The following is a 55692-nucleotide window of genomic DNA, read 5'->3' as shown; positions in this document are numbered from 1 at the left end:
GTGTTGTGATTGATATCAAGAATGTCAGCAAGTGGTACGGCGCGTTCCAGGTGCTGACCGACTGCACGACCACCATCAAGAAGGGTGAAGTGGTCGTGGTCTGCGGCCCGTCGGGCTCGGGCAAGTCGACGCTGATCAAGACCGTGAATGCGCTCGAGCCGTTCCAGAAGGGCGACATCGTCGTCGACGGTGTCTCGATCGCCGACCCGAAGACCAACCTGCCCAAGCTGCGCAGCCGTGTGGGCATGGTGTTCCAGCACTTCGAGCTGTTCCCGCACCTGAGCGTGACCGAGAACCTGACGCTGGCGCAGATCAAGGTGCTCGGCCGCACCATCGACGATGCGAAGACCCGCGGCCTGAAGATGCTCGACCGGGTCGGCCTGATGGCGCACAAGGACAAGTTCCCCGGCCAGCTGTCCGGCGGCCAGCAGCAGCGCGTGGCGATCGCCCGGGCGTTGAGCATGGACCCGATCGTGATGCTGTTCGACGAGCCCACCTCGGCGCTCGACCCCGAGATGGTCGGCGAGGTGCTGGACGTGATGGTGCAACTGGCACAGGAGGGCATGACGATGATGTGCGTGACCCACGAGATGGGCTTTGCACGCAAGGTCAGCCACCGCGTGATCTTCATGGACGCTGGCAAGATCATCGAGGACTGCACGAAGGAAGAATTCTTCGGCAACCCCGACGCCCGCTCGCCGCGCGCCAAGGATTTCCTGTCGAAGATCCTGCAACATTGAGCCCCCACGCTCCCTGCCGGTCGCTGCCTTGCAGGGCGCGCCGGGCCAGAGGCCCGTCCCCTTGCCAGGCACAAACAGTCCCCAGGACCATTTGTGTCCGGGCAAGGCCCCCCGAGGGGGCTTTTGCAGCGGACCGGCGGAGCCGGATCCGCGCAAACTCCTTGGCTGGGTGACTTGGCATGGTGGACGCAAGTACCGAATGGGTGGAGCGCATCGCGCAGGACGAGGTTGCGCGCCACGCCGCGGCCGCCGAGGCATTCGTCGCGATGCAGCGCGCCAAGTCGGCGCGCTTCGGCCAGGGGCGGGCGTTGCACCGCAAGCCGCTGCTCGCCCTGCGCGCCACGCTGACGGTGCCGAAGGGCCTGCCGGCAGCGGCGCGCCAGGGCTTGTTCGCGCAAGTCGGCGAACACGACGCCTGGGTGCGCCTGTCCAACGGCGGGCCCGATGTGCAAAGCGACCGCCGGCCCGATGTGCGCGGTTTTTCGCTGCGCGTCTGGGGCGCCGATGGTCCGGCGGCGCTGGGTGGCCAGACCGACCACCAGGACTTCGCGCTGATCAACCTGCCGGCCTTCGCCTTTGCCGACAGCGTGCCGTTTGTCAGCCTGGTGCTGGCGATGGCCAAGGGGCCGGCGGCCTTGCTGCCCTGGGCGCTGCGCACCTATGGGCCGATCGGCATGTTGCCGGCGCTGGCGCGGCTGGGCCGCTTGTTCAGCCGCCGCTTCAGCGGTTTTGCGACCGAACCGTTCTTCAGTGCCACGCCGATCGCCTGCGGCCCCTACGCCGCGCGGGTGCGGCTGCTGCCGCCGGCCGGCCTGCAGCCCGCGGCCAGCCAGCCCCAGCACTGGGGCGACGAGCTGCTGGGCCGCCTGGCGCAGGGCCCGCTCGACTACCGCCTGCAGCTGCAGTTCTTTGTCGACGAGGCCCGCACGCCGATCGAAGACGCGTCGGTCGATTGGCCCGAAGCGGTGGCGCCGTATGTGGATGTCGGCGTGCTGCGCTTGTTGCCGCCCGAGAGCGGCAGTGCCGGCGAGGCCTTCACCACCCAGGTCGAACGCTCGGTGTTCGACCCCTGGCAGGCCTTGATGGCGCACCGCCCGCTGGGCGAGGTGATGCGCGCACGCAAGGTCGTCTACTTCGCGAGCCAGCAAGAGCGCGGCGTGGCCTGACGCCACGCCGGTGCGCCGGGCCGCTCAGGCCTGCGCGCGCTCGCCCAGCCAGGCGGCCAGCGCCACGGCGCTCAAGGGCCGGCTGATCAGATAACCCTGCAACTCGTCGCAGTGCATGGCGCACAAGGTGTGGCGCTGCGCCTCGGTCTCGACCCCCTCGGCGGTGACCTCGAGCTTCAGGCCGTGGGCCAGTTGCACCACGGCGCGGGCGATGGCCAGCGCCCCGGCATCGGTCGGCAGGCCGGTGACGAAGCTGCGGTCGATCTTGATCTTGTCGACCGCCAGCTCGCGCAGGTGCGACAAAGACGACTGGCCGGTGCCGAAGTCGTCGATCGCGACCCGCACCCCCAGCCGCCTGAGCTGCCTCAGCGTGTCCTTCACCGCGGCGATGTCGTCCATCAGCACGTGCTCGGTCAGCTCCAACTCCAGCCAGTGGCCGGGCACGCCTTCGCTGAGCAGCAGGTCGGCCACGCTGTCGACGAAATCGGAGGCGTGGAATTCGAGGCTGGACAGGTTCACCGCCACCGGCAGCGCGCCACCATCGGGCCGCAGCGCCTGCCAGGTGCGGGCCGAGCGCAGCGCCTGGCGCATCGTCCAGCGGCCGATGCGCTGCATCAGCCGGCGCTGCTCGGCCACCGGCACGAAGTCGTCCGGGCCGAGCAGGCCGCGCTCGGGGTGGTGCCAGCGGATCAGCGCTTCGAGGCCGACGCAGATGCCGTCCGACGCGCGCACGATCGGCTGGTACAGCAGCTCGAACTCGCCGCGCTCCAGCGCATGGCCGAGCTGCACTTCGAGCAGCAGCGCCTCGTAGGCCACGCTGGCCATCGAGCTTTCGAAGAACTGGCAATTTGCCCGGCCGCGCGACTTGGCCACGTACATCGCCGTGTCGGCGTGCTTGATCAGCGTGGCCGGGTCGTCGCCATGGTCGGGGAAGAAGGCGATGCCGATCGACGGCGAGACCGAGATCGACTGGCCTTCGACCTCCAGCGGCGCAGCGATCGCGCGCAGCAGCTTGTGCGCCACCTCTTCGGCGTCTTCGCGCTGCTGCGCGATCGGCAGCAGCACCATGAACTCGTCGCCGCCGAAGCGGGCCACCAGGTCGCTGGCGCGCAGGCATTCGGTGATGCGCGCGGCCACCGTCTTCAGCAGCGTGTCGCCGACCAGGTGGCCGAGCGAATCGTTGACGCGCTTGAAGTGGTCGAGGTCGACGAACAGCAGCGCCAGGTGGCCCTCGTTGTCGCGCGCTGCGGCCATCAGCTGGTCCAGCCGCTCCATGAAGGCGCCGCGGTTGGGCAGGCCGGTCAGCAGGTCGTGGTGGGCCAGGTGGTGGATGCGGGCCTGCGCGGCGTGGCGGTCGCGCATGTCGCGCACGATCGTCATGCGGATGCGCTCGCCGTTGCGCAGCATCGTGCGCACGATGAACTCGACCGGGATCGGGCTGCCATCTTTATGCAGGATCGCCAGCTCGTAGGTCGTCTCCTGGCCGGCGCTCATCACCGCCAGCACCCGCGCCACATGCTCGGGCGCGATGAAGCTCAGCACATGGCGGCCGAGGATCTCGGGCAGCGTGCTGCCGATCAGGTCGAGGATCGGCTGGTTCGCGTCGGTGACCAGGCCGTCCTTGTGGAAGACGATGCCCTCGGCGCTGGCTTGCATGAACTTGGCCAGGCGCTCTTCGGACTCGCGCACCGCGCGCTCGGCCAGCCGGTGCTTGGTGATGTCGGAGATCAGCACGAAGCACGACTGCGGCGTGCCGTCGGCCGACAGGTGCGGCAGCAGGTTCACCTCGAGCCAGTGCGGGCTGCCGTCGGGGGCGACCACCTGGCGCTCGTACATCACCGCTTCGCGCTGGTCCAGCACATGGTCGACCTGCGGCGCGATCTCGCGCGCGGCCGCCTCGCCGATCACCTCGGCAAAGGTGCGGCCGACGATCGAGCGCTCGTCGCAGCCGAACGTGCGCGCGTACTGCTTGTTGGCGAACAGGCAGCGTCGCGTCGTGGCGTCATAGCAGGCGATCAGCGCCGGCACGTTGTCGGCGAGCAGCCGAAACTGGTCGGCACTGAATTCGTCGGCGGGCAGGGGCGGGTCGGACATCCGCGAGGGCCTTGTTCTCGTCCGGTCGGGGCGATCATAGCCCCGACGAGCCGTTGCCGGGGGACTGTCGGCAGCGCGGCTGCGTCGCCTGCTCAGGCGACGCGGGCCGGGCGCTCGCCGGCCAGCCAGCGGACCAGCCCGCGCCCGCCGCCGCGCATCACGCCCTCGTGGTTCCAGTGGAACAGCGGGGCCATCAGCGGCGCGGCCAGCCGCATCCAGGTGGTGTTCAGGTACAGGCGCCAGGTGTAGCGAACGACCGTGCCAGCACCGTCTGGCCACAGCTCCCACAGGCCTTCGCCTTCGAGCGCGCCGCTGGACCGCCCGAGCAGGCGCCGCGGCGCGTCGGACTCGACGCATTCGACATCGAGCGTGAAGCCGTAGGGCAGCCGGCTGCCCCAGGCGATGCGCCGCAGCGCGCCGACGCCGTCTGGCTCGCGGCCGCGGCGCAGCAGCGTGACGCTGCGCACGTAAGGCCACCACTGCGGCCATTCGTCGACCTCGGTCAGTGCCTGCCAGACAGCCTCAGGTGGTGCGTCCAGCCGCCAGTGCGTCACATAAGCGTAGGTGCGCTGGCGGCTGCCGGCCGGCAGCGCGGGCTGGGCTTGTGCCGTCACGGCCGCACCTTGGCGGCGGCCTCGGTGTCGAGGATGCCGTAAAAGCGCGCGAGTTGGCCGTCGCGGGCCTGCCAGACATGGACCCAGGGGCTCTCGAACACGCCGCCGTTGGGCAGGGCCTGGGTGCGCTCCCAGCCCAGCACGGTGACGTGGTCGGCGCCGACCAGGAACTCGCGCGGCTCGAAGGCCTGGATGCCGTCGGCCTGCGCAACCGCCAGCAACCATTCGCCCACCTGCGAGCGGCCCTGCACGCGGCCGGTGTACGGGGCTTTCGAGTCGCCGGCGAACTCCCAGCGCACATCGGGCGTCAGCAGGTTCAGCAGCGTGGGCGCGTCGCCGCTGCCGAAGGCGGCATAGGCGGCTTGGACGAGGGCGAGCGGGGTGGTCATGGAGGCTCCTGCGGCTTCGGTCTCATCCCATACGACGGGACCGACCGTCTGGATGCACGGCGAGGCCTGCGGCGACAATCCGGCCCATGGCTTCCCCCGACACCCTGACCCTCACGCGCCCCGACGACTGGCACCTGCATGTGCGCGACGGCGCCGCCCTGGCGGCCGTGTTGCCGCACACCGCGCGCCAGTTCGGCCGCGCGATCATCATGCCCAACCTGCGCCCGCCGGTCACCAGCACCGCGCAGGCGCTGGCCTACCGCGAGCGCATCCTCGCCGCCCGCCCCGAGGCGGGTGCTGCGGGCAGCGACTTCGAGCCGCTGATGACGCTGTACCTGACCGACCTGACGCCGCCGGACGAGATCCGCCGCGCCAAAGACGCCGGCATCGTCGCGCTCAAGCTCTACCCGGCCGGTGCCACGACCAACAGCGACGCCGGCGTGACCGACATCCGCAAGACCTACGCGACGCTCGAAGCGATGCAGCGCGAAGGCGTGCTGCTGCTGGTGCACGGCGAGGTCACCGACCCGGCGGTCGACGTGTTCGACCGCGAAGCCGTCTTCATCGACCAGGTGATGCGCCCGCTGCGCCGCGACTTCCCCGCGCTGAAGGTGGTGTTCGAGCACATCACCACCAAGGACGCCGCCGAGTACGTGGCCGAGGCGGGGGCCCACACCGCGGCCACGGTGACCGCCCACCACCTGCTCTACAACCGCAACGCGATCTTCCAGGGTGGCCTGCGGCCGCACTACTACTGCCTGCCGGTGCTCAAGCGCGAGGTGCATCGCCAGGCGCTGCTGAAGGCGGTGGCCTCGGGCTCCGACCGCTTCTTCCTCGGCACCGACTCGGCGCCGCACGCGTCGGTGATGAAAGAGGCCTCGGTCTGCGGGGCTGGCTGCTTCACGGCGCCCAGTGCGCTGGAGCTGTACGCCGAGGCGTTCGATGCGATCGGCGCGCTCGACAAGCTCGATGCCTTCGCCGGCCACCACGGCCCCGCCTTCTACGGCCTGCCGCGCAACACCGGCACGGTGACGCTGAAGCGCGAGCCCTGGGCGCTGCCCGAGACACTGCCGTTCGGCGACGCGCTGATCAAGCCCTTGCGCGCCGGCGAAACGCTGTCCTGGCGGCAAGTGGTTTGAGGCGTACCCTCGGCATCGCCACCACCGGAACCCCGATGACCACCCAGAACGCCCGCATCGCCCTGCTGATCGACGCCGACAACTCGCCGGCCGCCAAGATCGACCTGATCCTGGCCGAGCTCGCCAAGCTCGGCGAGGCCAACATCCGCCGCGCCTACGGCAACTGGAAGAAGAACGAGCTGAAGGGCTGGGAGAAGGTGCTGCACGAGTGCGCCATCCGCCCGATTCAGCAGTTCGACGTCAGCAAGGGCAAGAACGCTACCGACATGCTGATCGCGATCGACGCGATGGACCTGCTCTACACCGACCGGCCCGACGCGTTCGGCATCGTCTCGTCAGACGCCGACTTCACGCCGCTGGTGATGCACCTGCGCGCCAAGGGCGCCACCGTCTACGGCTTCGGCGCCAAGAAGACGCCCGAGCCCTTCGTGGCCGCCTGCTCGCGCTTTCTGTACCTCGAATCGCTGGGCGAGCCCGACGACGAGCCCGAGGCCGACGAGCCGGCGCCGGCCGCCGGCGCCCCGGCGCGCAAGCCGCGCGCGGCGCCCAAGAAGCCGGTCGGCACCGAGCTGCGGCGCGATGCGCGGCTGGTCAGCCTGCTGCGCCGCGCGGTCGATGGGGCGGCCGGCGACGACGGCTGGTCCAACCTGAGCGCGGTGCGGGCGCAGATCGCCAACCAGGCCTCGTTCGACCCGCGCAACCACGGCTTCAAGAAGTTCAGCGACCTGGTCGAGGCGATCGGCCTGTTCGACAGCGAACGCCGCGGCCAGAGCATCTACGTGCGCGACAAGCGCCAGGCCAAGGCCGCGCGCGGGGACTGATACATCCAGGCACGCACTGTTGCCCGGTGCGAAGCTGTGTAAAGCCGGGGGCCGCGGGTCGGCGGCTCGGGCCGAGGGGGCGTTGTCCGCGTATCCCTCGAACACCCGGAGTCCCCATGAACAAGTACCGTCGCCCGCTGCTGGTCATCGCCTCTGCCCTGGCGATCAGCACCCTGATGTCGGCCTGCGTCGTCGTGCCGGCCCGCGGCTATTACCGCTACCACTACCGCTACTACGGCCAGGCCACGCCGCAGCAAGCCGCGCCGCAGGCGCCCGCCGCCGCGGCACCGACCCAGGGCTGACCGGCCCCGATGCCGGCCCGACAAGGCCGGCGTTGTCAACGCATGGGACAATGCACCCCGTGAAGCAGACCAGACCGCCGCTGGTGCAACCGCCGAAAGGCCGCACTGGAGGAAGGTCCGGACTGCACAGAGCAGCGTAGCGGGTAACGCCCGTCCACCGCGAGGTGCGGATCAGAGCCACAGAGACGAGTCGGCTCGGGGTCCTTCGGTTGAGTGCTCTGCAGGCGTCGGCCTTGGCCGGCGAGTGCAGCACACGGCGAGGGGCAAAGCCCCGAGACGGGTGAAACGCGGCAATCTCTACGCGCAGCAACACCAAATAGGCCGGCATTGAAGCGGCTCGCTGAGCCGGCGGGTAGGTGGCATCGAGCCAGGCGGGTAACCGCCAGGCCCAGAGGAATGGCGGTCACGGCCGCGGTCTCGCAAGAGACCCAGGCCGCACAGAATCCGGCCTATCGGTCTGCTTCACACATTATTCGGCCCGAGGCGCGCGGTAGGCGTCGCGCTCGGGCCGCGCCAGCGCCACCTGCATCGCCACGCCGGTGTACAGGCCCACGAGCTGCGTGATCTCGATCAGAGTCGGCTCGTCAAAGTGCGCGCGCAGCCGTTCGTACAGGCCGTCGTCGACATCGAGGTGCCGGACCAGTGCGTCCGTCAATGCCATCGCGGCACGTTCTGCCTCGCTCCACAACCCAGCATCTGGCTCTGCCTTGCGCGTGTCGGCGATCTGCGCCGCACTCAAGCCCATGCGGGCCGAGATCGTGTCGACGTGCAGGTGCCATTCGTAGTCGTTGCGGGCCGCCACGCAGGTGCGCAGGATCAGCAGCTCGCGCAGCGCCGGCGGCAGCACGCGCCGGTCGAGCAGGCCGGTGGGGCCCAGCAGCCCGCTGTCGACCAGATGCAGGAACAGGCCTTCATTGCGCGCCACGGTGCGAAAGATCGCCGGCGGTGTCATCGCCTCGGGCAGCAGGCGGGCGAAGCGTTCGCGCAGCGGGGCGGAATACGGCGCCACGACGGGATCGATGCGGGGCATGGGGCGGTCCTTTCGATCAATTGCTACTAAAACAGTAGCGATCGAGATGCTACATTAAACGTAGCATTCGCGCAGACCCATGGCATCGACCACCGAACTCCACAAGCAGGCCATCAACGCGGCGATGGAACTGCTGCATCGCCGCTGGATGATGCGCGTCGTCTGGGAGCTGCGCGGCGGCCCGTTGACCTTTCGCGCGCTGCAGGCCGCTTGCGGCGACCTGTCGCCGACGGTGTTGAACCAGCGCCTGGCCGAGCTGCGCGAGGCCCGCCTGCTGGACAACGACGAGGCCGGCTACCGGCTGACGCCGATCGGGCTCGACCTGCTCGACGCCTTCGCGCCGCTGGCCAAGTGGGCGGTACGCTGGCAACGCCAAGGGTGATTCGACGCTCACCTACACTCGCAGGCTTCGCCGATGAACCCTGAAGCCTCCAAAGTCTGGCCCGGCCCGCGCTGGCTGCTCGCCGCCTTGCTCGCCTGCCTGGGCATGCTCGGCCCGTTCGCGATCGACACCTACCTGCCGGCGTTCACCGGCATCGCCGCCTCGCTGGGCGCCACGCCGCTGCAGATGCAGCAGACGCTGTCGGCCTACCTGCTCGGCTTCGCGGTGATGAACCTGTTCCACGGCGCGCTGGCCGACAGCTTCGGCCGCCGGCCGATCGTGCTGGGCGGCGTGGCGCTGTTCACGCTCGCATCGGTCGGCTGCGCGCTGAGCCAGTCGATCGGCGCGCTGGTGTTCTTTCGTGCGGTGCAGGGCATGTCGGCCGGGGCCGGCATGGTGGTGTCGCGCGCGATCATCCGCGACCTGTTCCCGCCGTCCGAGGCGCAGCGGGTGATGTCGCAGGTCACGATCTACTTCGGCGTGGCGCCGGCGGTGGCGCCGATCGTCGGCGGCTTCCTGTTCGTGCACGCGGGCTGGCACACGATCTTCTGGTTCCTGGTGGGCATCGGCGCCGCGCTGTGGCTGACGATGTGGCGCATGCTGCCCGAGACGCTGCACGTCACCCAGGTGCAGGCCTTCAGCGTGCGCAACCTGCTGCGCGGCTACTGGCAGATGGTGTCGAACCCGAAGTTCATCGCACTGGCCTTTGCGTCGGGCGTGCCGTTCAACGGCATGTTCCTGTACGTGCTGTCGGCGCCGGTGTTTCTGGGTGAGCTGCTGGGCCTGGGGCCGACGCAGTTCTTCTGGTTCTTCATGTCGACCATCAGCGGCATCATGAGCGGCGCCTGGTGGTCGGGCCGGCTGGCCGGCAAGATCACGCCGCAGCGGCAGATCCGGCGCGGTTTTCGCATCATGGCCGCCGTGTCGGTGCTGAACGTGGCGATGAACTTCCTGCTGCCGCCGCACCCGCTGTGGGCGATCCCGCTGATCGCGTTGTTCGCGTTCGGCTGGTCGCTGATGGTGCCGGTGGTCACGCTGATGGTGCTGGACCAGGCGCCCGATCGGCGTGGCATGGCCTCGTCGCTGCAGGCCTGCATCGGCAGCGTGGCCAACGCGCTGGTGGCCGGCGCGATCGCGCCGCTGGTGATGCACTCGGCCCCCTCGCTGGCGGTGGCCTCGCTGCTGATGATGGGCATCGGCGTGGTCGCCTGGGCCTGGGTCAAGCCGCGGCTGCAGCTGGCGCCCTGATCCCGCGCGGCCGGGCGGCCGCTCAAGAACCGGCCTCCGGGGCCGATATCCAGGGCGACGCCCCGGCTCGACGCCCGGGCCTGGAGCCGCCATGTCTTGGAAACTGCCGTCCCGTTCGTCGTATCGCCCATTGGCTGCCACCGCTGCCACCGCCGCTGCGGCGCTGTCGCTGGCCTGCGCGTTGCCCGCCATGGCCGGCGGCAGCCACGATGAGGCGCGTGCCGCGAAGCCGGCCGCCCCGGCCAAGGAGGCGGCCTCTGCCGCCGACCCGATGGACACGCTGCGCCAGAAGCTGGCCGAGCGCCTGGGTGCCCAGAAACCGGCCGACCCCCGCGGTGCCAACGTGATGCGGGTCGACAACCGCGCCACCGCGTCGGTGCCGCCGGCCGGCCTGCCGGCCGCCCCCACCCCCGCTGCCGCCACCGCGGCCGCCGGCAGCCTGACGCTGTCGTCCAGCGCGAGCCGTGCCACCCCGCGGCCATCGCCCGCCGCCAAGCGCCCCGAGCTGGCGGCCGAGCCCCGGCCGGTGCCCCACAGCGACCACTGGGACTACAGCGGCGAGGGTGGCCCCGAGGCCTGGGGCAAGCTGAAGCCTGAATTCAACAAGTGCTCGACCGGCCAGCGCCAGAGCCCGATCGACATCCGCGGCGGCATCGCGGTGCAGCTCGAGCCGATCCAGTTCGACTACCGCACGACCGGCTTCTCGGTCATCGACAACGGCCACACGGTGCAGGTGAACCTGCCGCCGGGCAACACGATCACCGTGCTCGGCCGCCGCTTCGAGCTGCTGCAGTTCCACTTCCACCGCCCGTCCGAAGAGCGCATCAACGGCAAGCAGTACGACATGGTGGCCCACCTGGTCCACCAGGACGCCGAGGGCAAGCTGGCCGTCGTGGCCGTGCTGCTCGACCGTGGCGCCGCGCAGCCGCTGGTCCAGGCGGTGTGGAACGCCCTGCCGCTGGAGAAGAACGAGGCCCAGGCCGCGCCCGGCACGATCGACCTGAACAAGCTGCTGCCCGAAGACCGCCGCTACTACACCTACATGGGCTCGCTGACCACGCCGCCGTGCAGCGAGGGCGTGCTGTGGATGGTGATGAAGACGCCGGTGCCGGTGTCGCCCGAGCAGATCGACATCTTTGCCCGCCTGTACCCGATGAACGCGCGCCCGGTGCAGCAGGCGTCGGGCCGCCTGATCAAAGAGTCGAACTGAGGGCCTGAAGGCACGCGGCGCCCCGCTCGGGCCGCGCCGGGTCAGTGCTGCCCGCGATGCTCCGCGTTGCGCTGGCAGGCCATGCACCGCATCGCGGTCGGCTGCGCCAGCAGCCGGGCCGGTGAGATCGACTCGCCGCAGTCCATGCATTCACCGTAGGTTCCGGCGGCCAGGCGCTCGCGGGCCTGCTCGATCAGCCGCAACTCGGCCAGATGGCGCTGCAGCTCGGCGCTGTCGATCTCGGCCTGGGTTTCGTCGGCCGCACCGTCCTTGAGGTCGGTCACCTCGCGCTCGATCTCGCGCCGTGGCCGCGCACTGGCGACCAGTTGCTCCAGCTGGCGCGCCCGTTGCGCCAGGCGTTCACGGGCAGCGTCGACAGGGTGGGTGAAGCGCGCAGACATGGTGGCGGCCAGGGGCTGGGACGATGGGCGTCCGGTCAGGGGGTCTCTCATGAGGGCTGCCGGTTCAGTCGCCCAGCGGCACGCCGCCGGCCCAGCGGGCTGCCCACTCGTCCCACCACTCCTGCTGCATCGCCGCCGCGGCCTGCTGCCAGGCCGACAGCGCCTGCCACTGCGCGCCCTGGGCAGACCACCAGATCTGCGAGACGGCGCCGAACCAGTCGGCCGGCAGCGGGGCCGGGTGGGGCATCGACGAGGGCAACGAGGCCATGGGCGTTTCTCCTTGCGGGGCGCAGCCAAGCGTGCATCGTCTGCCTGAAGTGGCCCGCCGTCAACGCGCAGTGCAACAACGCGGCCGCCAGGCGAGGGCGGGGGCGCCAGCCCTCGACGCTGGACCCGGCGCGTGCAGCCGTTCACGGCCGGTGCGCCGCCGTTGGCCCTGGGCGCGTGCGGCCTGCCCGGCGGCGAGCGCTTGCCAGGATCACGCAAGCCTGGCGGGCGAGCCTGGGCCCGCCAGCGCCCTTGCCGCCACAGCGCCGGTTTTGAGCTTCGATTTTATTTCAAACGAAAGCAAACAAAAGCATTGAGGTCTTCGATCTCTTCGCATTAGCATGGCTTCCACTCGCTAAAGGAAAGCAGCAATGGTTCGACGGCAATCTGATCTGGGCGCACTCACGGTGCTGGCGGCGGCTGTCACCATGGCGTGGCCGCAATGGGCCGCAGCCCAGGCCCCTGACGCAGCCGCCGGCGCTGCCCCGGCCCAGGCGGCCGCGCCCGTGGCCGCTGCCGCGCCGGTCGAGGCCCCGGCGGCCAACGCCGAGGCACCGCAAACCATCACCGTCACCGGCACTCGGGCCAGCCTGCTGAAGGCGCGTGAGCTCAAGCGCAACTCGGCGGTGGTGCAAGACTCGATCGCCGCCGAAGACCTGGGCCGTTTTCCCGACGACAACGTGGCCGACTCGCTGTCGCATGTGACCGGGGTGACGATCTCGCGCACCCACGGCGGCGAAGGCCAGTACGTGAACGTGCGCGGCCTCGGGCCCGGCTACAGCATCGTCACGCTGAACAATCGCATCCTGGCGACCGACGGCGATGGCCGCGACTTCGCGTTCGACGTGCTGCCGTCCGAAACCATCTACGGCGCCGATGTGATGAAGTCGGCCGAGGCCTCGCAAATCGAGGGCAGCATCGGCGGCTCGGTCAACCTGCGCTCGGCCCGGGCGCTGATGAACCCCGGCCGGCACGCGTCGGTCCGCCTCGAAGGCAACTTCAACGACCTGTCGGAAAACGGCGGCGGCAAGATCTCGGGCGTCTACAGCGACACCTTCGCCGACAACCGCATCGGGCTGGTTGTCGGCGCGGTCTACGCGAAGCAACGCACCCGCTCGGACTCGGTGCTCGACTTCACCTACAACCCCGACTCACCCGGCGAGTTCGACGCCAACGGCGACCATCGGATCACGCCCGACGAGCAGAACCTGCTCGGTGTCTGCTGCGTGGCCTTCGGTGCGGTCGAGCAGAAGAAGCAGCGCGCCGCGCTCTCGGCCGCGCTCGAATGGAAGCCCAGCGACAACACCAAGCTGACCGTCGATGCGCTCGGCACCCGGCTCGACGCGCCGGCGATCGGCTACCACCAGGCCTACTACGTCGAACATGCCGAAGACCGCTGGTCCGACGTGACGATCAAGGACCATCTGGTCACCGGCATGACCATCCACGGCCTCACGCCCGAGGTCGTCACCCGCACCGAACACCGCGTGGTCGACACCACGCAATTCGGCCTGAACGGCGAGTGGAAGGCCAGCGCCGACCTGACCCTCGAAGGCGACGCCTACGTCTCGCGCTCGGTGCGCGATTCGGGCGGCAAGGACACCTGGGTCGTCGCCGGCATCCCCGGCAACCACACCGGCTACTTCAGCGCCAACCGCAACGCGCTGCCCGACATCCACGTGACGCTGGAAGACGGCCGCGACCTCGCGCAGGCCAGCCCGACGCTCGGCAACGCCGACTACGGCCTGCACTGGGCCGAGCTGGGCGGCGACGACATCCACGACACCGTCAAGGGCCTGTCGCTGGGCGGCAAGCTGGCCGTCGATTGGGGCGCGGTCGAACGGCTGCACTTCGGCGTCAGCGACACGCGCCGCGCCAAGTCGCGCAGCACGGTCGACAACCTGGAGAACGCCTGCCAGTACTGCGGCTACCAGTACACCTTCGACCAGCTCGGCGCCGACGTGGTGCACCCGCTGACGCTGAAGAACTTCATGCGCAACGCCGGCGGCAGTTTCCCGACGACCTTCGTGCGCTTCGACACCCAGGCCTACTTCGATTCATTGAAGGCGCTCGACGGTGTCGAGATCCTCGACGAGAACGGGCAGGGCACCGGCACCTACTACGACTCGAGCCTGATGCAGGCGCGCTTCAACCCGACGCGCTCGTACCGCGTCAGCGAAGACACGCAAGCCGCCTACTTCCAGGCCGACTTCGCCGGCGACGACTGGTCGGCCAACGTCGGCCTGCGCATGGTGCGCACCAAGACCACCTCGCGCACGGCGGTCAACCGCATCATCGCCATCGACGACCCGACGCCGAACGACCCGACCTCCAGCCCCGACGTGACCTACAGCCCGGCCGAGCCGGTGTCGGCCACCGGCGAGTACACCAAGCTGCTGCCGTCGCTGAACTTCGCCTACCGTTTCACCCCGGCGCTGCAACTGCGCCTGGCGGCCGCCAAGGTCATGTCGCGCCCGGCGCTGGACCAGCTCGCCCCCACCGCCGAAGACCACACGCTGGACCGCACCTGGCGCATCGACGTGCGCGGCGACGCGAACCTGAAGCCGGTCGATGCGACGCAGGGTGACCTGTCGCTCGAGTGGTACTACAACCGCCGCTCGATGGTCTCGGGCGCGGTGTTCTGGAAGGACATCCGCCACTTCGTCACCTACACGATCGACAACAACGTCGACATCGGCGTGCCGGGTTACCTGTTCGACATCCAGCACCCGATCAACGGCGACAAGGCACGCATCCTCGGCTACGAGTTCGGCCTGCAGCACCTGTTCGACAACGGCTTCGGCGTCAACCTCAAGTACACCGGCACCGACACGCGGGCCTACGTCAACGGCCAGCATGTCGGCGAGCTCGAAGGCGTGTCGCGCTCGGCGGTGTCGCTGGCGCTGCTGTACGAAGACGACAAGATCAACGCGCAGATCGCGATGGACCACAGCGGCCGCTACACCGAGGCGCTCGATGCCGTGGCTGGCTACAGCCGCTACGGCCAACCGCTGACCTGGGTCACCGGCTCGATCGCCTACAACCTGACCGACGACATCACGCTGTTCTTCGAAGGCAAGAACCTCACCGACGCCTACTACCGCGCCAACCTTGGCCGGGCCGATGCGCTGGCCGGTTTCGAGACCTGGGGCCGCACCTACACCGCCGGCATGACGGTCAAATTCTGAAATGAGACCCCCACGCTCCCTTCCGGTCGCTGCCCCCCGAGGGGGCTCTTGCAGCGGCCCGGCAAAGCCGGATCCGCGCAAGGCTCTTGGGTGGCTCGCGCTACTGCTCGCCGCCGGATCGGTGCAAGCCACGGCATTGGGCAACGGCCTCGCGCTGACCCCACCCATGGGCTGGAGCAGCTGGAACCAGTTCGGCGACCAGATCAACGAGCAGCTGCTGGTGCAGACGATGGACGCGATGGCCGCCAACGGCCTGCGTGACGCCGGCTACGTCTACATCAACCTCGACGACGGCTGGCAGCGCCACAAGGGCGCGCGCCAGGACCACCCGCTCGAGGTTGACCCGGTCAAGTTCCCGCATGGGCTGCGCTGGCTGGCCGACTACGCGCACGGCCACGGCTTCAAGCTCGGCATCTACAGCGGCCCCGGCCAGACGACCTGCGCCGGCTACACCGGCAGCGAAGGCCACGAGGCCGAAGACGCGAAGCAGTTCGCCGCCTGGGGTGTCGACCACCTGAAGTACGACAGCTGCTGCTCGCACAAGGACGCGCCGAAGACCGAGGTGCAGGCGATCGTCAAGAAGATGTCGCTGGCGTTGCGTGCCAGCGGCCGGCCGATCGTCTACCACGCCTGCCACTGCGGCTGGGCCGACATCTGGCAGTGGGCCGCCGACGCCGGTGCCAACCACTGGCGCATCGGGCAAGACATCTCCGACGATTTCGACTACCCCGGCCACCGCGAGAAGTACTACTTCGACGTGCTGGACATGCTGGACCGCGGCATCACGCTCGGCCAGCACGCCGGCCCGGGCCACTGGAACGATTTCGACATGCTCGTCGTCGGCCTGAACGGCAAGAGCCAGGAGCTGGTCGGTGCCGGCGCGTCGAACGTCGAGTACCGCACCCACTTCAGCCTCTGGGCGCTGGCCGCGTCACCGCTGCTGATCGGCGCCGACGTGCGTGCGCTCGATGCCTACACGCTCGAGACCTTGTCCAACAAGGAAGTCATCGCGCTGAACCAGGACCCGCTGGGCCAGCCGGCCGAGAAGGTGCGCGACGACGGCACGCTGCAGGTCTACGCCAAGGGCCTGGCCAATGGCAGCGTCGCGGTCGCCTTGCTGAACCGCGGCAGCGCCACCGCCGAGATGACCGTCTCGCCGGGCAAGGACCTGGGCGAGGCCTGGAAGCACTACCGCGTGCGCGACCTCTGGCGCCACGCCGAGCTGGGCGAATTCGACATCCCGTTTACCGCCGAGGTCATCAGCCACGAGGCGCGCCTGCTGCTCCTCTCGCCGGTAACCGGCCACGCCACCACCACCGACACCACCGACAACACCCCCGCACCCAAGTGAGACACGCACGATGAAATCTCAACCGCACTGGCTGGGCTACGCCTTGCTGACCATGGTCACCTGGGGCGTCTGGGGCGCCTTCACCGGCGTGCCCAGCGAGCATGGCTTTCCCGACACCCTGATCTACGCCGTCTGGGCGTTGACGATGATCCCGCCGGCGATCTATGCGTTCAAGCGCGCCGGTGGCGTGCTGCAGCGCGACCCGCGCAGCCTGGCGCTGGGGCTGGCGATCGGCCTGCTGGGCGCCGGTGGGCAGATGCTGCTGTTTCGCGCGGTGAAGACCGGGCCGGCCTACCTGATCTTTCCGATCATCTCGCTGTCACCGGCGCTGACGATCGCGATGTCGTTCCTGATGCTGCGTGAGCGCACCGGGCGGCTGGGCCTGCTGGGCATCGCCTTCGCGCTGCTGAGCCTGCCGCTGTTCGACTACACGCCAGGTGGCCACAGCGAGTTCGGGCCCTGGTTCGTGCTGGCGATCGCGGTGCTGGTGGCGTGGGGCGTGCAGGCCTACTTCATCAAGCTGGCCAACGCGACGATGAGCGCCGAGAGCATCTTCGTCTACATGGCGATGTCGGCCGTGGTCTCGATCCCGGTCGCGCTGGCGATGACCGACTTCTCGCAGCCGGTGAACCTGGGCTGGAACGGGCCCTGGCTGGCCGCGGTGATCCAGGTGCTCAACTCGATCGGCGCGCTGACCCTGGTGCACGCGTTTCGCCACGGCAAGGCGATCGTCGTGTCGCCGATGGTCAACGCCGGTGCGCCCTTGCTGACCGCGGTGATCGCGATGGCGGTGGCTGGCGCGATGCCGGGGCCGTTCAAGATGGCCGGGGTTGCACTCGCCCTGCTCGCGGCGCTGCTGCTGGCGCTGCAACCCGAAGGCGCCGAGGTGAAGGCATGAAGGCGCTGCTCGATCTCGTGCGCCGGCACAAGGCCGGCCAGCCCGAGGGCATCTACGCGCTGTGCTCGGCGCACCCGGTGGTGTTGCGTGCCGGCATGCAAGAGGCCGCCCAGGCTGGCGTGCCGCTGCTGGTGGAAGCCACCTCGAACCAGGTCAACCAGTTCGGTGGTTACACCGGCATGACGCCGCGCGACTTTCACGCCTTCATGATGAACCTGGCCGACGAGGCCGGCTTCCCGCGCGAACGCTTGCTGCTCGGCGGCGACCACCTGGGCCCCAACTGCTGGCAGGGCGAGCCGGGCGACAGCGCGATGGCCAAGTCCGAAGCGTTGATCGAGCAGTATGTGGAAGCCGGCTTTCGCAAGATCCACCTCGATTGCTCGATGGCCTGCGCCGACGACCCGGCGGTGCTGCCCGAAGCGGTGGTGGCCAAACGCGCAGCGCGCCTGTGCGCGGTGGCCGAGAAGACCCATGCCCGCGTCGGCGGCGAAGCGCCGGTCTATGTGATCGGCACCGAAGTGCCGGTGCCCGGCGGTGCGCACGAAGACCTGCAGGAGCTGGCGGTCACCCGCTCCGATGCGGCGGCCCAGACGATCGCCTCGCACCGAGAAGCGTTCGCCAAGCTCGGGCTCGAGGCGGCCTGGCCGCGCGTGATCGGCCTGGTCGTGCAGCCCGGTGTCGAGTTCGACCACCACAAGGTCATCGACTACGTGGCGCCCAAGGCCCAGGCGCTGAGTGCTTTCATCGAGCACGAGCCGCACATCCTGTTCGAGGCCCATTCGACCGACTACCAGACGCCGAGTGCCTTGCAGGCCCTGGTGCGCGACCACTTCGCGATCGTCAAGATCGGCCCCGGCGCGACCTTTGCGCTGCGCGAGGCGCTGTGGGCGCTGGCCGAGATCGAGCGTGAATGGCTGGGCGACGGCGACGGCTCGCACCTGAAAGACGTGGTGCTGGGCGTGATGCACGCGCGGCCGCAGCACTGGCAGAAGTACTACAGCGACCCCGAGCGCATCCGGCTCGACCTGCAATTCAGCTTGAGCGACCGCATCCGCTACTACTGGGCCCAGCCCGAGGTGCGCGAGGCCTGCGGCCGCATGCTGGCTCGCCTGGGCAACGGCCCGCTGCCGCTGACCTTGCTGAGCCAGTACCTGCCGCTGCAGTACGCCGCGGTGCGCGACGGCCTGCTGGCCAACTCGGTCAGCGCGCTGCTGCACGAGGGCGTGGGCCAGGTGCTGCGCCAGTACATCGCGGCCTGTGCGCCGGGCACCGCCGTGCGAGCGAACCCTGTCCTTCAGTGAACAACAACAACCCCAAGGGAGCGAGAGCCTGATGTCTCCATCCGACACCCTCGACGAATTCATCCCCCCCGGCGCCCGCTGGACCGTGCGCGAGATCGCGCAGCAGCCCTCGGTGTGGGCGCGGGTCCAGGCGCTGGTCGCGATGCAGGCCGGCCCACGCGAGATGACGCCCGCGTTCATCGCGCGTTGCCTGGCCACGCCCAACCTGCGCATCGTGCTGACGGGCGCCGGCTCGTCGGCCTTCATCGGCCAGTGCCTGGCACCGGCGCTGATGCGCCAGACGGGGCTGCGTGTCGATGCCGTCGCCACCACCGACCTGGTCGCCGGCCCGCACCTGTACTTTCAGCGCGAGGTGCCGACCCTGCTGGTGTCGTTCGCCCGCTCGGGCAGCAGCCCGGAGAGCGCCGCGGCGCTGGAGCTGGCCGACCAGTTCGTCGACGACTGCCAGCACCTGGTCTTCACCTGCAACCCTGACAGCCTGCTGCAGCGCCTGGCCGCCGAGCGAGGCAATGCCCGCACGCTGCTGCTGCCGGTCGAGACGCACGACCGCAGCTTTGCGATGACCTCGTCGTTCACCTCGCTGCTGTTGGCCGCGGCCCAGGTCTTCGGCCTGCTGGCGCCCGCGGGTGGGCAGGCACCGGCGATCTCGGCCGCTGCATCGGCCGTGCTCGCGCAGGGCCTCGTGCTGGCCGAGCAGCTGGTCGAGCAACGCTTCGAGCGCGTGGTCTACCTGGGCAGCAACGAGCTGCAGGGTCTGGCGCGCGAGGCGGCGCTGAAGCTGCTGGAGCTGAGCGACGGGCGCATCGTCGCCAGCCACGATTCGCCGCTGGGCTTTCGCCATGGGCCGAAGACCATCGTCAACGACCGCACGCTGGTCGTGATGTTCGTCTCCAACGACCCGTACACCCGCCAGTACGACCTGGACCTGCTGCACGAGCTGCGGCGCGACGGCCGCGCCGCGCGCGTGCTCACGCTGAGCGCGCAGCCGCTGCAAGGGTCCTGCGCATCGCCGGCCGACGATGTGTTGCTCGAAGGGCTGGCCGACGCCAGCGACCTGGCGCTGGCCTTCCCGTGCATCGTCTTCGCCCAGCGCTTCGCACTGTTGCAGTCGCTGCGCCTGGGCCTGTCGCCGGACAATCCGAGCGTGTCTGGCACCGTGAGCCGCGTCGTGCGCGGTGTCACGATCCATCCTTTCCCCGATGTGGAGATCGACCCCGATGTTCCTCGGCATTGACGGCGGCGGCACCAAGACCGCGTTCACGCTGATCGACGGCGAGGGCCAGGTGCGGGCCCGCCATGTCGACGGCAGCCTGTACCACCCCGAGGTCGGGCTGGACGGCGTGGCGGCGGTGCTGCAGCGCGGCGTGCAGGCCACGCTGCAGGCGGCCGCGTGCGGTATCGACGACGTGGCCTTCAGCTTCGTTGGCATGCCCTGCCACGGCGAAGACAGCGCGCTGCAAGCGCAGCTCGACGCGCTGCCCGCCGCGGTGCTGCCCGCCGGGCGTTACCGTTGCGGCAACGACATGGTCTGCGGCTGGGCCGGCTCGCTCGGCGCGGTCGACGGCATCAACATCGTCGCCGGCACCGGCTCGATCGCTTATGGCGAATGGCAGGGCCGCAGCGCGCGTGCCGGCGGCTGGGGCGAGCTGTTCAGCGACGAGGGCTCGGCCTACTGGATCGCCCGCGAGGGGCTGGCGCTGTTCTCGCGCATGAGCGACGGCCGGGCCGAGGCGGGGCCCTTGCTGGCGCTGTGGCGCGACCGCCTGCAACTGGGTGACGACCTGGACCTGTGCGCCCACCTGTATGGCCCCAAGGCGGCCGGGCGCAGCGGCGTGGCCGGCTTCGCGCCGCTGGTGGTCGAGGCGGCCGAGCAGGGCGACCCGGCGGCGCGGGCGATCTTCGTTGCGGCGGCGGCGCAGCTGGTCGACATCATCGTGGCCACTGCGCGGCGGCTGGGCGTGCCGGCGAACGCGGCGCTGTCGGTGTCGTACTCGGGCGGCGTGTTCCAGAGCCAGGCGCTGGTGCTCGACCCGCTGCGTGCGCTGCTGGCTGGCCAGCTGCCGCAGGCGCGCCTGGTGACGCCGCGCTTTTCACCGTCGCTCGGCGCCGCGCTGCAGGCCGCGCGCCTGGCCGGTCGGCCCTTGCCGGCGGCGGCATTGGCGCGGCTCGAACCGGCGGTGCCATGACGCGCGGGATCGCCACATGGCTCGGCCGCTGTGCCGGCCTGGGGTTCATGCTGTGCACCGCGCTGCCGGCCGCGGCCGAATCGCCGGCGCACTACACGGTGGCCGATTTCGCCCGCGTGCCGAAGATCGACACCCACCTGCACCTGCACGGCGCGCTGCCGCGATTCATGGCGCTGGCGCAGCGAGACGGTTTCCAGCTGCTGACGATCAACGTCGACTACGCCGACTTTCCGCCGATCGACCAGCAGCAGCGTGATGCGGTGGCGCTGGCCCAGGCCTACCCGGCGCAGGTGGCCTGGGCCGCGACCTTCCCGCTCGCGGGCTTCGAGTCACCCGGCTGGGCCGAGACCACGCTGCAGCACCTGGCCCAGGCGCGGGCGCTGGGCGCGCAGGGCGTGAAGGTGTGGAAAAACCTGGGGCTGGACCTGCGCGACCGCTCGGGCGCCGCGGTGCTGATCGACGATGCGCGGCTGCAGCCGCTGTTCGACACGATCGAGCGCGATGGCTGGGTGCTGCTGGGCCACCAGGCCGAGCCGCGCAACGCCTGGCTGGCGCCGGCGCAGATGACCACCAAGGGCGACCGCGCCTACTTTGCCGGCCACCCGCAGTACCACATGGCGCTACACCCCGAGTGGCCCGACCACGAGGCGCAGCTGGCCGCGCGCGACCACTTCCTGCAGCAGCACCCGCGGCTGCCGTATGTGGGCCTGCACCTGGCCTCGCTCGAGTGGAGCGTCGAGCGTCTGGCCGCCTTTCTCGATCGTTTTCCCACCGCCACGGTCGACCTGGCCGCCCGCATGAGCCACCTGCAGCAGCAGGCGATCACCCGGCGCGACGCCGTGCGCGCCTTCGTGCTGCGCTATCAGGACCGGCTGCTCTACGGCAGCGACCTGGCGCGCGGCAACGACCAGGGCGACGCCGAATTCGCCGCCGAGGCCGATGCCGCCTGGCGCGCCGACTGGCGTTTCCTGGTCACCGGCGAGCGCCTGACCCATGCCGACCTGGACGCCCCGTTCCGCGGGCTGGCGCTGCCGGCGGCGGTGGTCGACAAGCTCTACCACCACAACGCCCGGCGCGTTTTCGCCCGGGCTTGGCGCTACGATGAGGCGAAGAGAGAAAGCACGCGATGACCACGAAGAACGCTCCCCGTGCCGCGGCCGCGCCGGGCCGCCAGCGCGCCGCCCGGGCCACCCCCCACGCCGACGGTGAAGGCGAAGACCAGGGCCTGCTGCTGGAAGAACGGCGGCGCGAGATCCGCGCGCTGATCGAGGAAAAAGGCCGCGTCACGACCGACCAGCTGGCGGCGCGCTTCAACACCTCGCTGGTGACGATCCGCGGTGACCTGAACGCGCTGGCCGAGACCGGGCTGATCGTGCGCACGCACGGCGGCGCGCTGGCCCACCGCGATGGTGAAGAAGTACCGATCGAGATCAAGCAGAGCCTGCGGCATGCCGAAAAGGTACGCATCGCCACCGCGGCGGCGGCGATGATCCAGGAGGGCGACACCATCTTGCTCGATTCGGGCTCGACCACCGGCGAGATCGCCAAGCAGATCCGCACGCTGAAGCTGCATGCGATCAACGTGATCACCAACGCGTTGAACGTGGCGGTCACGCTGGCGCAGGCGCCGCACGTGCGGCTGGTGATGCTGGGCGGCGTGCTGCGGCCGAACTCGTACTCCTTGTCCGGCCCGCAGGCAGAAGCCGCGCTGGCCGGGCTGCAGGCCGACCGCCTGTTCCTCGGCGTCGACAGCCTGGACCCGGAGATCGGCCTGATGACGCCGCATTTGCTGGAGGCGCAGCTGAACGCACAGATGATCCGCTCGGCGCGGCAGGTGGTGGCGGTGGCCGACTCGTCCAAGCTGCTGCGCCGCAGCCTGTCGGTGATCGCCAAGGTCGAGCAGATCCACACGCTGATCACCGACCAGGGGGCGAACCCCGACAGCGTGGCCGCGCTGCGCGCGCGTGGTGTCGACGTGGTGCTGGTCTGAGTATTGACGGCAGGCGCAAGGAGCAGGCGAAGGTGAAGGTGTTGCTGGTCGAAGACTCCCCCGGCCTGCGCGACAGCCTGGTGCGCGGCCTGTCGCGCCTGGGCCTGGTGGTCGAGCAGGCGCATGACGGGCCGAGCGGCCTGTGGGCCGCGACCGAGCTGCAGCCCGACGTGATCGCGCTCGACGTGATGCTGCCCGGCTTCGACGGCCTGGAGCTGCTGCGCCGGCTGCGCGCGCAACAGGTGCGCACGCCGGTGCTGATGTTCAGCGCGCTGGCCGAGGTCGAAGACAAGCTGCAGGGCTTCGAGGCCGGGGCCGACGACTACCTGCCCAAGCCGTTCGACCTGCGCGAGCTGGCTGCCCGGCTGCGCGCGCTGGCCGCGCGCCAGGGCGCGGCGGCGGCGCCCGGCGCGGCGCCGATCGAAGTTGGCGACCTGTGCATCGACCAGGCGCGCAACGAGGTGCGGCGCAAGGGCCAGGTGCTGCCGATGCGCCGGCGCGAGCGCCTGCTGCTGGAGCTGCTGTCCAGCCAGCGCGGCTGCGTGGTGCGGCGCGCCACGATCGAGGCCAAGCTGTATGCCGACGCGACCGAGCTGCAGAGCAACTCGGTCGAGGCCGCGGTGTCGCAACTGCGGCGCTGGATCGACGAGCCCGGCCAGCCCTCGCGCATCGTGACCCAGCGTGGCGAAGGCTACAAGCTGGAGCGTTAGATGAACGCCGCCCGGCCGCCGGCCGCAGGGCGCCAGGCACATCGATGATCGCCAGCGCACTGGAGCGCCGCTGGCGTGGCCGCATCTCGGCGCTGCTGTTCGCGGGCGCCGCGCTGATCTTCGGCGTGGTCTACGCCATCGGCCACGCCGAGCGGGCGGCGGCGTTCGAGCTCTCGCTGGCCGACGACCTGCGCACCATCAGCAACATCACCCACGTCTATGTCGATGGCGACATCTACGTCAACATCGAGCCCGAGGCGCTGGGCATGTACCTGGCCGGCGGCGACCGCATCTTCCAGGTCTGGGACGCGGAGACCGGCGAGCTGCTCGACCATTCCGAATCGCTCGACACGATGGGGGCCCAGCTGCCGCGGCCGATGCCGGTGCTGCAGATGAACGCGGCCCCGCGGGCCGGCACCGCGCGCCTGCCCGACGGCCGGGTCATGCGGCTGCTGTCGCAGCGCATCCGCGCGAACTGGGGGCTGGATCCGGAGACGCTGGAGCGCACCGGCCAGCAGATCACCGAGCACGAGGTCGAGGTGATGATCGGCCGGCCCGAGAGCGGGCTGACCGCGTCGCTGCTGCCGCTGGGGGGCGCGTGCCTGCTGGGCGCGCTGGCGATGCCGATCTTCGGCATCCTCGCGCTGCGCCTGGGCACGCGGCGTTTCGATGCGCTGGTGCATCGGCTGGTGTTGCAGCGCGAGCGCGAACGTGGCTTTCTCGCCCATGCGGCGCACGAGCTGCGCACCCCGCTGGCCGAGCTGCGGGCGCTGGTCGACCTGGCCGAGTTGGAGGCCGAGGCCGGCGCGCCGGTGCAGCCGGTGCTGGGCGACATGCGCGCGGTGGCCGACCGGATGGGCGGGCTGCTGTCGGCCTTGTTCCGGCTGGCGCGTGTGCAGCGTGGCCATGAAGAGGCCGCGCAGCCGCTGGACCTGGTGGCGCTGGCCGACGCTGCCCTGCGCGCGCAAGACAGCGCGGCGCGCCAGCGCGGCCTGCAGTGGGAGCGGGCCTGCCCGGACCGCCTGCCGCTGTCGGCCCCACCGACCCTGCTGCGCGCGCTGCTCGACAACCTGGTCGGCAACGCCATCGCCCACGCCCGCGCGGGCAGCCGGCTGCAACTGGCCATCGAGCCCGGCACACCGTGGTCGCTGTGCATCGCCAACCAGCGCGACCCGGCCACGCCACCGCAGCCGGCGCCCGATCACCTCGGCCAGGGCCTGCTGATCGCCCAGCTCTACGCCCAGGCCACCGGGCTGGCGCTGCGCACCGACGACAGCGGTGATCGCTTCGAGGTGCGGCTGACGCCGTTGCCCGCGGCCGACGGCCCGGCCGAAGACACCTCGCGTTACCAGGGCTCACGTTCTGCTGCGTAAACCCCGGGTTGCATCAGCTTCGCATCAGGCTCGGCGGCAACCATGGGCGGGCCTTTCGAACACCGGGGCGTCGAAAGCCGGCGCCCCTCACACACCCGAGCTTCAGGAGATGACGATGAACACCCGCCCGACGATGCACCGCCGCGTTCGCGCCCACGGGCCGCTGGCCGGCCTGTGCCTGGCCACGGCCGCGCTGGCGCTGAGCGCCTGCGGTGGCGGCAGCAGCGACGAGTCGCCGGAAATCACCCGCGCCGACGTGCGCGCCGCGCGCACCGCCAGCGCCCAGCAGGCCAGGCCGACCACCACGGCCGCCTATGCCGACCGCTCGGCCGACGCCTCGCCGCTGGCGGCCTGGGTGCCCAAGGTTACCGACACCTGGCAGTGGCAGCTCACCGGCACCATCAACACCAGCTACAACGTCAACGTCTACGACATCGACCTGTTCGAGGCGCCCGACGCGGTGATGACCCAGCTGCACAACCAGGGCCGCTACGTCGTCTGCTACTTCTCGGCCGGCAGCGCCGAGAACTGGCGCCCCGACTACGACCAGTTCAAGCCCGCCGACCTGGGCAAGAACCTGGACGGCTGGCCCGGCGAGAAGTGGGTCGACACCCGCTCGGCCAACGTGCGCAACATCATGAAGGCGCGGCTCGACCTGGCCAAGCAGCGCGGCTGCGACGGCGTCGAGCCCGACAACGTCGAGGCCTACAACAACAACCCGGGCTTCAACGGCGAGCTGACCGCCAAGACCCAGCTCAACTACAACCGCTTCCTGGCCACCGAGGCCCATGCCCGCGGCCTGAAGATCGGGCTGAAGAACGACATCAAGCAACTGAAGTCGCTCGAGCCCAGCTTCGACTTCGCGGTCAACGAGCAGTGCCAGCAGTACAACGAGTGCGGCGGCTACGCGGTGTTCACCGGCCACGGCAAGCCGGTCTTCACCGCCGAGTACAAGAAGATCTGGCGCGACGACGCCGATGCGCGCGCACAGATGTGCGCCAAGGCGCGCTCGATGAACCTGCGCACGCTGGTGCTGCCGCTGTCGCTGAACGACGCGTTCCGCTACAGCTGCGACTGAACGCGCCTTCAGCCGGCCGGCGTGATGACCACCGCGTCGGCCGAGCGCGTGTGGGGCCCGTGGAAGACGGCCTCGATGTTGTGGCCGTCCGGGTCCAGCACGAAGGCTGCGTAGTAGCCGGGGTGGTACTGGCGTTCACCCGGCGCTCCGTTGTCGCGCCCGCCGGCGGCCAGCGCGACCTGGTAGAAGCGCTTCACCTGGTCCGGCCCATCGGCCTGGAAGGCCAGGTGCACGCGCGAGACGGTGCTGTCGGCCCGGTCGATCCACAACTCGTCGGCCGAGAAGAAGTCGTCGCCTTCATGGATTGATTCAGTCTTGCCGAGTGATTCGAGCACCGCGCGGTAGAAGCGCTTGGCAGCAACCAGGTCGCTGACGCGCAGGTGCACATGGTCGATCAGTCGGCCACGGTGGAATTGCATGGCAGGTCCTTTCGAAGAAATCGAAACGGGCAAATACCTTGCCACCCGCGCGCGGGCGGGCCACTTCGGCCTGTACCAGGTGGTCTGACGCGCCTGTTTGCCAGCGCCCTCAGAGCTTCGAGATCCGCACCCAGTCGATGTACAGGTGCAGCGTGTCGAACGCGTAGTTCATGCCGGGCCACGGCGCGGGCCAGTTGCCGATCCACAGCTGTGCCTTGTGGCCGTTGACGTGCTGGTCGGTGGATGTTTGCAGGATGCCGTCGACATACCAGTCGATGCGCCGCGGCCCGTTCTTGCCGTCGTACCAGTCCCAGCGGAAGACGTGGAACTGGCCGTCGAACGGGTCCGTCTTTGAATGCCATTGGATGTAGGTCGCATCCGAGTCCGCGTCCGAGTGGGTCCAGGTGTTGAAGCCGAGCGTGCGCCGCCAGGTGGACCAGGCCGGCGGCTTGGCCATGTGCGCCGGCATCTCGATGTCGATCTCGGTGTAGTTGCGCTTGGCCGGCGGATCCGCCAGGTTGTCGCTGTCGTAGTAGTTCCACATGCACGAACAACCGTTGGGCCCCGGCAGCAGCTTCATGCGGGCCTCGTAGCGCCCGCCGCCGTACGGGGCCTTGGTGATGATCAGCCCACCCTGGCGGTGCGGCCCGGCGTGCTGGTCGCCGTAGATCTCGGTGTCGACGACCGTGAGCGTCGCGCCGTGGTCGACGTAGGTGCCCAGGCGCACGTTCTCGGGCCTGACCGGGTACTGGTGCGCGATGTCGGTGTCGCCGACGATCCACTTCGTGGTGTCGATCGAGCCGCCGCGGAAGTCGTCGCACAGCAGATGGCTGCCCGCGCAGGGGTCGGCGGTTTCGGCTGGCGCATTCGTGGCGAACGGCGAGGCGAATGCCGGTGCGAGCGGCGCCAGCAGCCCGACGGCAAACAAGACGGACCGGCGGGCGGAACGAAGCACATCGAGCGTGGGCAAGGCGGGTCTCCAGGCAGGTGGGTTGCCGCTTCGGCCAAAGGCGGCGCCGCCAATTCTGCGGTGCTGTGGGGCCGGCGAAGCCGCGGCCATGCCCGCGGCCGGGTAACAAATGTCGACACGCGCAAGTGAAGGCTGGCCCGCGGCCTGTTTTTCAGGCGAGCAGCGCCGCCACCTTGGTCAGCAGGTCGGTCTTCGAGAACGGCTTGTCGAGCGAGTCGCAGCCGGTGCCGTTGAGAAAGCCCCGGGCGTCGGGCGACAGCGTGTCGCCGGTGACGAACAACATGCTGTGGCCCAGGGCAGGGTGGCGCGTGGCCACCTCGCGCCAGAGCGTGGCGCCGTCCATGTCGGGCATGCGCAGGTCGCAGACGATGGCGTCGAAGCGCGCCAGGTCCAGCATCTCGAGCGCCACCGCGCCGGACTCGGCGGTGGCCACGTCGTAGCCGGCGCCTTCGAGCATCTCGCGCATCAGCTCGGACAACTCGGGCTCGTCGTCGACCACCAACACCCGCGCCAGCAGCGAGTGGCCCGACGGCGCCAATGCCGATGGGGCCAGCTCGGGCTCGGCGACGCCGCTGATCGGCAGGCTCAGGCGAAAGCTCGCCCCGCCGAGCGACGAGCCGGCTTCGAGCACCAGGTCACCGCCGTGCGCGCGCGCCAGCGAGCGCGACATCGCCAGGCCCAGGCCCGTGCCCACGCCTTCGGGCTTGGTGGTGAAGAACGCGTCGAACACATGCTGGCGCGCCGCGGCCGGCACGCCGAGGCCGTTGTCTTCGACCCGCAGCCACACGCGCGGCTCGCGGTTGTCGCGCCGCGGCTCGACGCCGCTTTGCACCCGCACCCGGCGCGGGCCCTGCTTGCCGGCCAGCGCCTGCTGCGCGTTGATCAGCAGGTTCATCACGACCTGGCCGATCTCGTCACTGTCGGCCATCACCGGCGGCAGGGCTTCGCCCAGCGCCAGCTCCTGCGTGATGTTGTGGGTGCGGTAGCCGTACTGCAGCATGTCGGCCGCCGCGCGCACCATCTCGTTCAGGCTCACCGGGCCGCGCTGCGAAGGTTTGCTGCGCGCCATGTTCAAGAAGGTGCGCACGATGCGGCCGCAACGCTCGGCCGCCTTGCGGATGCGTTGCGCTTCGTCGCGCAGCTCGGGCTCGTGGTCGCACTTTTCTTCGAGCAGGCTGGCGCGGCCCATCACGATCGCCAGCGGGTTGTTCAGCTCGTGCGCCACGCCGGCCAACAGGCTGCCCATCGCGGTCAGCTTTTCGCTCTGGCGCAACGCCTCGCGCTGGCGCTCGATCTCTTGCGTTGCGTTGTAGACCGCGGTCATGTCGACCAGCGACGCGGTGCAGTACATGCGGCCTTGCACCTCGGTGCGCCACAGCAGCATCTCGACCGGGAATTCGCTGCCGTCGGCGCGCACCGCGTGCAGCTGCATGCGGCCCAGTTGCAGCGGCGACTCGCCGGCGCGCAGGCGCGCCAGGGCCTGCGCGTGCAGCGCGCGGTGGCGCTCGGCCATCACCAGCGGCGCGATGTGCCGGCCCAGCGCCTGCGCGCGGGGGCACTGAAACATGGTTTCGGCGGCGAGGTTGAACTCGACGATGCGGCCGGCTTCGTCGCTGACGATGAGCGCCGCCGGGGCGCCGTCGGCAATGGCGGCCTTCAGCGCGGCGCTGGCCGGGCGCTCGTCCGGCTCAGCGCAGGCGGGCTTCATGCGGCAGAGGCGGCCGTCGGCACGAAGACATAGCCGACGTTGCGCACCGTCTTGATCAGCTCGGGCTTGTCGGGGTTGCGCTCGATCTTGCGGCGCAGGCGCATCACGCGCAGGTCGATCGAACGGTCGAACACGTCCCAGCCGCGGTTGTGCGCCTGCTCCATGATCTGGTCGCGGTTCAGCGGCCGGTTCGGGTTGCGCGCGAACAGCGCGAGCAGGTCGAACTCGGCGGCGCTGATCTCGATGTCGGTGTTGTCGGGCGCCAGCAGGCGGCGCTCGTCCAGGTCCAGCTGGCAGGCGCCGAACGACACGCGGCGTGGCCCGGTGGCGTGGCTGGGCACCAGGGGCGCGGTGGACGCCGCTGCGGCGGCCGGTGCCGGCCCGGCGGCGGCCTCGGTGCGGCGCAGCACCGAGCGGATGCGGGCCAGCAGCTCGCGCAGCTCGAAGGGCTTGGGCAGGTAGTCGTCGGCGCCGAGTTCGAGGCCGACGATGCGGTCGACCGATTCGCTGGCGGTGGTCAGCATCACCAGGCCGATGTGCGGGTGGGCCTCGCGCAGCCAGCGGGCCAGCGACAGGCCGTTCTCGCCCGGCATGTTGATGTCGAGGATCGCCAGCGCCGGTGCCTGCTCGGCCACGGCCAGCCGGGCAACGGCCGCGTCTTCGGCGGTGCGCACGCGAAAGCCGTGGCGGCCGAAGTACTCGGCCAGCAGCGAGCGCAGCTCGGGCTCGTCGTCGACGACCAACAGCAATGGACTGGCGGTGCCCTCGGCCTGGGGCATGGCGTGCACCTCGAGGTGGTGGAGCGCCGAGTTTATCGACAGCCAGCCGGAGGCCGGGCCCTCAGCTTGTAGCGGCTCGTGACCAGCCAGGGTCAGCAGCATGGCCGGGTGCGTCAGGCGAAAGCCGCGGCCATCGCGCTGGCAGCGGCCTGGGCTTGCAGGTGGTCAACGATCGTGTGGTTGACCGGCGCCTCGTGCGTCATCGGGCCCTGGTGGCCGGCGTTGGCCACTTCGTGCCGGCGCAGGCGCGGCAGGTTGGCGGCGGCCACCAGGTCGGCCACGCGGCGCGCCGGCGTGCGGGTCTGGCTGCCGTGCATCAGCAGCGTGGGCATCGTCAGGCTGCCCAGCGGGCGGGCGGCCCAGCGGGCGGCGAACAAGGCCTCGAAGTGGCGCGGGATGGTGGCGATGCGGCTGCGCACGGCGTCGCGCTGCGGCGCGCCCATGGCTTCCCAGGTGCCGGCTCCGCTCCAGTAGTCGACGAAGCGGCGCGACGCGCCGTCGAGGTCACCGGCCTCGACGGCGACCGAGACGGTTTTGGCGGTGGCCTCGATCTCGTCCAGGCTGGCGTCGCCCGGCGACATCGCGTGGATCACGCCGAAGGCCACCGGCTCGTACAGCGTCAGCGAGCGCACCCACAGCGGCTGCAGCAACGCGATCTGCAGCGCCACCGCGGCGCCGTACGCATGGGCCACCAGGTGCACGCCCTCGGGGGCCGGGCCGGCGTGGCGCACCGCGTCGATCACCGCCAGCGCGTCGACATCGAGCGTGTTGGGCATGATCTGCGGCCAGCCCGGGCTGCGGCCGTGGCCGTGCAGGTCGACCGACATCGTCTGCCAGTGTTCGGCCAGCTGGCCGACGAGGCCACGCCACTGGGTCTGGCTGTCGGTGCTGGCGTGCAGGCACACGACGGTGGCGCCATGGCCCTGGGCCCGCAGGAACAGCGGCGCCGGCTTCAGCAGGGTGGACGACGAGGTGAAGGTGTTCATGGGTGGCTCCCTCCGCGCGCAGCGTTGCGCCCGTGAGGCCACTGTCGTCAGCGCTTGTTGCAGCTGCGCTTCATCCACCGGCACGCGCTTGTTTCAATTGTTTCTGCAACAGCTTTCGTGTTAGGGAGTTATCTCACCCATCACTTTGAGAGGCGTACGCAAGTCCTTGCTTTTGAACGATATTCTGAGCGAGATACTTGACGTTTCGCTTCTAAGTGACTGATTTCATTGAATTTTTCTTTGCGTTTCGTTGACCCTGGGGCGCGTGGTGAGATAAAGTGGGAGAAAGTGCAATTTAGTGGGTAATGGTGTCCTGAACGTGGGTGTTCCACGGTCAGGTGTTCGAGGGTCATCGTGTCTGAGTTTGTGTTCCAAGGCGAATCAGCGCTTTCGCTGGACGGAAAGGGCCGGGTCACCGTGCCTGCCCGTTTCCGCGATGCGCTGGCTGCCTTGTGCGCAGGCCAGATGACGCTGACCAAGAGCCCGTCGCGTTGCCTGCTGCTGTTCCCGCGCCCGGCGTGGGTCGAGTTCCGCGCCAAGCTGCTGGCGCTGCCGATGGAGGCCGACAACTTCCGCCGCCTGTACCTGGGCAGCGCGATCGATGTCGACATCGACAGCGGGTCGCGGGTGCTGCTGTCGCCCGAGCTGCGCACCTGGGCCCGCCTCGACAAGGAGCTGATGCTCGTCGGCATGGGCGGGCGGATGGAAATCTGGGACCGTGAGCGCTACCTCGCCAACGAGGAAGCCACGCTCGCCCAGCCGATGCCCGACGCGTTGCGCAACCTGGTCATCTGACGGTCATGGCCAAGTCGAAGTCAACCAGGGCGCCGCGGACCAGGCGTCCGGCCGATTCCCAACCGGATCCGTCCGCGATGGGCGAAGGGTTCCGCCACACTACCGTCTTGCTGAACGAGGCGATCGACGGCCTGGTGGTCGATCCGGCCGGGACCTACGTCGACGGCACCTTCGGCCGCGGCGGCCACTCGCGCCTGCTGCTGGCGCGCCTGGCGCCCACCGGCCGCCTGTTCGCGTTCGACAAAGACCCCGAGGCGATCGCCGCCGCCACCACCGGCGAGGGCGCGATCAACGACCCGCGCTTCACGATCTGCCACGCCAGCTTCGCGCAGATGCGCGACGAGCTGGCGGCGCGCGGCGTGCAGCATGTCGACGGCGTGCTGCTCGACCTGGGCGTCAGCTCGCCCCAGATCGACGACCCGGCGCGCGGCTTCAGCTTCCGTTTCGACGGCCCGCTGGACATGCGCATGGACCCCACGCGCGGCGAGAGTGCCGCCGAGTTTCTGGCGCGCGCCGACGAGCGCCTCATCGCACAAGTGGTACGAGACTATGGCGAAGAACGGTTTGCTTCACCGATTTCAAAGGCGATTGTTGCTCGCCGCGAGAGCGGGAGCCCTCTTCGCACCACTGCCGAACTGGCCCAGCTCCTGGCTCGTACGGTCAAGTCCCGCGAGCCGGGCCAGGACCCTGCAACGCGCACATTCCAGGCTCTACGGATTTTCGTCAACGCCGAACTTGAAGAACTCGAACAAGGGCTGAGCGCCGCGCTCGCGCTGCTGGCCCCGGCCGGCCGGCTGGCGGTGATCAGCTTCCATTCGCTCGAAGACCGGATCGTGAAGACCTTCATCGCGCACGAGAGCCGCGAAGAGATCGACCGCCGCGCGCCGTTCGCGCCGCCCACGCGCGAGCTTCGCCTGAAGCCGCTGGCGCGCATCAAGCCCAGCGAAGGCGAGATCGCCGCCAACCCGCGCTCGCGCTCGGCGGTGCTGCGGGTGGCGGAGCGACTGGGGGGTGACACATGACGCGGCTCTCGGTGATGCTGCTGATCGCGCTGGTGCTCAGCGGGCTGTGGCTCGTCAAGACCAGCTACGAGTCGCGCCGCCTGTTTGCTGAGATCGAGCGCGCCAAGGCCGAAGAGTCGCAGCTGGCGGCCGATGCCAAGCGGCTCGACACCGAGCGCCGCACCGAGGCCACGAACCTGAAGGTCGAACGCACCGCGCGCGAGAAGCTGGCGATGCGCCTGGCCACGCCCGACGTGACCCTCTACGTCAGCGACAGCCACGCCGGCAGCACTGCGGTGCCGCACGACACGCTGCCGCCCGCCGGTGGTGGCAGTGGCGCCGCCTCGGTCGGTGTGTCGGTGGAGGGCGCCCGATGAAGGCCGTCCAGCGCCAAGGCGCCACCTCGTCGCACTCGGTGCGCGGCGTCAACTACTCGACCAGCCCGCTGCTGGCGTCGAAGACACCGCCGTGGCGCAGCCGTTTCCTGGTGCTGCTGGTCGGCATCGGTTTTCTCGCGTTGTCGGGCCGGGCGCTGTATGTGCAGGTGCTGGAGTCCGACTTCTTCCAGAAGAAGGGCGAGGAGCGCTACGCCTCGACCGTGCAGCTGCCGGCCAGCCGCGGCCGCATCCTCGACCGGCATGGCCAGGTCCTCGCGATCAGCGTCAACGCGCCGACGATCTCGGTCAACCCGCAGCAGTTCAAGGCCAACGACGAGCAAAAGCGCGCGCTGGTCTCGCTGCTGCGCATGCCGCTGAAGGAATTCAACGCCAAGCTCGACGACGGTGGCGCCTACGTGGTGCTCAAGCGCCAGATCGACGACGGCCTGGCGCAGCAGATCCGCGCGCTGAAGGTCAAGGGCCTGACGATCGAGCCCGGCTACATCCGCCGCTACCCCGAGAACGAAGCCGCGGCGCACGTGGTCGGCTTCACCGACATCGAAGACAAGGGCCAGGAGGGCATCGAGCTGACCTTCCAGCGCCAGCTGCAGGGCCACGGCGGCTCGCGCGGCGTGGTGAAGGACCGGCTGGGCCGCGTGGTCGAAGAGCTGGGTGAGCCGGTCGACCCGCGCGACGGCCGCGACGTGCAACTGACGATCGATTCGCAGGTGCAGGCGCTGGCCTACCAACGCATCCGCGACGCGGTGCAGGAGCACAAGGCCAAGGCCGGCAGCGTGGTCGTGCTCGACGCGCAAAGCGGCGAGATCCTGGCGCTGGCCAACTACCCGAGCTACCTGCCCGGCGAGCGCCGCAACCTGACCGGCTCGCAGCTGCGCAACCGCGCGATCACCGACGTCTTCGAGCCCGGCTCGACCGTCAAGCCGTTCATCGTCTCGATGGCGCTCGAAAAGGGCCTGGTCAAGCCCGACACCGTGCTCGACACGCGGCCCTTCAAGGTCGGCCCGCTGCTGGTCAACGATGGCTCGCACCAGCACGACGCGCTGACGGTGGCGCAGGTGATCCAGAAGTCCAGCAACGTCGGCACGGTCAAGATGTCGCAGCGGCTGGACAACAAGGAAATGGGCGAGATGCTGGCCGAGCTGGGCTTCGGCACCAAGCCGCAGATCGGTTTCCCCGGCGCCGCCACCGGCAAGCTGCGGCCGTGGAAGACCTGGAAGCCGGTCGAGAAGGCGACGATGAGCTACGGCTACGGCCTGTCGGCCTCGCTGCTGCAGATCGCCCGCGCCTACACCGCGATCGCGCGCGACGGCGAGCTCGCGCCGCTGTCGCTGATCAAGGGCGAAGAGGCGCTGCCGCCGGTGCGCATCTTCGAGCCCGAGACGGCGCGCACGATGCGCCAGCTGCTGCGCGGCACCGTCAGCAAAGAGGGCACGGCACCGCTGGCCCAGCCGGTGGGCTACTCGGCTGGCGGCAAGACCGGCACCGCCGAGAAGCAGGAAGGCCGCGGCTACAACAGCGACAAACACCGCGCCTGGTTCAGCGGCATTTCGCCGATCGACAACCCACGCGTGGTCGTTGCGGTGATGATCGACGAACCCACCGGCGTCTACTTCGGCGGCCTGGTGGCTGCGCCGGTGTTCAAGGTGGTGGTCGAGCAGGCGCTGCGCACGCTGAACGTGCCGCCGGACCTGGAAGTGAAGGCGCCGGCGGTGACCGCGCAAACCAACCCCCCCACCCGCCGCAAGCCGCTGGCCGTGGCCCGCGCCGACGACTCGGCCTCGCCGCAAGCCGCGCATTGAGCGCCCTGCAGAGATCACCATGCCCCTCACCCACCTGAAAAGCCCCGACGCCGCCGCTCGCTGGCTCAGCTCATGGGTCACCGGCGCGCTGCGCACCGACAGCCGCCAGGTCCAGCCCGGCGATGCCTTCATCGCCTGGCCGGGCTACGCCAGCGACGGCCGCCAGTACGTCAAGCAAGCGCTCGAACGCGGCGCCGCCACCTGCCTGGTCGAGCGCGACGGCATCGAGGCCTTCGGCTTCGAAGACGCGCGTGTGGCCACCTTGCCGCAGCTGAAGGCCGCCACCGGCGTGATCGCCAGCGCCTACTACCGCCAGCCCAGCGGCGCGTTGCGTGTGGTGGCCACCACCGGCACCAACGGCAAGACCTCGACCGCGTGGTGGACCGCGCAGTGCCTGACGCAACTGGGCACCCGCTGCGGCGTGGTCGGCACGCTCGGCATCGGCGAGCCGCCGCACCCCGGCGCCCGCGAGGCCGCGATCGAATTCACCGGCCTGACCACACCCGACCCGGTGGTGCTGCAACAAGGCTTTCGCCGCATGGTCGACCAGGGCTTCGGTGCCTGCGCGATCGAGGCCTCGTCGATCGGCATCGTCGAGCATCGGCTGGCCGGCACCGCGATCGAGGTCGCGCTGTTCACCAACTTCACCCAAGACCACCTCGACTATCACGGCAGCATGGAGGCTTACTGGGCTGCCAAGCGCGACCTGTTCGGCTGGCCGGGGCTGCGCTCGGCGGTGATCAACGTCGACGATCCGCACGGCGCGATGCTGGTCGCCGGCCTGGCCGGCAAAGGCCCGCAGCTGTGGACGGTGTCGGTCACCGACGAAGCTCGCCTGCGCGCCGAAGGCGTGACCTACCGCGACGGCGGCCTGGCCTTCGACGTGGTCGAGGGTTTGCAGCGCGCGCCGGTGGCCAGTGGCCTGATCGGCGACTACAACGTCAGCAACCTGCTGGTCGTGATCGGCGGCCTGCGTGCGCTGGGCGTGCCACTGGCCGCCGCGGCGCGCGTCGCCGCGCGTGTCACGCCGGTGCCCGGCCGCATGCAGCGCGTGATCGGGAAGGCGAACACGCCCGAGGTGGTGGTCGACTACGCCCACACGCCCGACGCGCTGGAGAAAGCGCTGGCCGGCCTGCGCCCGCTGGCCGCGGCCCGCGGTGGCCGGCTGTGGTGCATGTTCGGCTGTGGCGGCAACCGCGACGCGACCAAGCGCCCGCTGATGGGCGAGATCGCCGCGCGCCTGGCCGACCAGGTCATCGTCACCAGCGACAACCCGCGCCGCGAACCGGCGGCTGCAATCGTCGACCAGATCATCGCCGGCGTGCCGCCCGGGTCGGGCCGGGTTCAGGCGCAGGTCGACCGCCGCATCGCGATCCACCAGGCCGTGGCGGCAGCGCAGCCGAACGACGTGATCCTGGTCGCCGGCAAGGGCCACGAGGACTACCAGGAAATCGACGGCGTCAAGCACCCGTTCTCCGATGCCGCCGAAGCGGCCATCGCGTTGGGGAGCCGCGTTTGAGCGCCATGATGACGCTCGCACAAGCCCAGGCGATGCTGCCCGGGTCTCAGGTCGTGGGCAACCGCAGCCTGGCGTTTGCGCGCGTGCACACCGACACCCGCACGCTGCAAGCCGGCGACCTGTTCGTCGCGCTGAAGGGTGAGCGCTTCGACGCGCACGACTTTCTCGACGCGGCGCGCGTATCGGGCGCCGTCGCGGCGCTGGCGTCGCACGGCATCACCGAAGCGGGCTTGTCGGGCCTGCAGGTCGATGACCCGCTGCTCGCGCTGCAGACGCTCGCCACCGCCTGGCGCCAGCGCTTCCAGCTGCCGCTGGTGGCGGTGACCGGCAGCAACGGCAAGACCACGGTCACGCAGATGATCGCCAGCATCCTGCGTGCAGCGCATGGCGAGCAGTCGCTGGCCACCGCGGGCAACCTGAACAACCACATCGGCGTGCCGCTGACGGTGCTGCGCCTGCGCGCCGCCCACCGCGCCGCGGTGGTCGAGCTGGGCATGAACCACCCGGGCGAGATCGCCGAGCTGGCCGCGATCGCGCTGCCGACGGTGGCGCTGGTCAACAACGCGCAGCGTGAGCACCAGGAGTTCATGCACAGCGTCGAGGCGGTTGCGCGCGAAAACGGCGCGGTCATCACCGCGCTGCCGGCCGATGGCACGGCCGTCTTCCCGGCCGACGATGCCTTCACGCCGCTGTGGCGCGAGCTGGCCGGCGATCGCCGTGTGCTGACCTTTGCGGTGGACACGCCGGCTGACGTGCGCGCCAGTGCGCACTGGCAGCTCGACCACTGGCAGGTCGGGCTGGACACGGCGACCGGCCGCATCGATTTCGCGCTGCACATCGCCGGCCGCCACAACGTCAAGAATGCCGCCGCGGCGGCGGCGTCCGCCTGGGCCGCCGGCGTGCCGCTCGAGGCGATCGCGCAAGGCCTGGCGGCCTTCACGCCGGTCAAGGGCCGCTCGCAGGTCAAGCCGCTGAGCGTGGCCGGCCAGCCGCGCACGCTGATCGACGACAGCTACAACGCCAACCCCGATTCGGTGCGCGCCGCGATCGACGTGCTGGCCGAGCTGCCGGGCCCGCGCTGGCTGGTGATGGGCGACATGGGCGAGGTCGGCAACCAGGGCCCGGCGTTCCACGCCGAGGTCGGCCGCCATGCGCGCGACCGCGGCATCGAGACCATCTGGTGCGTCGGCGAGCTGATGCGCCACGCCGCGCAGGCGGCCGGTGCGCGCCATTTCGAGACCGTGGCCGAGCTGCTGGCGGCGCTGAACGAAGCGATGCCGTATGCGTCGGTGCTGGTCAAGGGCTCTCGCTTCATGAAGATGGAGCAGGTCGTTGCCGCCTTGCAGTCGGGAGGCTCCCATGCTGCTTAGCCTGGCCAGAAACGGGGAGGTGGTCCATGCTGCTTAGCCTGGCCCAATGGCTGCAGAGCCAATACCCCGAACAGTTCGGGTTCCTGCGCGTGTTCCAGTACCTCACGTTCCGTGCGGTGCTGGCGGCGATGACCGCGCTGCTGATCGGCCTGGTCTTCGGGCCCTGGGTGATCCGCCGGCTGACCGAGCTGAAGATCGGCCAGCCGATCCGCTCTTATGGCGTCGAGACCCACATGGTCAAGGCCGGCACGCCGACGATGGGGGGCGCGCTGATCCTGATCGGCATCGGCATGGCCACGGTGCTGTGGAGCGACTGGGGCAACCGCTTCGTCTGGATCACGATGCTGGTCACCTTCGGTTTCGGCGCGATCGGCTGGGTCGACGACTGGCGCAAGGTCGTGCTGAAAGACCCCGAGGGAATGCGCTCGCGCGAGAAGTTCTTCTGGCAGTCGCTGATCGGCCTGGTGGCGGCGCTGTACCTCGCGTTCAGCGTGTCCGAGACCTCGAACCTGCGCGTGGTCGAGCTCTTTCTGCGCTGGGTGCAAAGCGGCTTCTCGAACGACCTGCCGCCCAAGGCCGACCTGATGGTGCCGTTCTTCAAGACCATCAGCTACCCGCTGGGCGTGTTCGGCTTCATCGGGCTGACCTACTTCGTCATCGTCGGCGCGAGCAACGCAGTCAACCTGACCGACGGCCTGGATGGGCTGGCGATCATGCCGGTGGTGCTGGTGGCCTCGGCGCTGGGCATCTTCGCCTACGTGACCGGCAACTCTGTCTACTCCAAGTACCTGCTGTTCCCGTACATCCCCGGCGCCGGCGAGCTGATGATCTTCTGCGCCGCGATCGCCGGCGCGGGGCTGGCCTTCTTGTGGTTCAACGCCTACCCGGCGCAGGTCTTCATGGGTGATGTCGGCGCCTTGGCGCTGGGCGGCGCGCTGGGCACGATCGCGGTCATCACGCGGCAAGAGATCCTGCTCGGGATCATGGGTGGCGTGTTCGTGATGGAAGCCCTGTCGGTGATGGTGCAGGTGGCCTGGTTCAAGTACACCAAGAAGCGCTACGGCGAGGGCCGGCGCATCCTGCTGATGGCGCCGCTGCACCACCACTTCGAGAAATCCGGCTGGAACGAGACGCAGGTCGTGATCCGCTTCTGGATCATCACGATGCTGCTGTGCCTGGTCGGTTTGGCCAGCTTGAAACTGCGGTAAGACCATGAACAAGTCACAACCGTTGTTGCCGAACGCGGGCCGAGCGCAGGGCCGCTCCCAAGCCGGCCCGTTGCCCCCGCGGGGGGCGGCCGATGTACCCATCGGACGGGGGTCCATATGCGTCACTTGAAAGACCTCTCTGTGTTGGTGCTGGGCCTGGGTGACTCGGGCCTGGCGATGGCGCGCTGGTGTGCCCGCCACGGTGCCCGTGTGCGCGTGTGGGACTCGCGCGAGGCGCCGCCGCAGGCGGCCGCGTTGGCGCTGGCCGCGCCCGAGGCGGTGCTGATGACCGGGCCGCTGCCGGCCGACCGCCTCGAAGGCACCGGCGACCTGGCCGACGTGAAGCTGGTGCTGAAAAGCCCCGGCCTGGCACCGCACGACGAGCGCATTGCGCCGCTGCTGGCGGCTGCCCGCGCGCGTGGCCTGGCCGTGCAGGGCGAGCTCGATCTGTTCGCCCGCGCCCTGGCTGATTTGAAGGCCGAGCGCCGCTATGTGCCCAAGGTGCTGGCGATCACCGGCACCAATGGCAAGACGACCGTGACCTCGCTGACCGCGATGCTGGTCGCGCGCACCGGGGCCCGCGTGGCGATGGCCGGCAACATCGGGCCGACGATGCTCGACACGCTGTCCGCCGCGCTGGACCTGGAGCCGGAAGCGAAGCCGGCGGAAGAAGAGGTCACGCGGCCGCAGGCGTTGCTCGATGCGGCGGAGCGCGCCGCGTCGATCTCGGTGCCGGTGCAGGAGCCCGATCAGGCGACCGTCCCCGTCCCGCTGGCGGACGACGCCACGGACGACGCCACGGACGACAACTACGACGACAGGCCGACGTTGCCTGGCGCATTTGTCGACGCACGTCCGCTGGACGACCGCACCGTGCCGATGCCGCTGGACGACGAGACCACCGGCCTGACGCCCGATTCGATCGACGTGCCGGTCGACGTGACCGGCGTGGCGAACACGGTGGACCTGACGGTCGACGTCAGCGGTGCGGCCAACCGCGTCGACATGCAAGTCGACGTCAGCGGCGTGGCGGACCAGGTCGACATGACGACCGACGTCAGCGCAGTGGGTGACAAGGTCGACCTGAACGTCGAGCTGAACCTGAAAGAAACCTCGATCGACCTGCCGATGGGGAGCCAGGCGGCTGGCGACGAAGACGCGCCGCTGCAACTGGCCCCGCCGCCGCCGGCCGCGCCGGTGTTCGAGCACCTGCCCGAGGTCTGGGTGCTGGAGCTGTCCAGCTTCCAGCTCGACGGGGTGAAGGGCTTCGAGCCCAACGCCGCGACGGTGCTGAACGTGACCCAGGACCACCTCGACTGGCACGGCGACATGGCGGCCTATGCTGCGGCCAAGGCGCGCATCTTCGGCGAGCAGGGCCTGATGATCATCAACCGCGACGACGCGGTGGTCGAGGCCATGGTGCCGGCGCCGGTGATGGTCAAAGGCGCCCGCGGCAAGGCGGCCAAGGCGATCACGCGGCCCACGCTGCGCTTCGGCCTCGACGCGCCGCAGCGCCCGGGCGACTTCGGCCTCGTCACCGAAGGCGGCATGGCCTGGCTGGTGCGTGCGTTGCCGGCCGACGAGACCATCAAGCGCCGCAAGGACGAAGACGAAGAGATCCACCTGCAACGCCTGATGCCGGCCGATGCGCTGCGCATCCGTGGCCGCCACAACGCGTCGAACGCGCTGGCCGCGCTGGCGCTGGCCACGGCCATCGGCTGCCCGCTGGCGCCGATGCTGCACGGCCTGCGCGAATACCGCGGCGAGCCGCACCGCGTCGAGCCGATCGGCTTCGTCGGCGGCATCGAGGCGGTCGACGACAGCAAGGGCACCAACGTGGGGGCGACGGTGGCGGCGCTGAACGGGCTGGGCGCCGACCGCGCCGGCAGCAAGCTGGTCGTGATCCTCGGCGGTGATGGCAAGGGGCAGGACTTCGGCCCGCTGGCAGCGCCGGTGGCGCGCTACGCCCGCGCGGTCGCGACGATCGGCAAGGACGCCGAGACCATCGAAGCCACGCTGGCCTCGACCGGGGTGCCGCTGCAGCGCCATGCCACGCTCGAAGCCGCGGTGCGCTGGTGCTACGCGCAGGCCCAGGGCGGCGACGCCGTGCTGCTGAGCCCGGCCTGTGCCAGCCTGGACATGTTCCGCAACTACGGGCACCGGGCCGAGGTGTTCGCCGCCACGGTGCGCGAGCTCGCCGCCGAGCGCGGGGAGGTGCTCGAGTGACCAACCACACCGCGGCCGCCGCACCGGGCAGCAGCTGGCGCCAACGCGCCGCTGCGCTGCTCGCCTGGCGCCCGCGCGCGGGTGCCGGCGGCGAGCGCCTGCCGATCCGCGACTGGGTCTCGGTCGGCAGCGGCAAGCCCACGGCGGTGTCGGGCTTCGACCAGCCGCTGGCCTGGGTCGTCGTCGCGCTGCTGGCGCTGGGCCTGGTGATGGTCTATTCGGCGTCGGTCGCCATGCACGACAACCCGAAGTTCGCCAACTACGCGCCGACCTACTTCCTGAGCCGGCAGGCGATGTTCATCACGCTCGGCTTCGTGGCCGCACTGGTGACGCTGCAGACCCCGATCGCGGTGTGGGAGAAGTGGGCACCGTGGCTGTTCGCCGCATCGCTGGCCACCTTGATCGTGGTGCTGGTGCCGTTCATCGGCAAGGGCGTCAATGGCGCGCGGCGCTGGATCCCGCTGGGCATCATGAGCTTCCAGCCGAGCGAGTTGGCCAAGCTGGCGATCGCGATGTACGCCGCCAGCTACATGGTGCGCAAGATGGAGGTCAAGGAGAACTTCGTCAAGGCGGTGTGGCCGATGGCGGTGGCGCTGGGCGTGATCGGCGTGCTGTTGCTGGCCGAGCCCGACATGGGCGCCTTCATGGTCATCGCCGCGGTGGCGCTGGGCATCCTGTTTCTCGGCGGCGTCAATGGCCGCATGTTCCTGCTCAGCGTGATGGTGCTGGTGGGCGCGTTCGTGCTGATGATCGCGTTCAGCGAGTTCCGCCGCCAGCGCATCTTTGCCTACCTCGACCCCTGGAACCCCGACTACGCGCAGGGCAAGGCCTACCAGCTGACGCATTCGCTGATCGCCTTCGGCCGCGGTGAGTGGTTCGGCCAGGGCCTGGGCCAGTCGATCGAGAAGCTGAGCTACCTGCCCGAGGCGCACACCGACTTCCTGCTCGCCGTGATCGGCGAAGAGCTCGGCTTCGTCGTCGTGCTGATGGTGATCCTGGCCTTCTTCTGGCTGACCCGCCGCATCTTCGTGATCGGCCGCCAGGCGATCGCGCTCGACCGCGTGTTTGCCGGCTTGATGACCCAAGGCATTGGCATCTGGTTCGGTGGCCAGAGCTTCATCAACATGGGTGTGAATTTGGGGCTGCTGCCGACGAAGGGTTTGACGTTGCCGTTGCTGAGCTACGGTGGTTCCGGGGTGTTGATGAACCTCGTCGCATTGGCGATCGTGTTGCGCGTGGATCAGGAAAACCGGCAGCTCATGCGCGGAGGCCGCACATGACGCGCCATCTCGTCATCATGGCGGCTGGTACCGGTGGTCACGTGATCCCAGGCCTCGCCGTCGCACGCGAGATGCAAGCGCGCGGCTGGGCCGTGAGCTGGCTCGGCACCGAAGGCGGCATGGAGAACCGGCTGGTGCCGCCCAGCGGCATCGCGATGGACCGGCTGGCATTCAGCGGCTTGCGCGGCAAGAGCCTGTGGCAAACGCTGACCGGCGGCCTGCGCATGCTCAAGGCCTTCTGGGATTCGGCCCGCATCTTGCGCTCGCGCTCGGCTGATGCGGTGCTCGGCATGGGCGGTTATGTCTGCTTCCCGGGGGGCCTGATGGCCTCGCTGCTGGGCAAGCCGCTGATGCTGGTCAACGCCGATGCCGGCCTGCTGCTGAGCAACAAGGCGCTGCTGCCGGTGGCCGACCGCGTGGCCTTCGGCTTCGACGGCCCGGCGGTGGCCAAGGTCAAGCATGGCCTGGTCACCGGCAACCCGGTGCGCACCGAGATCGAGACCATGGCGCCGCCCGAGGTGCGCTTCGAGGGCCGCAAGGGGCCGCTGCGCATGCTGGTGGTTGGCGGCAGCCTGGGCGCCAAGGTGCTCAACGAGATGGTGCCGGCTGCGCTGGCGCAGATGCCGGAAGAGCGTCGGCCGATGGTGATGCACCAGACCGGCATGGCGCACCTCGACGAAGTCCGCGCGCGCTACGCCACGCTGGGCGTGCAGGCCGAGGTGCAGCCCTTCATCGACGACATGGCGGCCTATCTCGAGATCTGCGACCTGATCGTCTGCCGGGCCGGTGCGATCACGGTCAGCGAGCTGTGCGCGGCCGGCGTGGCCAGCGTGCTGGTGCCGTTGGTCGTCAGCACGACCGCGCACCAGAAGGACAACGCGGCCTGGATGGCCGAGCGAGGGGCGGCATTGCATTTGCCGCAGGCCGAGCTGACACCCCAGCGCCTGGCCCAGACGCTGCAGGACATGGACAGGGGGAAGCTGCTGGCGATGGCCCAAAAGGCGAAGACGCTGGCGCGTCCACAAGCGGCCGCGAAAGTGGCCGACGAGATCGAAAGGATGACGTCATGAAACATGCCGTCAAACACATCCACTTTGTGGGGGTGGGCGGTGCCGGCATGAGCGGCATCGCCGAGATCCTGCACAACCTGGGCTACCTCGTGTCGGGCTCCGACCAGTCGGACACGCCGACCACCCGGCGGCTGGCCGAGCTGGGCATTCGCATCTCGCACGGCCACGAGGCGTCGTACATCGCCGGTGCGCAGGCGGTGGTGATCTCGACCGCGGTGAAAGGCGACAACCCCGAGGTGATCGCGGCGCGCGCGCACCGCGTGCCGGTGGTGCCGCGCGCGGTGATGCTGGCCGAGCTGATGCGGTTGAAGAAGGGCATCGCGATCGCCGGCACGCACGGCAAGACGACCACCACCTCGCTGGTCACCAGCGTGCTGGCCGAGGCCGGCGTCGACCCGACCTTCGTGATCGGCGGCAAGCTCAATTCGGCCGGCGCCAACTCGCGCCTGGGCTCGGGCGACTTCATCGTCGTCGAGGCCGACGAGTCGGATGCGTCGTTCCTGAACCTGATGCCCATCCTCAGCGTCGTGACCAACATCGACGCCGACCACATGGACACCTACGGCCACGACTTCGCGAAGCTGAAGCAGGCCTTCGTCGAGTTCGTGCACCGCATGCCGTTCTACGGCGCCGCCATCCTCTGCGGTGACGACCCCGGCGTGAAGAGCATCGTGCCGATGATCTCGCGCCCGGTCATCACCTACGGCTTCGGCGACGAGGTGCAGGTGCGCGCGGTCGACGTGCAGGCGCTGCCCGGTGGCCAGATGCGCTTCACCTGCGAGCGCCGCAACGGGGTCGCGATGCCGCCGCTGGCGATCACGCTGAACCTGCCGGGCGAGCACAACGTGCGCAACGCGCTGGCCGCGATCGCGGTGGCGACCGAACTCGAACTGCCGGACGAGCCGATCGTGCGGGCGCTGGCGCAGTTCAGCGGCGTCGGCCGGCGCTTCCAGCGCTATGGCGAGTTGGCCGCCAAGGAAGGTGGCCAGTTCACGTTGATCGACGACTACGGTCACCACCCGGTCGAGATGGCGGCGGTGATCGCTGCGGCGCGAGGGGCGTTTCCGGGCCGGCGCCTGGTGCTGGCGTTCCAGCCCCACCGCTACACCCGCACCCGCGACTGCTTCGAAGATTTCGTCAAGGTGATGGGCCAGGCCGATGCGGTGCTGCTGACCGAGGTCTACCCGGCCGGCGAGGCGCCGATCGTCGCCGCCGATGGCCGCGCCCTGGTGCGCGCGCTGCGCGTGGCCGGCAAGGTCGACCCGGTGTTCGTCGACGACGTGGCCGAGCTGCCGGCCGAGATCTGCGGCTTCGCACGCGACGGCGACGTGGTGATCGCGATGGGCGCCGGCTCGATCGGTTCTGTGCCGGCGCAGGTGGTGGAGCTGACGGGGGGAGCGGCATGACGGCCGTGGATGTGAAGAGTCTGGGCAAGGTCGCCGTGCTGATGGGCGGCGATTCGGCCGAGCGGCCGGTGTCGCTCATGTCGGGCAACGGCGTGCTGGCGGCGTTGCGCTCGCAAGGGGTCGATGCGCATGCTTTCGATCCGTCGGAGCGCAATCTCGAAGCGCTGAAGGCCGAGGGCTTTGCGCGCTGCTTCGTCGCGCTGCACGGCCGCCATGGCGAAGACGGCACGGTGCAGGGCGCGCTCGAACTGCTGGGCATCCCCTACACCGGCTCTGGCGTGATGGCCTCGGCGATCGCGATGGACAAGGTGATGACCAAGCGCATCTGGTCGTTCGCCGGCTTGCCGACGCCGAAGTGGAAGCTGCTGGCCGCTGGCGAGCACGGCCGCGAGATCGTGCGTTGCGTGCCCGACGAACTCGGCCTGCCGCTGATCGTCAAGCCGGCGCGTGAAGGCTCGTCGTTCGGTGTCAGCAAGGTGGCGGGGTATTCCGGGATGCTCGAAGCGGTGACCCTCGCCGCACAATTCGATTCCGACGTGCTGTGCGAAGAATTCATCGACGGCGAAGAGGTCACTTGCCCGGTGCTGGGTGAGGGTGCTTCTGCCGTCGCGCTGCCGGTCATCCGTATCCAGGCGCCCGACGGCAACTACGACTACGAGCACAAGTACGTGTCGAACGACACGCGCTACCTGGTGCCCAGCGGCCTGCCGGCCGAAGAAGAGGCCGAGATCCAGCGCCTGGTCGTCGAGGGCTACCGCCTGCTGGGTTGCCGTGGCTGGGGCCGGGCGGACTTGATGATCCGCGCCAGCGACCGCAAGCCCTTCCTGCTCGAGATGAACACCTCGCCGGGCATGACCAGCCATTCGCTGGTGCCCAAGTCGGCGGCCGCGGCCGGCATGAACTACGAGCAGCTGTGCTTGTACCTGCTGGCCGGCGCGACGCTGGACAACACCAAGAAAGCGGGCGTGTGATCGAGATGGCCACCACCGCCGCCAGCACCTTGCCGCCCGACGTGCGCATGATGAACGCCACTGCGCTGGCGATCATCGCGCTCGCCGGCACGGTGCTGCTCGCGGCGGGGGCGGCCTGGTTTGCGCGCCAGCCGGTGTTCGCGTTCCGCTCGATCCGGCTCGAAGGCGAGGTCACGCGCAACAGCGCCGCGACCATCCGCGCCAACGCCGCGCCGCGCCTGGCGGGCAACTACTTCACGCTCGACCTGCAGGCGGCGCGCCGGGCTTTCGAGAGCGTGCCCTGGGTGCGCCATGTGGTGGTGCAGCGTGTGTTCCCCAACCGCCTCGTGGTGCGGATGGAAGAGCACCACCCGGTGGCGGTGTGGAAGGGCGACGAAGGCAACGACCGGCTGGTCAATTCGTACGGCGAGGTCTTCGAGGCCAACCTGGGCGATGTCGACGAGGACAACCTGCCCGAGTTTGCCGGCAGCGACGACGCCGCGGCCGCGTCGGTGCTGGCGATGTACCGCCGGCTGCAGCCGGTGCTCAAGCCGTTGGATCTGGCGCCCACACGTGTCGCGCTGTCGGACCGCGGCTCTTGGCAAGTGGAACTCGACAACGGCGCCGAGATCGAGCTGGGCCGTGGCAGCGACGACGAGGTGCTGGCCCGTGTCGGCCGCTTCGTACGCACGGTGACGCAGGTCTCGGCCCGCCAGCGGCGCGGCTGGGACCACGCCGACCTGCGCCACGCCGACGGCTACGCACTGCGATTGAAAGGCCCGGTCGCCCCCTTGGTGGCTGCCAGCGAGCCGAACGAATGAGGGATAAGAACTGATGGCCAAGGAATACAAGGATCTCGTTGTCGGGCTCGACATCGGCACCGCCAAGGTGATGGCGGTGGTGGCCGAGGTCATGCCCGGTGGCGAGCTGCGCGTGGCCGGGCTGGGCGTGGCCAGCTCGCACGGCCTGAAGCGCGGCGTGGTGGTGAACATCGATGCCACCGTGCAGTCGATCCAGCAGGCGCTGAAAGAGGCCGAGATGATGGCCGCCTGCAAGATCGAGCGGGTCTACACCGGCATCACCGGCAGCCACATCCGCGGCCAGAACTCGACCGGCATGGTGATCGTGCGCGACAACCGCGAGGTCACGCCGGTCGACGTGGCGCGCGTGATCGAGACCGCCAAGGCGATCAACATCCCGAACGACCAGCGGCTGCTGCTGGTCGAATCGCAAGAGTTCGTGATCGACGGCCACGAGGTCAAAGAGCCGATCGGCATGAGCGGCAGCCGGCTCGAGGTGAAGGTGCACATCGCCACTGGCGCGCAGAGTGCGGCCGAGAACATCCTCAAGTGCGTGCGGCGCTGCGGGCTCGAAGTGGAGCAGCTCGCGCTGTCGCCCACCGCATCGGCCGCGGCCGTGCTGACCGACGACGAGAAGGACCTCGGTGTGGCGGTGGTCGACATCGGCGCCGGCACCACCGACGTGGCCATCTTCACCGGCGGCTCGATCCGCCACACGGCGGTGATCCCGATCGCCGGTGACCTGATCACCAGCGACATCGCGATGGCGCTGCGCACGCCGACCAAGGACGCGGAAGAGATCAAGGTCGAGTACGGCGTGGCCAAGCAGCTGCTGGCCGACCCGAGCGAGCAGGTCGAGGTGCCGGGGTTGGGCGACCGCGTGCCGCGCATGCTGAGCCGCCAGGCGCTGGCCGGCGTGATCGAGCCGCGCGTCGAAGAGATCTATTCGCTGGTGCACCAGGTGATCCGCGATTCGGGCTACGAGGAGCTGTTGTCCTCGGGCATCGTGATCACCGGCGGCACGGCGGTGATGCCGGGCATGGTCGAGCTGGGCGAGGACATCTTCCTCAAGCCCGTGCGCAAGGGCCTGCCGACCTATTCCGGAGCCTTGTTCGACATGGTGGCCAACCCGCGCTCGGCCACCGTGATGGGGCTGCTCGAAGAGGCGCGGCTGGCCCACACGCGCGGCCACAAGGCGGCGCAGCAGGCAGGTTCGGTGACAACGTTCTTTGGCAAGGCCAAGGATTGGCTCTTGGGAAATTTCTAGGAATTCAAGGCGAAGACGAGAGCCCCGATGACGGGGCCGGATCTTGGGACTCAACGGTAAGAAGTACGGCAACTGCAACTAGACGACGGAGGTTCATATGGCCATCGAGATGATCGAAGAATTCGACCAAGGCACGCAGATCAAGGTGATCGGTGTCGGGGGTGGTGGCGGCAATGCCGTCGAGCACATGATCACGCAGGGGGTGCAAGGTGTGGAGTTCATCTGCGCCAACACCGATGCGCAGGCGTTGAACCGCAGCGCGGCAGCGGCATTGGTGCAGTTGGGCACCACGGGTCTCGGCGCGGGCTCCAAGCCTGACGTCGGCCGCAGTGCGGCGGAAGAAGCGGTCGACCGCATCCGCCAGGCGATCGACGGCGCGCACATGCTGTTCATCACCGCCGGCATGGGCGGCGGCACCGGCACCGGCGCGGCGCCGGTGATCGCGCGGGTGGCCAAGGAGATGGGCATCCTGACGGTGGGTGTGGTGACCAAGCCCTTCGATTTCGAAGGCGGCCGCCGCAGCAAGCAGGCCGATGCCGGCGTGGCCGAGCTCGAAGCCAACGTCGACTCGCTGATCGTGGTGCTGAACGAGAAGCTGCTCGAAGTGCTGGGCGACGACGTCACGCAGGACCAAGCCTTCGCGCACGCCAACGACGTGCTGAAGAACGCCGTGGGCGGCATCAGCGACATCATCCACATCCCGGGCCTGGTCAACGTCGACTTCGAAGACGTCAAGACCGTGATGAGCGAGCCCGGCAAGGCGATGATGGGCACCGCGATGGCCGGCGGCCCGGACCGCGCCCACAAGGCGGCCGAAGCGGCGGTGGCTTGCCCGCTGCTCGAAGGCATCGACCTGTCCGGCGCGCGTGGCGTGCTGGTGCTGATCGCCGCCGCGCGCTCGACCTTCAAACTGGCCGAGAGCAAGAACGCGATGAACACCATCCGCCGCTACGCCGCGGAAGATGCGCACGTGATCTACGGCACCGCCTACGACGACAGCCTGGGCGACCAGCTGCGCGTCACGGTGATCGCCACCGGCCTGTCGTCGATCCGCCGCGCGCAAGCGCCGCTGACGGTGATCCAGACCCAGCCGCAGCTGCGCACCGGCACCGACAACCTGCCGCTGCTGAACAACCCGGTCGGCCAGGGTGCCCCGGTCGGCGCTGCGACCTTGTCGACGCCGACCTCGATGTCGCAGCAGGACTACAGCCAGCTCGCCACGCCCAGCGTGTGGCGCACCGGCCGTACCCAGGCCGCGGCGAAGGTCGAGGCGCTGAGCAGCAACGGGATGGACGAGATCGAGATCCCGGCGTTCCTGCGCAAGCAGGCGGATTGACTGTTAGCCCCCACGGCCCCTCCGGGGGCCTGCCCCCCGAGGGGGCTCGCGCAGCGGACCGGCGGAGCCGGATCCGCGCACGCCACTTGAAACGAAGCGGGGCCACCCGGTAGGGTGACCCCGTTTCGTGCTGCTGCGTGCGTTGGCTCGGTCAGTGCTTCGACGGCCCAGGTTCATTTCGTGATTCCCTGTCCTCAAGGAGTTCGTGATGACTATGTCCCCTGCGGTTCAAGACACGTTGTCGCTGGTCGGGCGAGCCCTGCTGGCGTTGCTGTTCATCCCGGCTGGTTTCAGCAAGATCATCGGGTTTGCCGGCGTCGTGGGCTACATCGCGTCCAAGGGCGTGCCGATGCCGGAGGTCTGCGCGGCACTGGCGATCGCAGCCGAGCTGGGGCTCGGCTTGTTGTTGCTGGCAGGGTGGCAGGCGCGCTGGGCGGCGCTCGGGCTGGCCCTGTTCGTCTTCGTCATCACGCCCATCTTCCATGCGTTCTGGGCGGTGCCGCCGGAGCAGCAGATGATGCAGCAACAGGCCTTCTTCAAGAACCTGGCTGCTGCAGGCGGGTTGCTGGTGGCAGCGGCCTTCGGCCCGGGGCGCTTCAGCATCGACGGGCGGCGCACCTAGCTGCCGGGGCGCTGATTCGTCAGCGTGGCCTCGAATTTGCTCAAAGCGGCCCGGAATTGGTGCAGGAGCAAGTCGAGATAGGTCAGGTCACCGATCAGGTCGGCTCTCTGGTCTTCGTCTTCAAGCGTGGCCAGCAGTTGCTCTGACGAACGGATCTTGGTTTGCAGGGCTTCGATGAGCTCGCTCATGTCCCTGTGTGTCAACTCCATCGAGTGCTTCATGCTCGCCCCGGACTCATTTGATCCTGCTGTAGCACAGGCTACTTCACCCGTTGCTTCTCCAGCTTGCGCGCCAGCGTGCGCCGGTGCATGCCGAGCCGGCGCGCGGTTTCGGAGATGTTGAAGCCTGTCTCGGCCAGCATCTCGTGGATGCGCTCCCATTCGAGTGTCTTGATCGAGGTCGTGCGCTCCGTCAGCTCGACCTCGGCGTCGCCCTGTTCGCGCGCGAAGGCGGCTTCGATGTCGTCGGTGTTGGCCGGCTTGGCCAGGTAGTGGCGCGCGCCGAGCTTGATCGCCTCGACCGCGGTGGCGATGCTGGCGTAGCCGGTCAGCACGACGATCATCATCTGTTCGTCGTGGGCGTGCAGGTGCTGCACGCAGGCCAGGCCCGAGCTGCCGCCGGCGAGTTTCAGGTCGACCACGGCGTAGCCCGGCCGGTGCTGCTGCAGCAAGGCTTTCACGCCTTCCAGGTCGGCCGCTCGCAGCACTTGGTAGCCTCGGCGCTCGAACGAGCGCGCCAGCGTGCGCGCGAAGGCGTCGTCGTCTTCGACGATCAGCAGTTGTCGTTCTTCATCCGTGTTCATTGGGTGTCCACTCGGCTGGCATCAAAGCACTCAGCGGCAGGCTGATGGTGACCTCGGCACCGCCTTCGGCGCGGTTGCGCGCGGTGATGTGGCCGCCCAGCATGCGCGCCACGTTGACCGACAGGAACAGCCCCATGCCGCTGCCGGGGCGGTCTTTGCTGGACTGGTAGGGCTTGCCGAAGAACTCGAGCATCGGGGCGGCGAAGCCGGGCCCCTGGTCCTGCACCTTCAGCACCAGCGTGTCGTCGTTGCAGCCAACGTCCAGCCGCAGCGGCCGCGAGGGGGCCGCGTCGAGCGCGTTGTCGAGCACGTTGTCGATCATCTGCTTCAGCGCTACGTCGGAGATCAGCGGCACGTCGGGCACGCCGTCGCGCTGGTAGTCGAGCTGGTTGCCGGGCCGGGTGCTGCGCCAATGCTGCACCAGATCGTCGAGAAAGGCGTGCAGCGTGGTTTCCATCGGCGCCTCGCCGCGGGTGCGGCCGGCCGACATCAGGATGCCGCTGACGATGGTCTTGCAGCGCTGGAGCTGCACCTGCATCTCTTCGATCTCTTCGCGCAGCTCCGGCTCGCCGGCGAACGGCGCCATGCGGGCCCAGTCGCCCAGGATCACCGACAGCGTGGCCAGCGGCGTGCCCAGCTCGTGCGCCGCGCCGGTGGCCAGCAGGCCCATGCGCACGATGTGCTCTTCTTCGGCGGCGCGCTGGCGCAGTGCGGCCAGGCTGGCGTCGCGCTGGCGCAGGTTGCGGCTGATGCGGCCGATGAAGATGACCAGCAGCGAGGCCGTCAACAAAAAGCACAACAGCAGCCCGGCGATGTACTGCGGCGACAGCACCGCATGCGGCAGGTGCGGCACCGGCAGCGGCCGGTGCCAGCGGGTCAGCACCACGAAGCCGAGGCTGGCGGCGGCGACCACGGCCCAGATGTAGCGCGGGCGCAGCAGCACCGAGCCGACGGCCACCTGCAGCAGGTACAGGTAGATGAAGGGGTTGGTGATGCCACCGGCATAGAACAACTGGCCGGTCAGCACGCCCACGTCGACCAGCAGGCCGGCGAACAGCTCGCCGTTGCCGACCGGCAGCGACAGGCGGCTGCGCAGGTGGCTGGCGACGTTGAACAAGGCCAGCGCCGCCAGCAAGGTGAGCATCTTGACCAGCGGCAGGTCGACGCCGAGCAGGAAGTCGACCGTCAGGATCGTCAGCAACTGGCCGGCCACGGCCAGCCAGCGCAGCTGGATCAGCTGCAGCAGGTTCTTGCGGCCGGCCAGGCGCTCAGGCGCATTCCCCACTTCGCCGAGTGGCGGCTGACCGGGCGCGTCAGTGTCGGGCAGGGGCAAGACCAGTGGCTCCAGCTGGGCGTCCTGAGTCAGCAATACGTACCATTGAGATTCGTCCAGATGGTGATGATCGTGTGCCCGGGCGGCAGGGCAGATACCCAGCGTATCTGCCCTGCCGCCCGGGCACGCGAGGGCGCCATCTGGACGAACCCCTTCGGGGCGGGTCGAAATGGGGCGCTCGCAGCGTCGCAAAGCTGGGCTGATACGTTGAGTATCAGCCCAGCTCCCCGTCTCGCGATCATCCCCATTGCGACCCGTCCAATGGCACGTATTGCTGACTCAGGACGCCAAACGCCTCAGGCGCCGCTCATCGAGCACGAGGTACCCGAAGGCGCACGCCGCCATCGCCGCGAGCGCGAACCAGGTGGCCGCGTAGACGCGGTGATTGTTGCTGAAGTGGACGACCGTCAGGCCGGCGCGTGGCCAGCCATGGGTGACCGGGTGGGGGGCGGACTCGTCGACGAAGTAGGGCGCCACGGCCGGGCCCAGGCCCTGGGCCGCGGCGAGTGCCGGCACGTCGCGCGAATACCAGCGACCGTGGGCGATGTCGTTGTCGCGCAGGAAGCCGCCGCCGGGCTCCGAGAAGCGCAGCAGGCCAGTGATGGTCTGCTCACCTTGCGGCGCGGTGGGGTCGTGCAGCACCTGCTCGCGCGAGTCGAGCGGCACGAAGCCGCGGTTGACCAGCACCCAGTGGCCGTCGTCGCTGTGCAGTGGCGCCAGCAGCCAGTAGCCGGCGCCCAGCTCGGTGGTTGCGGCCACCAGCAGGCTCTTGTCGTGCGCGAACTGGCCGTGCACGGTGACGCGGCGGTATTCGTCGGCGTCACGGGTTAGCGTTGCCCAGGTCGCCGGCCCGGGCGCCGGCGCGGGCTTGGCATGACGGTGCTGCTCGACGCGCGCGATCAGGCCTTCTTTCCAGGCCAGCCGATGCACCTGCCACACGCCCAGGGCCACGAAGCCGGCGAACACCAGCACCAGCGCCAGCAGCCACGCCGCCAGGCGGCGCGCACTGCGCGGGGCGCGGCGGCCATGCACAGCTGTTGGGGCGGCCGCGGTGCCGCGACCCGGCCCTTCAGGCCCTTCCGAGAGGGAATGAGCCCCTTCGGGCGGCCGTGCGGGGCTCATCCTCAGGGCATGTTGCGCATCAGCTGTGGGTCAGCCGTCGGCATCATGTTGGTGTTCAGGTGGTACATGACCCAGATCGAGCCGGCCAGCATGATGATCACCAGCGCGGCGGTGAAGGTCAGCGCCAGCAGCGACCAGCCGCCTTCGACCTTCGCGTTCAGGTGCAGGAAGTAGATCATGTGCACGACCATCTGCACCGCGGCGAAGCCGAGGATCACGAAAGCCGTGACCTTGGGCGACGACATCACCTTGCCCATCACGAGCCAGAACGGGATCGCCGTCAGCACCACCGACAGCAGGAACCCGACCAGGTAGCCCTCGACGGTGGCGTGGTAGCCGCCGTCGTCGTCGTGGTGATGGTCGCCGTGATGTTCGTCGTGGTGGTCGTGCGACGCTGCGTGTTCGTTGCTCATTGCAGGGCCCCCATCAAGTACACGAAGGTGAAGACGCCGATCCAGACGACGTCCAGGAAGTGCCAGAACATCGACAGGCACATCAGCCGGCGCTTGTTCTCGGGCGTGAGCCCCCGCTGGTGCACCTGCACCATCAGCGTCACCAGCCAGATCGTGCCGAAGGTGACGTGCAGGCCGTGGGTGCCGACGAGCGTGAAGAACGACGACAGGAAGGCGCTGCGCCACGGCCCGGCACCTTCGTGGATCAGGTGGGCGAACTCGGTCACTTCGAGCGTCAGGAAGCCCAGGCCGAACAGGCCGGTGATGGCCAGCCAGATCAGCACGCCGGTCTTGCGCTTGTGCTGCATCGCGATCATCGCGAAGCCGTAGGTGATCGACGAGAACAGCAGCAGCGCGGTGTTGGTCGCGACGATCGGCAGGTCGAACAGGTCGGCACCCGACGGGCCGGCGGCGTAGTTGCGGCCCAGCACGGCGTAGACGGCGAACAGCACCGCGAACACCAGGCAGTCGCTCATCAGGTAGAGCCAGAAGCCCAGCAGCGTGCCCTGCTGCGGGTGGTGGTCGCCGTTGTCGTAGAAGACCGGCGCGGCGGCCGGGGAGAGGGTGGTTGCGCTCATGGATGGATGCCTCAGGCCGCGGCGGCCAGCGCCGAGGTGCGGGCCTCTTCGCTGCGCGTCACCGCGTCCGCGGGGATGTGGAAGTCGCGCTGGTAGTTGAAGGTGTGCACGATCGCCGAGCCGACGGTGGCAATGAAGGCCAGCGCCGCCGGCAGCCACATGTGCCAGATCAGCGCGAAGCCGCAGGCAGTGGCGAGCATCGCGATCACGAAGCCGGCCGCCGTGTTCTTGGGCATGTGGATCGGCTTGAAGCCGCTGGTCGGGCGCTGGTGGCCGCGCTGCTTCATGTCGTGCCACGCGTCCTGCTCATGCACCACCGGCGTGAAGGCGAAGTTGTAGTCGGGCGGCGGCGAGGCGGTCGACCATTCGAGCGTGCGCGCGCCCCAGGGGTCACCGGTCACGTCGCGCAGTTGCTCGCGCTTGAGGTAGCTGACCACCAGCTGGATCAGGAACGAGGCGATGCCGAAGGCGATCAGCACGGCGCCGAGCGCGGCGATCTGGAACCAGATCTGCAGCGACGGGTCGTCGAAGTGGCTCATGCGGCGCGTGATGCCCATCAGGCCCAGCACGTACAGCGGCGTGAAGGCGACCCAGAAGCCGACGAACCAGAACCAGAACGAGCACTTGCCCCAGAACGCGTCGAGCTTGTAGCCGAAGGCCTTGGGGAACCAGTAGTTGATGCCGGCGAAGATGCCGAACACCACGCCGCCGATGATCACGTTGTGGAAGTGCGCGATCAGGAACAGGCTGTTGTGCAGCACGAAGTCGGCCGCCGGCACGGCCAGCAGCACACCGGTCATGCCACCGATCACGAAGGTGATCATGAAGCCGATGGTCCACAGCATCGGCACTTCGAAGCTGATGCGGCCGCGGTACATGGTGAACAGCCAGTTGAAGATCTTCGCCCCGGTCGGGATCGAGATGATCATCGTCGTGATGCCGAAGAACGAGTTGACGCTGGCGCCCGAGCCCATCGTGAAGAAGTGGTGCAGCCACACCAGGTACGACAGGATCGTGATCACGACGGTCGCGTAGACCATCGACGCGTAGCCGAACAGGCGCTTGCGGCTGAAGGTGGACACCACTTCCGAAAAGATGCCGAACACCGGCAGCACCAGGATGTAGACCTCGGGGTGGCCCCAGATCCAGATCAGGTTCACATACAACATGGCGTTGCCGCCGAGGTCGTTCGTGAAGAACGCGGTGCCGAGGTAGCGGTCAGCGGTGAGCAGCGCGAGTGCGGCGGCCAGCACCGGGAAGGTCGCGACGATCAGCACGTTGGTGCACAGCGAGGTCCAGGTGAAGACCGGCATCTTCATCATCGTCATGCCCGGGGCGCGCATCTTGATGATGGTGGCGATCAGGTTGATGCCTGACAGCGTGGTGCCTATGCCCGCCACCTGCAACGACCAGAGGTAGTAGTCGACCCCGACATCCGGGCTCTGCAGCAGGCCCGACAGCGGCGGGTAGGCCAGCCAGCCGGTGCGTGCGAACTCGCCGACGAACAGCGAGATCATCACCAGCACCGCGCCGCCGGCGGTCATCCAGAAGCTGAAGTTGTTCAGGAACGGGAACGCCACGTCGCGCGCGCCGATCTGCAGCGGCACCACGTAGTTCA

General features: G+C 69.3%; 53 protein-coding genes and 1 other RNA gene. 36 read left to right on the top strand and 18 right to left on the bottom strand.

Translation table 11 applies throughout. From position 1 onward, the window contains the following. Positions 1–5: 5 nt before the first annotated feature. Both ACE3SG_RS24820 and ACE3SG_RS24815 read left to right on the top strand, forming a co-directional pair. Entirely contained in the window at positions 6–740 is a 735-nt protein-coding gene (locus ACE3SG_RS24820) for an amino acid ABC transporter ATP-binding protein (protein ID WP_374568920.1), read from the top strand. Positions 741–919: 179 nt separating this feature from the next. Further along, positions 920–1906, top strand: coding sequence for a catalase (locus ACE3SG_RS24815; protein WP_374568919.1), 987 nt, complete (start codon positions 920–922; stop codon positions 1904–1906). Positions 1907–1930: 24 nt separating this feature from the next. Here the strand turns inward: ACE3SG_RS24815 and ACE3SG_RS24810 are convergent, their stop codons facing one another. The 3 genes from ACE3SG_RS24810 to ACE3SG_RS24800 all read right to left on the bottom strand — a co-directional run bounded on the left by ACE3SG_RS24810 (position 1931) and on the right by ACE3SG_RS24800 (position 5003). Next, entirely contained in the window at positions 1931–4000 is a 2070-nt protein-coding gene (locus ACE3SG_RS24810; RefSeq protein WP_374568918.1) for a putative bifunctional diguanylate cyclase/phosphodiesterase, read from the bottom strand. Positions 4001–4092: 92 nt separating this feature from the next. Then, complete coding sequence (locus tag ACE3SG_RS24805) at positions 4093–4614, bottom strand: SRPBCC family protein (protein WP_374568917.1); 522 nt, start codon at positions 4612–4614, stop codon at positions 4093–4095. After that, positions 4611–5003 (bottom strand): nuclear transport factor 2 family protein, encoded by a 393-nt coding sequence (locus ACE3SG_RS24800; protein ID WP_374568916.1) that lies wholly within the window; start codon positions 5001–5003, stop codon positions 4611–4613. The genes ACE3SG_RS24805 and ACE3SG_RS24800 overlap by 4 nt, the downstream gene beginning before the upstream one ends. An 86-nt stretch (positions 5004–5089) precedes the next feature. Between ACE3SG_RS24800 and pyrC the strand changes: the two genes are divergently transcribed. The 4 genes from pyrC to rnpB all read left to right on the top strand — a co-directional run bounded on the left by pyrC (position 5090) and on the right by rnpB (position 7733). Beyond that, positions 5090–6142: a dihydroorotase gene (gene pyrC / locus ACE3SG_RS24795; RefSeq protein WP_374568915.1), complete on the top strand. Its 1053-nt coding sequence runs from the start codon at positions 5090–5092 to the stop codon at positions 6140–6142. Positions 6143–6177: 35 nt separating this feature from the next. Continuing rightward, on the top strand, positions 6178–6963 hold the full coding sequence (locus ACE3SG_RS24790; protein WP_374568914.1) for an NYN domain-containing protein: 786 nt from the start codon (positions 6178–6180) through the stop codon (positions 6961–6963). A gap of 116 nt (positions 6964–7079) precedes the next feature. Beyond that, positions 7080–7265, top strand: a complete 186-nt coding sequence (locus ACE3SG_RS24785) for a hypothetical protein (RefSeq protein WP_374568913.1) — start codon at positions 7080–7082, stop codon at positions 7263–7265. A 61-nt stretch (positions 7266–7326) separates the two neighbouring features. Further along, an RNA gene (gene rnpB / locus ACE3SG_RS24780) (RNase P RNA component class A) lies at positions 7327–7733 on the top strand. Between the two features lies 1 nt (position 7734). Here rnpB and ACE3SG_RS24775 read toward each other — a convergent pair. Beyond that, positions 7735–8295, bottom strand: coding sequence for a carboxymuconolactone decarboxylase family protein (locus tag ACE3SG_RS24775; RefSeq protein ID WP_374568912.1), 561 nt, complete (start codon positions 8293–8295; stop codon positions 7735–7737). 79 nt (positions 8296–8374) lie between these two features. On the opposite strand from ACE3SG_RS24775, the gene ACE3SG_RS24770 reads away from it, so the two are divergent. From ACE3SG_RS24770 to ACE3SG_RS24760, 3 genes are all read left to right on the top strand, one after another. Beyond that, entirely contained in the window at positions 8375–8677 is a 303-nt protein-coding gene (locus ACE3SG_RS24770; RefSeq protein WP_374568911.1) for a winged helix-turn-helix transcriptional regulator, read from the top strand. A gap of 33 nt (positions 8678–8710) precedes the next feature. Continuing rightward, on the top strand, positions 8711–9925 hold the full coding sequence (locus ACE3SG_RS24765; protein ID WP_374568910.1) for a multidrug effflux MFS transporter: 1215 nt from the start codon (positions 8711–8713) through the stop codon (positions 9923–9925). A gap of 91 nt (positions 9926–10016) precedes the next feature. Then, entirely contained in the window at positions 10017–11135 is a 1119-nt protein-coding gene (locus tag ACE3SG_RS24760) for a carbonic anhydrase (protein WP_374568909.1), read from the top strand. Positions 11136–11176: 41 nt separating this feature from the next. Here the strand turns inward: ACE3SG_RS24760 and ACE3SG_RS24755 are convergent, their stop codons facing one another. Both ACE3SG_RS24755 and ACE3SG_RS24750 read right to left on the bottom strand, forming a co-directional pair. Next, the gene (locus ACE3SG_RS24755) at positions 11177–11536 is read right to left on the bottom strand and encodes a TraR/DksA family transcriptional regulator (protein ID WP_374568908.1); all 360 of its coding nucleotides are present in this window, start codon (positions 11534–11536) and stop codon (positions 11177–11179) included. 64 nt (positions 11537–11600) lie between these two features. Then, entirely contained in the window at positions 11601–11804 is a 204-nt protein-coding gene (locus ACE3SG_RS24750) for a hypothetical protein (RefSeq protein ID WP_374568907.1), read from the bottom strand. Positions 11805–12174: 370 nt separating this feature from the next. Here ACE3SG_RS24750 and ACE3SG_RS24745 point away from each other — a divergent pair, with 370 nt between their 5' ends. The 11 genes from ACE3SG_RS24745 (at position 12175) to ACE3SG_RS24695 (ending at position 25878) form a co-directional block, all read left to right on the top strand. Further along, positions 12175–14991, top strand: a complete 2817-nt coding sequence (locus ACE3SG_RS24745; protein ID WP_374568906.1) for a TonB-dependent receptor — start codon at positions 12175–12177, stop codon at positions 14989–14991. A gap of 166 nt (positions 14992–15157) precedes the next feature. Next, positions 15158–16342 carry a glycoside hydrolase family 27 protein gene (locus ACE3SG_RS24740; protein ID WP_374568905.1) on the top strand — a complete coding sequence of 395 codons (1185 nt, stop codon included), beginning with the start codon at positions 15158–15160 and terminating at the stop codon, positions 16340–16342. Between the two features lie 10 nt (positions 16343–16352). Next, complete coding sequence (locus ACE3SG_RS24735; RefSeq protein WP_374568904.1) at positions 16353–17240, top strand: EamA family transporter; 888 nt, start codon at positions 16353–16355, stop codon at positions 17238–17240. Beyond that, positions 17237–18541, top strand: coding sequence for a D-tagatose-bisphosphate aldolase, class II, non-catalytic subunit (locus tag ACE3SG_RS24730; protein WP_374568903.1), 1305 nt, complete (start codon positions 17237–17239; stop codon positions 18539–18541). The genes ACE3SG_RS24735 and ACE3SG_RS24730 overlap by 4 nt, the downstream gene beginning before the upstream one ends. A 31-nt stretch (positions 18542–18572) precedes the next feature. Further along, complete coding sequence (locus ACE3SG_RS24725) at positions 18573–19775, top strand: SIS domain-containing protein (RefSeq protein WP_374568902.1); 1203 nt, start codon at positions 18573–18575, stop codon at positions 19773–19775. After that, on the top strand, positions 19759–20727 hold the full coding sequence (locus tag ACE3SG_RS24720) for an N-acetylglucosamine kinase (RefSeq protein ID WP_374568901.1): 969 nt from the start codon (positions 19759–19761) through the stop codon (positions 20725–20727). Before ACE3SG_RS24725 ends, ACE3SG_RS24720 begins: the two co-directional genes overlap by 17 nt. Continuing rightward, the gene (locus ACE3SG_RS24715) at positions 20724–21857 is read left to right on the top strand and encodes a hypothetical protein (RefSeq protein ID WP_374568900.1); all 1134 of its coding nucleotides are present in this window, start codon (positions 20724–20726) and stop codon (positions 21855–21857) included. Before ACE3SG_RS24720 ends, ACE3SG_RS24715 begins: the two co-directional genes overlap by 4 nt. Further along, on the top strand, positions 21854–22717 hold the full coding sequence (locus ACE3SG_RS24710) for a DeoR/GlpR family DNA-binding transcription regulator (protein WP_374568899.1): 864 nt from the start codon (positions 21854–21856) through the stop codon (positions 22715–22717). The genes ACE3SG_RS24715 and ACE3SG_RS24710 overlap by 4 nt, the downstream gene beginning before the upstream one ends. A 32-nt stretch (positions 22718–22749) precedes the next feature. Further along, positions 22750–23427 carry a response regulator transcription factor gene (locus ACE3SG_RS24705; RefSeq protein WP_374568898.1) on the top strand — a complete coding sequence of 226 codons (678 nt, stop codon included), beginning with the start codon at positions 22750–22752 and terminating at the stop codon, positions 23425–23427. A 44-nt stretch (positions 23428–23471) separates the two neighbouring features. Then, positions 23472–24800, top strand: coding sequence for a sensor histidine kinase (locus ACE3SG_RS24700; protein ID WP_374568897.1), 1329 nt, complete (start codon positions 23472–23474; stop codon positions 24798–24800). A gap of 115 nt (positions 24801–24915) precedes the next feature. Next, positions 24916–25878 (top strand): endo alpha-1,4 polygalactosaminidase, encoded by a 963-nt coding sequence (locus ACE3SG_RS24695; protein WP_374568896.1) that lies wholly within the window; start codon positions 24916–24918, stop codon positions 25876–25878. Positions 25879–25886: 8 nt separating this feature from the next. Here the strand turns inward: ACE3SG_RS24695 and ACE3SG_RS24690 are convergent, their stop codons facing one another. The 5 genes from ACE3SG_RS24690 to ACE3SG_RS24670 all read right to left on the bottom strand — a co-directional run bounded on the left by ACE3SG_RS24690 (position 25887) and on the right by ACE3SG_RS24670 (position 30740). Further along, positions 25887–26297: a VOC family protein gene (locus ACE3SG_RS24690; RefSeq protein ID WP_374568895.1), complete on the bottom strand. Its 411-nt coding sequence runs from the start codon at positions 26295–26297 to the stop codon at positions 25887–25889. A 109-nt stretch (positions 26298–26406) separates the two neighbouring features. Next, positions 26407–27267: a glycoside hydrolase family 16 protein gene (locus ACE3SG_RS24685; protein ID WP_374568894.1), complete on the bottom strand. Its 861-nt coding sequence runs from the start codon at positions 27265–27267 to the stop codon at positions 26407–26409. Between the two features lie 151 nt (positions 27268–27418). Beyond that, positions 27419–28975 (bottom strand): response regulator, encoded by a 1557-nt coding sequence (locus ACE3SG_RS24680; RefSeq protein ID WP_374568893.1) that lies wholly within the window; start codon positions 28973–28975, stop codon positions 27419–27421. Continuing rightward, entirely contained in the window at positions 28972–29754 is a 783-nt protein-coding gene (locus ACE3SG_RS24675; RefSeq protein WP_374568892.1) for a response regulator, read from the bottom strand. The genes ACE3SG_RS24680 and ACE3SG_RS24675 overlap by 4 nt, the downstream gene beginning before the upstream one ends. 113 nt (positions 29755–29867) lie before the next feature. Next, complete coding sequence (locus ACE3SG_RS24670; RefSeq protein WP_374568891.1) at positions 29868–30740, bottom strand: alpha/beta fold hydrolase; 873 nt, start codon at positions 30738–30740, stop codon at positions 29868–29870. Between the two features lie 354 nt (positions 30741–31094). Between ACE3SG_RS24670 and ACE3SG_RS24665 the strand changes: the two genes are divergently transcribed. From ACE3SG_RS24665 to ACE3SG_RS24590, 16 genes are all read left to right on the top strand, one after another. Next, positions 31095–31535 (top strand): division/cell wall cluster transcriptional repressor MraZ, encoded by a 441-nt coding sequence (locus ACE3SG_RS24665; RefSeq protein WP_374568890.1) that lies wholly within the window; start codon positions 31095–31097, stop codon positions 31533–31535. Positions 31536–31612: 77 nt separating this feature from the next. Beyond that, the gene (gene rsmH / locus ACE3SG_RS24660; RefSeq protein WP_374568889.1) at positions 31613–32557 is read left to right on the top strand and encodes a 16S rRNA (cytosine(1402)-N(4))-methyltransferase RsmH; all 945 of its coding nucleotides are present in this window, start codon (positions 31613–31615) and stop codon (positions 32555–32557) included. After that, a complete protein-coding gene (gene ftsL / locus ACE3SG_RS24655; protein ID WP_374568888.1) occupies positions 32554–32913 on the top strand; it encodes a cell division protein FtsL in 360 nt (119 codons plus the stop codon). The genes rsmH and ftsL overlap by 4 nt, the downstream gene beginning before the upstream one ends. Continuing rightward, the gene (locus ACE3SG_RS24650) at positions 32910–34733 is read left to right on the top strand and encodes a peptidoglycan D,D-transpeptidase FtsI family protein (RefSeq protein ID WP_374568887.1); all 1824 of its coding nucleotides are present in this window, start codon (positions 32910–32912) and stop codon (positions 34731–34733) included. The genes ftsL and ACE3SG_RS24650 overlap by 4 nt, the downstream gene beginning before the upstream one ends. A gap of 19 nt (positions 34734–34752) precedes the next feature. Beyond that, complete coding sequence (locus tag ACE3SG_RS24645; protein WP_374568886.1) at positions 34753–36252, top strand: UDP-N-acetylmuramoyl-L-alanyl-D-glutamate--2,6-diaminopimelate ligase; 1500 nt, start codon at positions 34753–34755, stop codon at positions 36250–36252. Positions 36253–36257: 5 nt separating this feature from the next. Next, complete coding sequence (gene murF, locus ACE3SG_RS24640; protein WP_374568885.1) at positions 36258–37622, top strand: UDP-N-acetylmuramoyl-tripeptide--D-alanyl-D-alanine ligase; 1365 nt, start codon at positions 36258–36260, stop codon at positions 37620–37622. A 26-nt stretch (positions 37623–37648) separates the two neighbouring features. Continuing rightward, positions 37649–38830, top strand: a complete 1182-nt coding sequence (gene mraY, locus ACE3SG_RS24635; RefSeq protein WP_374568884.1) for a phospho-N-acetylmuramoyl-pentapeptide-transferase — start codon at positions 37649–37651, stop codon at positions 38828–38830. Between the two features lie 117 nt (positions 38831–38947). After that, complete coding sequence (gene murD / locus ACE3SG_RS24630; protein WP_374568883.1) at positions 38948–41056, top strand: UDP-N-acetylmuramoyl-L-alanine--D-glutamate ligase; 2109 nt, start codon at positions 38948–38950, stop codon at positions 41054–41056. Beyond that, positions 41053–42336, top strand: a complete 1284-nt coding sequence (ftsW, locus tag ACE3SG_RS24625; RefSeq protein ID WP_374568882.1) for a putative lipid II flippase FtsW — start codon at positions 41053–41055, stop codon at positions 42334–42336. The genes murD and ftsW overlap by 4 nt, the downstream gene beginning before the upstream one ends. Next, complete coding sequence (gene murG, locus ACE3SG_RS24620; protein ID WP_374568881.1) at positions 42333–43406, top strand: undecaprenyldiphospho-muramoylpentapeptide beta-N-acetylglucosaminyltransferase; 1074 nt, start codon at positions 42333–42335, stop codon at positions 43404–43406. The genes ftsW and murG overlap by 4 nt, the downstream gene beginning before the upstream one ends. Beyond that, complete coding sequence (murC, locus tag ACE3SG_RS24615) at positions 43403–44812, top strand: UDP-N-acetylmuramate--L-alanine ligase (protein ID WP_374568880.1); 1410 nt, start codon at positions 43403–43405, stop codon at positions 44810–44812. Before murG ends, murC begins: the two co-directional genes overlap by 4 nt. Further along, entirely contained in the window at positions 44809–45783 is a 975-nt protein-coding gene (locus tag ACE3SG_RS24610; RefSeq protein ID WP_374568879.1) for a D-alanine--D-alanine ligase, read from the top strand. The genes murC and ACE3SG_RS24610 overlap by 4 nt, the downstream gene beginning before the upstream one ends. 5 nt (positions 45784–45788) lie before the next feature. Further along, positions 45789–46583 (top strand): cell division protein FtsQ/DivIB, encoded by a 795-nt coding sequence (locus tag ACE3SG_RS24605; RefSeq protein ID WP_374568878.1) that lies wholly within the window; start codon positions 45789–45791, stop codon positions 46581–46583. Positions 46584–46596: 13 nt separating this feature from the next. Further along, positions 46597–47829 carry a cell division protein FtsA gene (gene ftsA / locus ACE3SG_RS24600; protein ID WP_374568877.1) on the top strand — a complete coding sequence of 411 codons (1233 nt, stop codon included), beginning with the start codon at positions 46597–46599 and terminating at the stop codon, positions 47827–47829. Positions 47830–47926: 97 nt separating this feature from the next. Continuing rightward, complete coding sequence (gene ftsZ, locus ACE3SG_RS24595) at positions 47927–49165, top strand: cell division protein FtsZ (RefSeq protein ID WP_374568876.1); 1239 nt, start codon at positions 47927–47929, stop codon at positions 49163–49165. 214 nt (positions 49166–49379) lie between these two features. Beyond that, complete coding sequence (locus ACE3SG_RS24590; RefSeq protein WP_374568973.1) at positions 49380–49787, top strand: DoxX family protein; 408 nt, start codon at positions 49380–49382, stop codon at positions 49785–49787. Here ACE3SG_RS24590 and ACE3SG_RS24585 read toward each other — a convergent pair. The 7 genes from ACE3SG_RS24585 to ACE3SG_RS24555 all read right to left on the bottom strand — a co-directional run. Beyond that, positions 49784–49975, bottom strand: coding sequence for a hypothetical protein (locus tag ACE3SG_RS24585; protein WP_374568875.1), 192 nt, complete (start codon positions 49973–49975; stop codon positions 49784–49786). The two genes, ACE3SG_RS24590 and ACE3SG_RS24585, sit on opposite strands and share 4 nt — an antisense overlap. A 71-nt stretch (positions 49976–50046) precedes the next feature. Further along, positions 50047–50589, bottom strand: a complete 543-nt coding sequence (locus ACE3SG_RS24580) for a response regulator transcription factor (protein WP_374568874.1) — start codon at positions 50587–50589, stop codon at positions 50047–50049. Next, complete coding sequence (locus ACE3SG_RS24575; protein ID WP_374568873.1) at positions 50576–51922, bottom strand: ATP-binding protein; 1347 nt, start codon at positions 51920–51922, stop codon at positions 50576–50578. Before ACE3SG_RS24575 ends, ACE3SG_RS24580 begins: the two co-directional genes overlap by 14 nt. A gap of 279 nt (positions 51923–52201) precedes the next feature. After that, positions 52202–52954, bottom strand: a complete 753-nt coding sequence (locus tag ACE3SG_RS24570; protein WP_374568872.1) for an SURF1 family protein — start codon at positions 52952–52954, stop codon at positions 52202–52204. Positions 52955–53046: 92 nt separating this feature from the next. After that, a complete protein-coding gene (gene cyoD, locus ACE3SG_RS24565; RefSeq protein ID WP_374568871.1) occupies positions 53047–53457 on the bottom strand; it encodes a cytochrome o ubiquinol oxidase subunit IV in 411 nt (136 codons plus the stop codon). Next, positions 53454–54074, bottom strand: a complete 621-nt coding sequence (gene cyoC / locus ACE3SG_RS24560; protein WP_374568870.1) for a cytochrome o ubiquinol oxidase subunit III — start codon at positions 54072–54074, stop codon at positions 53454–53456. The genes cyoD and cyoC overlap by 4 nt, the downstream gene beginning before the upstream one ends. A gap of 11 nt (positions 54075–54085) precedes the next feature. Beyond that, positions 54086–55692: cbb3-type cytochrome c oxidase subunit I (locus ACE3SG_RS24555; protein WP_374568869.1), on the bottom strand; the 1607-nt coding region annotated here is incomplete at its 5' end.

The sequence above is a fragment of the Ideonella sp. genome, assembly GCF_041914305.1.
Lineage (GTDB): Bacteria > Pseudomonadota > Gammaproteobacteria > Burkholderiales > Burkholderiaceae_C > Ideonella.
Note: the sequence above shows the minus strand (reverse complement) of the source record. Positions and strands in the feature narration are given on the sequence as shown.

Excerpts from the sequence above, each read along its gene's own strand:
- ACE3SG_RS24815 (WP_374568919.1), top strand. The coding sequence starts at position 920 with ATGGTGGACGCAAGTACCGAATGGGTGGAGCGCATCGCGCAGGACGAG.
- ACE3SG_RS24810 (WP_374568918.1), bottom strand. The coding sequence starts at position 4,000 with ATGTCCGACCCGCCCCTGCCCGCCGACGAATTCAGTGCCGACCAGTTT.
- ACE3SG_RS24800 (WP_374568916.1), bottom strand. The coding sequence starts at position 5,003 with ATGACCACCCCGCTCGCCCTCGTCCAAGCCGCCTATGCCGCCTTCGGC.
- pyrC (WP_374568915.1), top strand. The coding sequence starts at position 5,090 with ATGGCTTCCCCCGACACCCTGACCCTCACGCGCCCCGACGACTGGCAC.
- ACE3SG_RS24790 (WP_374568914.1), top strand. The coding sequence starts at position 6,178 with ATGACCACCCAGAACGCCCGCATCGCCCTGCTGATCGACGCCGACAAC.
- ACE3SG_RS24785 (WP_374568913.1), top strand. The coding sequence starts at position 7,080 with ATGAACAAGTACCGTCGCCCGCTGCTGGTCATCGCCTCTGCCCTGGCG.
- ACE3SG_RS24775 (WP_374568912.1), bottom strand. The coding sequence starts at position 8,295 with ATGCCCCGCATCGATCCCGTCGTGGCGCCGTATTCCGCCCCGCTGCGC.
- ACE3SG_RS24770 (WP_374568911.1), top strand. The coding sequence starts at position 8,375 with ATGGCATCGACCACCGAACTCCACAAGCAGGCCATCAACGCGGCGATG.
- ACE3SG_RS24765 (WP_374568910.1), top strand. The coding sequence starts at position 8,711 with ATGAACCCTGAAGCCTCCAAAGTCTGGCCCGGCCCGCGCTGGCTGCTC.
- ACE3SG_RS24760 (WP_374568909.1), top strand. The coding sequence starts at position 10,017 with ATGTCTTGGAAACTGCCGTCCCGTTCGTCGTATCGCCCATTGGCTGCC.
- ACE3SG_RS24755 (WP_374568908.1), bottom strand. The coding sequence starts at position 11,536 with ATGTCTGCGCGCTTCACCCACCCTGTCGACGCTGCCCGTGAACGCCTG.
- ACE3SG_RS24750 (WP_374568907.1), bottom strand. The coding sequence starts at position 11,804 with ATGGCCTCGTTGCCCTCGTCGATGCCCCACCCGGCCCCGCTGCCGGCC.
- ACE3SG_RS24745 (WP_374568906.1), top strand. The coding sequence starts at position 12,175 with ATGGTTCGACGGCAATCTGATCTGGGCGCACTCACGGTGCTGGCGGCG.
- ACE3SG_RS24740 (WP_374568905.1), top strand. The coding sequence starts at position 15,158 with ATGGGCTGGAGCAGCTGGAACCAGTTCGGCGACCAGATCAACGAGCAG.
- ACE3SG_RS24735 (WP_374568904.1), top strand. The coding sequence starts at position 16,353 with ATGAAATCTCAACCGCACTGGCTGGGCTACGCCTTGCTGACCATGGTC.
- ACE3SG_RS24730 (WP_374568903.1), top strand. The coding sequence starts at position 17,237 with ATGAAGGCGCTGCTCGATCTCGTGCGCCGGCACAAGGCCGGCCAGCCC.
- ACE3SG_RS24725 (WP_374568902.1), top strand. The coding sequence starts at position 18,573 with ATGTCTCCATCCGACACCCTCGACGAATTCATCCCCCCCGGCGCCCGC.
- ACE3SG_RS24720 (WP_374568901.1), top strand. The coding sequence starts at position 19,759 with ATGTTCCTCGGCATTGACGGCGGCGGCACCAAGACCGCGTTCACGCTG.
- ACE3SG_RS24715 (WP_374568900.1), top strand. The coding sequence starts at position 20,724 with ATGACGCGCGGGATCGCCACATGGCTCGGCCGCTGTGCCGGCCTGGGG.
- ACE3SG_RS24710 (WP_374568899.1), top strand. The coding sequence starts at position 21,854 with ATGACCACGAAGAACGCTCCCCGTGCCGCGGCCGCGCCGGGCCGCCAG.
- ACE3SG_RS24700 (WP_374568897.1), top strand. The coding sequence starts at position 23,472 with ATGATCGCCAGCGCACTGGAGCGCCGCTGGCGTGGCCGCATCTCGGCG.
- ACE3SG_RS24695 (WP_374568896.1), top strand. The coding sequence starts at position 24,916 with ATGAACACCCGCCCGACGATGCACCGCCGCGTTCGCGCCCACGGGCCG.
- ACE3SG_RS24690 (WP_374568895.1), bottom strand. The coding sequence starts at position 26,297 with ATGCAATTCCACCGTGGCCGACTGATCGACCATGTGCACCTGCGCGTC.
- ACE3SG_RS24680 (WP_374568893.1), bottom strand. The coding sequence starts at position 28,975 with ATGAAGCCCGCCTGCGCTGAGCCGGACGAGCGCCCGGCCAGCGCCGCG.
- ACE3SG_RS24675 (WP_374568892.1), bottom strand. The coding sequence starts at position 29,754 with ATGCCCCAGGCCGAGGGCACCGCCAGTCCATTGCTGTTGGTCGTCGAC.
- ACE3SG_RS24670 (WP_374568891.1), bottom strand. The coding sequence starts at position 30,740 with ATGAACACCTTCACCTCGTCGTCCACCCTGCTGAAGCCGGCGCCGCTG.
- rsmH (WP_374568889.1), top strand. The coding sequence starts at position 31,613 with ATGGGCGAAGGGTTCCGCCACACTACCGTCTTGCTGAACGAGGCGATC.
- ftsL (WP_374568888.1), top strand. The coding sequence starts at position 32,554 with ATGACGCGGCTCTCGGTGATGCTGCTGATCGCGCTGGTGCTCAGCGGG.
- ACE3SG_RS24650 (WP_374568887.1), top strand. The coding sequence starts at position 32,910 with ATGAAGGCCGTCCAGCGCCAAGGCGCCACCTCGTCGCACTCGGTGCGC.
- ACE3SG_RS24645 (WP_374568886.1), top strand. The coding sequence starts at position 34,753 with ATGCCCCTCACCCACCTGAAAAGCCCCGACGCCGCCGCTCGCTGGCTC.
- murF (WP_374568885.1), top strand. The coding sequence starts at position 36,258 with ATGATGACGCTCGCACAAGCCCAGGCGATGCTGCCCGGGTCTCAGGTC.
- mraY (WP_374568884.1), top strand. The coding sequence starts at position 37,649 with ATGCTGCTTAGCCTGGCCCAATGGCTGCAGAGCCAATACCCCGAACAG.
- murD (WP_374568883.1), top strand. The coding sequence starts at position 38,948 with ATGCGTCACTTGAAAGACCTCTCTGTGTTGGTGCTGGGCCTGGGTGAC.
- murG (WP_374568881.1), top strand. The coding sequence starts at position 42,333 with ATGACGCGCCATCTCGTCATCATGGCGGCTGGTACCGGTGGTCACGTG.
- murC (WP_374568880.1), top strand. The coding sequence starts at position 43,403 with ATGAAACATGCCGTCAAACACATCCACTTTGTGGGGGTGGGCGGTGCC.
- ACE3SG_RS24610 (WP_374568879.1), top strand. The coding sequence starts at position 44,809 with ATGACGGCCGTGGATGTGAAGAGTCTGGGCAAGGTCGCCGTGCTGATG.
- ACE3SG_RS24605 (WP_374568878.1), top strand. The coding sequence starts at position 45,789 with ATGGCCACCACCGCCGCCAGCACCTTGCCGCCCGACGTGCGCATGATG.
- ftsA (WP_374568877.1), top strand. The coding sequence starts at position 46,597 with ATGGCCAAGGAATACAAGGATCTCGTTGTCGGGCTCGACATCGGCACC.
- ftsZ (WP_374568876.1), top strand. The coding sequence starts at position 47,927 with ATGGCCATCGAGATGATCGAAGAATTCGACCAAGGCACGCAGATCAAG.
- ACE3SG_RS24590 (WP_374568973.1), top strand. The coding sequence starts at position 49,380 with ATGTCCCCTGCGGTTCAAGACACGTTGTCGCTGGTCGGGCGAGCCCTG.
- ACE3SG_RS24585 (WP_374568875.1), bottom strand. The coding sequence starts at position 49,975 with ATGAGCGAGCTCATCGAAGCCCTGCAAACCAAGATCCGTTCGTCAGAG.
- ACE3SG_RS24580 (WP_374568874.1), bottom strand. The coding sequence starts at position 50,589 with ATGAACACGGATGAAGAACGACAACTGCTGATCGTCGAAGACGACGAC.
- cyoD (WP_374568871.1), bottom strand. The coding sequence starts at position 53,457 with ATGAGCAACGAACACGCAGCGTCGCACGACCACCACGACGAACATCAC.
- cyoC (WP_374568870.1), bottom strand. The coding sequence starts at position 54,074 with ATGAGCGCAACCACCCTCTCCCCGGCCGCCGCGCCGGTCTTCTACGAC.